Origin of the sequence: Streptomyces sp. NBC_00038 (assembly GCF_026343635.1) — a bacterium.
Classification (GTDB): Bacteria; Actinomycetota; Actinomycetes; order Streptomycetales; family Streptomycetaceae; genus Streptomyces.
This window is the reverse complement of sequence record NZ_JAPELQ010000001.1, coordinates 54,627-111,298: the sequence shown is the minus strand read 5'-3', so window position 1 is coordinate 111,298 and position 56,672 is coordinate 54,627. Positions and strand designations below refer to the sequence as shown.

53 protein-coding genes and 4 pseudogenes (2 of these 57 cut by a window edge) are annotated in these 56,672 nt (G+C 68.4%); 34 read left to right on the top strand and 23 right to left on the bottom strand.

Features of this window, described 5'->3' with window-relative positions:
- Positions 1-120, bottom strand: the 5' portion of a protein-coding gene (locus OG219_RS00595) for a heme-binding protein (RefSeq protein WP_266821706.1). 282 nt of this gene lie to the left of the window's left edge; 120 of the gene's 402 nt are visible here — the first part of the coding sequence; it begins with the start codon at positions 118-120; its stop codon lies off the left edge, out of view.
- A 450-nt stretch (positions 121-570) separates the two neighbouring features.
- Here OG219_RS00595 and OG219_RS00590 point away from each other — a divergent pair, with 450 nt between their 5' ends.
- The 4 genes and pseudogenes from OG219_RS00590 to OG219_RS00575 all read left to right on the top strand — a co-directional run bounded on the left by OG219_RS00590 (position 571) and on the right by OG219_RS00575 (position 3,634).
- Entirely contained in the window at positions 571-909 is a 339-nt protein-coding gene (locus OG219_RS00590) for a DUF3817 domain-containing protein (protein WP_266821704.1), read from the top strand.
- Positions 906-1,103, top strand: a pseudogene (locus OG219_RS00585) (thiamine-binding protein); the annotation flags it as partial. The gene OG219_RS00590 and the pseudogene OG219_RS00585, both read left to right, overlap by 4 nt.
- Positions 1,104-1,610: 507 nt before the next feature.
- The gene (locus OG219_RS00580) at positions 1,611-2,201 is read left to right on the top strand and encodes a flavodoxin family protein (protein WP_266821702.1); all 591 of its coding nucleotides are present in this window, start codon (positions 1,611-1,613) and stop codon (positions 2,199-2,201) included.
- Between the two features lie 659 nt (positions 2,202-2,860).
- Positions 2,861-3,634 carry an SDR family NAD(P)-dependent oxidoreductase gene (locus OG219_RS00575; RefSeq protein WP_266821700.1) on the top strand — a complete coding sequence of 258 codons (774 nt, stop codon included), beginning with the start codon at positions 2,861-2,863 and terminating at the stop codon, positions 3,632-3,634.
- A gap of 174 nt (positions 3,635-3,808) precedes the next feature.
- Here the strand turns inward: OG219_RS00575 and OG219_RS00570 are convergent, their stop codons facing one another.
- Positions 3,809-4,651: a patatin-like phospholipase family protein gene (locus tag OG219_RS00570; protein ID WP_266821698.1), complete on the bottom strand. Its 843-nt coding sequence runs from the start codon at positions 4,649-4,651 to the stop codon at positions 3,809-3,811.
- A gap of 511 nt (positions 4,652-5,162) precedes the next feature.
- Between OG219_RS00570 and OG219_RS00565 the strand changes: the two genes are divergently transcribed.
- On the top strand, positions 5,163-5,546 hold the full coding sequence (locus OG219_RS00565; protein ID WP_266821696.1) for a hypothetical protein: 384 nt from the start codon (positions 5,163-5,165) through the stop codon (positions 5,544-5,546).
- On the top strand, positions 5,504-6,136 hold the full coding sequence (locus OG219_RS00560; protein ID WP_266821694.1) for a GlxA family transcriptional regulator: 633 nt from the start codon (positions 5,504-5,506) through the stop codon (positions 6,134-6,136). Before OG219_RS00565 ends, OG219_RS00560 begins: the two co-directional genes overlap by 43 nt.
- A gap of 568 nt (positions 6,137-6,704) precedes the next feature.
- Here the strand turns inward: OG219_RS00560 and OG219_RS00555 are convergent.
- Positions 6,705-7,685: a GlxA family transcriptional regulator gene (locus tag OG219_RS00555; RefSeq protein WP_266821692.1), complete on the bottom strand. Its 981-nt coding sequence runs from the start codon at positions 7,683-7,685 to the stop codon at positions 6,705-6,707.
- Positions 7,686-7,756: 71 nt separating this feature from the next.
- Here OG219_RS00555 and OG219_RS00550 point away from each other — a divergent pair, with 71 nt between their 5' ends.
- Positions 7,757-8,338, top strand: coding sequence for an HD domain-containing protein (locus OG219_RS00550; protein ID WP_266821690.1), 582 nt, complete (start codon positions 7,757-7,759; stop codon positions 8,336-8,338).
- A 226-nt stretch (positions 8,339-8,564) separates the two neighbouring features.
- A complete protein-coding gene (locus tag OG219_RS48220; protein WP_353962403.1) occupies positions 8,565-8,996 on the top strand; it encodes a transposase family protein in 432 nt (143 codons plus the stop codon).
- Between the two features lie 15 nt (positions 8,997-9,011).
- Here the strand turns inward: OG219_RS48220 and OG219_RS00545 are convergent.
- The 7 genes and pseudogenes from OG219_RS00545 to OG219_RS00515 all read right to left on the bottom strand — a co-directional run.
- Positions 9,012-9,416, bottom strand: a pseudogene (locus OG219_RS00545) (carbohydrate binding domain-containing protein); the annotation flags it as partial.
- A gap of 898 nt (positions 9,417-10,314) precedes the next feature.
- Entirely contained in the window at positions 10,315-13,302 is a 2,988-nt protein-coding gene (locus OG219_RS00540) for a glycoside hydrolase family 2 TIM barrel-domain containing protein (protein WP_266821688.1), read from the bottom strand.
- A 140-nt stretch (positions 13,303-13,442) separates the two neighbouring features.
- Positions 13,443-13,688, bottom strand: a complete 246-nt coding sequence (locus OG219_RS00535) for a hypothetical protein (RefSeq protein ID WP_266821686.1) — start codon at positions 13,686-13,688, stop codon at positions 13,443-13,445.
- Positions 13,685-16,468: a glycoside hydrolase family 38 C-terminal domain-containing protein gene (locus OG219_RS00530; RefSeq protein WP_266821684.1), complete on the bottom strand. Its 2,784-nt coding sequence runs from the start codon at positions 16,466-16,468 to the stop codon at positions 13,685-13,687. The genes OG219_RS00535 and OG219_RS00530 overlap by 4 nt, the downstream gene beginning before the upstream one ends.
- Before the next feature lie 41 nt (positions 16,469-16,509).
- On the bottom strand, positions 16,510-17,316 hold the full coding sequence (locus OG219_RS00525) for a carbohydrate ABC transporter permease (RefSeq protein ID WP_266835953.1): 807 nt from the start codon (positions 17,314-17,316) through the stop codon (positions 16,510-16,512).
- Positions 17,317-17,363: 47 nt separating this feature from the next.
- Positions 17,364-18,320, bottom strand: a complete 957-nt coding sequence (locus tag OG219_RS00520; RefSeq protein ID WP_266821682.1) for a carbohydrate ABC transporter permease — start codon at positions 18,318-18,320, stop codon at positions 17,364-17,366.
- Between the two features lie 7 nt (positions 18,321-18,327).
- Positions 18,328-19,665: an ABC transporter substrate-binding protein gene (locus tag OG219_RS00515; protein WP_266821680.1), complete on the bottom strand. Its 1,338-nt coding sequence runs from the start codon at positions 19,663-19,665 to the stop codon at positions 18,328-18,330.
- Positions 19,666-19,982: 317 nt separating this feature from the next.
- On the opposite strand from OG219_RS00515, the gene OG219_RS00510 reads away from it, so the two are divergent.
- Positions 19,983-20,984, top strand: a complete 1,002-nt coding sequence (locus OG219_RS00510; RefSeq protein WP_266821678.1) for a LacI family DNA-binding transcriptional regulator — start codon at positions 19,983-19,985, stop codon at positions 20,982-20,984.
- Between the two features lie 179 nt (positions 20,985-21,163).
- Here OG219_RS00510 and OG219_RS00505 read toward each other — a convergent pair whose 3' ends face one another.
- The 4 genes from OG219_RS00505 to OG219_RS00490 all read right to left on the bottom strand — a co-directional run bounded on the left by OG219_RS00505 (position 21,164) and on the right by OG219_RS00490 (position 24,400).
- Complete coding sequence (locus tag OG219_RS00505) at positions 21,164-21,589, bottom strand: DUF6193 family natural product biosynthesis protein (RefSeq protein WP_266821676.1); 426 nt, start codon at positions 21,587-21,589, stop codon at positions 21,164-21,166.
- Positions 21,590-21,831: 242 nt separating this feature from the next.
- Positions 21,832-22,185, bottom strand: a complete 354-nt coding sequence (locus OG219_RS00500) for a VOC family protein (protein WP_266821674.1) — start codon at positions 22,183-22,185, stop codon at positions 21,832-21,834.
- 175 nt (positions 22,186-22,360) lie between these two features.
- Positions 22,361-23,347: a phosphotransferase family protein gene (locus tag OG219_RS00495; RefSeq protein ID WP_266821672.1), complete on the bottom strand. Its 987-nt coding sequence runs from the start codon at positions 23,345-23,347 to the stop codon at positions 22,361-22,363.
- Between the two features lie 312 nt (positions 23,348-23,659).
- The gene (locus tag OG219_RS00490; protein WP_266821670.1) at positions 23,660-24,400 is read right to left on the bottom strand and encodes a class I SAM-dependent methyltransferase; all 741 of its coding nucleotides are present in this window, start codon (positions 24,398-24,400) and stop codon (positions 23,660-23,662) included.
- A 396-nt stretch (positions 24,401-24,796) separates the two neighbouring features.
- Here OG219_RS00490 and OG219_RS00485 point away from each other — a divergent pair, with 396 nt between their 5' ends.
- A complete protein-coding gene (locus OG219_RS00485) occupies positions 24,797-25,621 on the top strand; it encodes an IS5 family transposase (protein WP_266821668.1) in 825 nt (274 codons plus the stop codon).
- A gap of 56 nt (positions 25,622-25,677) precedes the next feature.
- Here OG219_RS00485 and OG219_RS00480 read toward each other — a convergent pair whose 3' ends face one another.
- Both OG219_RS00480 and OG219_RS00475 read right to left on the bottom strand, forming a co-directional pair.
- A complete protein-coding gene (locus OG219_RS00480) occupies positions 25,678-25,914 on the bottom strand; it encodes a hypothetical protein (RefSeq protein WP_266821666.1) in 237 nt (78 codons plus the stop codon).
- Complete coding sequence (locus OG219_RS00475) at positions 25,911-26,375, bottom strand: CGNR zinc finger domain-containing protein (RefSeq protein WP_266821664.1); 465 nt, start codon at positions 26,373-26,375, stop codon at positions 25,911-25,913. The genes OG219_RS00480 and OG219_RS00475 overlap by 4 nt, the downstream gene beginning before the upstream one ends.
- Positions 26,376-26,577: 202 nt before the next feature.
- Here OG219_RS00475 and OG219_RS00465 point away from each other — a divergent pair.
- From OG219_RS00465 to ykgO, 6 genes and pseudogenes are all read left to right on the top strand, one after another.
- Positions 26,578-27,348: pseudogene (locus tag OG219_RS00465) on the top strand (SDR family oxidoreductase).
- A 139-nt stretch (positions 27,349-27,487) separates the two neighbouring features.
- A pseudogene (locus OG219_RS00460) lies at positions 27,488-27,848 on the top strand (phosphoglucomutase, alpha-D-glucose phosphate-specific); the annotation flags it as partial.
- 110 nt (positions 27,849-27,958) lie between these two features.
- The gene (gene nhaA, locus OG219_RS00455; protein WP_266821662.1) at positions 27,959-29,839 is read left to right on the top strand and encodes a Na+/H+ antiporter NhaA; all 1,881 of its coding nucleotides are present in this window, start codon (positions 27,959-27,961) and stop codon (positions 29,837-29,839) included.
- Between the two features lie 94 nt (positions 29,840-29,933).
- On the top strand, positions 29,934-30,098 hold the full coding sequence (rpmG, locus tag OG219_RS00450) for a 50S ribosomal protein L33 (protein WP_266821660.1): 165 nt from the start codon (positions 29,934-29,936) through the stop codon (positions 30,096-30,098).
- Between the two features lie 50 nt (positions 30,099-30,148).
- Positions 30,149-30,397, top strand: coding sequence for a type B 50S ribosomal protein L31 (locus OG219_RS00445; RefSeq protein ID WP_266821658.1), 249 nt, complete (start codon positions 30,149-30,151; stop codon positions 30,395-30,397).
- The gene (gene ykgO, locus OG219_RS00440) at positions 30,394-30,516 is read left to right on the top strand and encodes a type B 50S ribosomal protein L36 (RefSeq protein ID WP_043662604.1); all 123 of its coding nucleotides are present in this window, start codon (positions 30,394-30,396) and stop codon (positions 30,514-30,516) included. Before OG219_RS00445 ends, ykgO begins: the two co-directional genes overlap by 4 nt.
- A gap of 69 nt (positions 30,517-30,585) precedes the next feature.
- Here the strand turns inward: ykgO and OG219_RS00435 are convergent, their stop codons facing one another.
- From OG219_RS00435 to OG219_RS00425, 3 genes are read right to left on the bottom strand one after another with little or no spacing between them, the layout of a single operon-like run.
- Complete coding sequence (locus OG219_RS00435; RefSeq protein ID WP_266821654.1) at positions 30,586-31,668, bottom strand: alpha/beta hydrolase; 1,083 nt, start codon at positions 31,666-31,668, stop codon at positions 30,586-30,588.
- The gene (locus OG219_RS00430) at positions 31,665-32,456 is read right to left on the bottom strand and encodes an SDR family oxidoreductase (protein ID WP_266821652.1); all 792 of its coding nucleotides are present in this window, start codon (positions 32,454-32,456) and stop codon (positions 31,665-31,667) included. The genes OG219_RS00435 and OG219_RS00430 overlap by 4 nt, the downstream gene beginning before the upstream one ends.
- Positions 32,395-33,945, bottom strand: coding sequence for an NAD(P)/FAD-dependent oxidoreductase (locus tag OG219_RS00425; protein ID WP_266821650.1), 1,551 nt, complete (start codon positions 33,943-33,945; stop codon positions 32,395-32,397). The genes OG219_RS00430 and OG219_RS00425 overlap by 62 nt, the downstream gene beginning before the upstream one ends.
- A gap of 119 nt (positions 33,946-34,064) precedes the next feature.
- Between OG219_RS00425 and OG219_RS00420 the strand changes: the two genes are divergently transcribed.
- The 5 genes from OG219_RS00420 to OG219_RS00400 all read left to right on the top strand — a co-directional run bounded on the left by OG219_RS00420 (position 34,065) and on the right by OG219_RS00400 (position 38,601).
- On the top strand, positions 34,065-35,081 hold the full coding sequence (locus tag OG219_RS00420) for an AraC family transcriptional regulator (protein ID WP_266821648.1): 1,017 nt from the start codon (positions 34,065-34,067) through the stop codon (positions 35,079-35,081).
- A gap of 75 nt (positions 35,082-35,156) precedes the next feature.
- Entirely contained in the window at positions 35,157-36,323 is a 1,167-nt protein-coding gene (locus tag OG219_RS00415; protein WP_266821646.1) for a trans-acting enoyl reductase family protein, read from the top strand.
- Between the two features lie 329 nt (positions 36,324-36,652).
- Positions 36,653-37,129, top strand: a complete 477-nt coding sequence (locus tag OG219_RS00410) for a hypothetical protein (RefSeq protein ID WP_266821644.1) — start codon at positions 36,653-36,655, stop codon at positions 37,127-37,129.
- Between the two features lie 28 nt (positions 37,130-37,157).
- A complete protein-coding gene (locus tag OG219_RS00405; RefSeq protein WP_266821642.1) occupies positions 37,158-38,120 on the top strand; it encodes a threonine/serine dehydratase in 963 nt (320 codons plus the stop codon).
- A 151-nt stretch (positions 38,121-38,271) separates the two neighbouring features.
- On the top strand, positions 38,272-38,601 hold the full coding sequence (locus OG219_RS00400) for a hypothetical protein (RefSeq protein WP_266821641.1): 330 nt from the start codon (positions 38,272-38,274) through the stop codon (positions 38,599-38,601).
- Positions 38,602-38,776: 175 nt separating this feature from the next.
- On the opposite strand, the gene OG219_RS00395 is transcribed toward OG219_RS00400, so the two are convergent.
- A complete protein-coding gene (locus OG219_RS00395) occupies positions 38,777-39,757 on the bottom strand; it encodes a nucleoside hydrolase (protein WP_266821639.1) in 981 nt (326 codons plus the stop codon).
- Positions 39,758-39,881: 124 nt separating this feature from the next.
- Here OG219_RS00395 and OG219_RS00390 point away from each other — a divergent pair, with 124 nt between their 5' ends.
- The 11 genes from OG219_RS00390 (at position 39,882) to OG219_RS00340 (ending at position 51,402) form a co-directional block, all read left to right on the top strand.
- Positions 39,882-40,802 (top strand): carbohydrate kinase family protein, encoded by a 921-nt coding sequence (locus OG219_RS00390; protein WP_266821637.1) that lies wholly within the window; start codon positions 39,882-39,884, stop codon positions 40,800-40,802.
- A gap of 13 nt (positions 40,803-40,815) precedes the next feature.
- Positions 40,816-41,766 (top strand): hypothetical protein, encoded by a 951-nt coding sequence (locus OG219_RS00385; protein ID WP_266821635.1) that lies wholly within the window; start codon positions 40,816-40,818, stop codon positions 41,764-41,766.
- Between the two features lie 113 nt (positions 41,767-41,879).
- Complete coding sequence (locus tag OG219_RS00380) at positions 41,880-43,238, top strand: ABC transporter substrate-binding protein (RefSeq protein WP_266821633.1); 1,359 nt, start codon at positions 41,880-41,882, stop codon at positions 43,236-43,238.
- A 79-nt stretch (positions 43,239-43,317) separates the two neighbouring features.
- Positions 43,318-44,247 (top strand): carbohydrate ABC transporter permease, encoded by a 930-nt coding sequence (locus OG219_RS00375; RefSeq protein WP_266821631.1) that lies wholly within the window; start codon positions 43,318-43,320, stop codon positions 44,245-44,247.
- Positions 44,244-45,068 carry a carbohydrate ABC transporter permease gene (locus OG219_RS00370; RefSeq protein WP_266821629.1) on the top strand — a complete coding sequence of 275 codons (825 nt, stop codon included), beginning with the start codon at positions 44,244-44,246 and terminating at the stop codon, positions 45,066-45,068. Before OG219_RS00375 ends, OG219_RS00370 begins: the two co-directional genes overlap by 4 nt.
- A 1-nt stretch (position 45,069) precedes the next feature.
- Complete coding sequence (locus tag OG219_RS00365) at positions 45,070-47,175, top strand: ADP-ribosylglycohydrolase family protein (protein WP_266821627.1); 2,106 nt, start codon at positions 45,070-45,072, stop codon at positions 47,173-47,175.
- A gap of 50 nt (positions 47,176-47,225) precedes the next feature.
- Positions 47,226-47,678, top strand: coding sequence for a secondary thiamine-phosphate synthase enzyme YjbQ (locus OG219_RS00360; RefSeq protein WP_266821625.1), 453 nt, complete (start codon positions 47,226-47,228; stop codon positions 47,676-47,678).
- Positions 47,675-48,571 carry a PfkB family carbohydrate kinase gene (locus tag OG219_RS00355; protein WP_266821623.1) on the top strand — a complete coding sequence of 299 codons (897 nt, stop codon included), beginning with the start codon at positions 47,675-47,677 and terminating at the stop codon, positions 48,569-48,571. The genes OG219_RS00360 and OG219_RS00355 overlap by 4 nt, the downstream gene beginning before the upstream one ends.
- Positions 48,572-48,575: 4 nt before the next feature.
- Entirely contained in the window at positions 48,576-49,538 is a 963-nt protein-coding gene (locus OG219_RS00350) for an SIS domain-containing protein (protein WP_266821621.1), read from the top strand.
- A 122-nt stretch (positions 49,539-49,660) separates the two neighbouring features.
- Complete coding sequence (locus OG219_RS00345; RefSeq protein ID WP_266821619.1) at positions 49,661-50,440, top strand: GntR family transcriptional regulator; 780 nt, start codon at positions 49,661-49,663, stop codon at positions 50,438-50,440.
- Positions 50,441-50,544: 104 nt separating this feature from the next.
- Positions 50,545-51,402, top strand: a complete 858-nt coding sequence (locus OG219_RS00340; RefSeq protein WP_266821617.1) for a DMT family transporter — start codon at positions 50,545-50,547, stop codon at positions 51,400-51,402.
- Between the two features lie 173 nt (positions 51,403-51,575).
- Here the strand turns inward: OG219_RS00340 and OG219_RS00335 are convergent, their stop codons facing one another.
- Positions 51,576-52,391 carry a helix-turn-helix transcriptional regulator gene (locus OG219_RS00335; RefSeq protein ID WP_266821615.1) on the bottom strand — a complete coding sequence of 272 codons (816 nt, stop codon included), beginning with the start codon at positions 52,389-52,391 and terminating at the stop codon, positions 51,576-51,578.
- Between the two features lie 71 nt (positions 52,392-52,462).
- Between OG219_RS00335 and OG219_RS00330 the strand changes: the two genes are divergently transcribed.
- On the top strand, positions 52,463-53,179 hold the full coding sequence (locus OG219_RS00330; RefSeq protein ID WP_266821613.1) for an SDR family oxidoreductase: 717 nt from the start codon (positions 52,463-52,465) through the stop codon (positions 53,177-53,179).
- Between the two features lie 4 nt (positions 53,180-53,183).
- Here OG219_RS00330 and OG219_RS00325 read toward each other — a convergent pair whose 3' ends face one another.
- Both OG219_RS00325 and OG219_RS00320 read right to left on the bottom strand, forming a co-directional pair.
- Positions 53,184-54,026, bottom strand: a complete 843-nt coding sequence (locus OG219_RS00325) for an IS5 family transposase (RefSeq protein ID WP_266821611.1) — start codon at positions 54,024-54,026, stop codon at positions 53,184-53,186.
- 300 nt (positions 54,027-54,326) lie between these two features.
- Complete coding sequence (locus tag OG219_RS00320) at positions 54,327-56,279, bottom strand: SMI1/KNR4 family protein (protein WP_266821609.1); 1,953 nt, start codon at positions 56,277-56,279, stop codon at positions 54,327-54,329.
- A 182-nt stretch (positions 56,280-56,461) separates the two neighbouring features.
- On the opposite strand from OG219_RS00320, the gene OG219_RS00315 reads away from it, so the two are divergent.
- A protein-coding gene (locus tag OG219_RS00315; RefSeq protein WP_266821607.1) for a transposase crosses the window boundary here: on the top strand, positions 56,462-56,672 show its 5' portion. The gene runs 38 nt beyond the window's last position; only the first 211 of its 249 coding nucleotides appear in the window; its start codon is at positions 56,462-56,464; its stop codon lies beyond the right edge, outside the window.

Genomic DNA, 56,672 nt, shown 5'->3' with positions numbered 1-56,672 from the left:
GAAGGCCAGCAGATGGCCGCCGCCGTCCACGACGGCGATGGCCATTGGCACCCCGATACCGGCAGCATGGGAACGGGCCCGCTCGACGATTGACTGGGCATCGTCCAGGGAAATGCTCATTGAAATTCCTTCGAACGTGCTGACGACGAAAGCCGTCCGAAGAGCCCTTCGAGCGGCGAACTTCAGCTGATCACGTTCGCCCGGGGCCGCTCCATAACATGAATGGGTGAGGGGGCTCCGGCGCCTCTTGGATGCCATGCTGCTGCGAAGGACTTCCTCAACCACGCCCGTGACGTGCGCAACTGAGGAGTCCGTAACCTCCTTCTCCCCGGCAGGGCATGGAGAAGTGGAATGGCGCGCAAACTCCCTGGTCGGTCGGGACACGCGTCCCGCGCGCGGGGATCTTTGGTGACTCGCTCGGTCGTCCCCGGGCGTCGGGCCTGACCCCGGGCCCAGGCCACCCACCGGGGTTTGCCACAATGGTCGAACGTTTGTGCCTGCATTCACAAGCTGATCTGAGCAGGCCGACGTCTCTCCCACCGAACCCACCGAACCCACCGAAGGTGACCCGTGGACCTCAAGACCGCTACTGCCCTCCGCCGCCTCCGTCTCGTCTCGGCCCCGGAGGCTGTCTCCTTCCTCCTCCTGCTCGTCTGCTCGGTCCTGAAGCGGACCACGGACTTCAACGCGGTGCCCATCATGGGCGCGGTCCACGGCGTCCTCTTCGTTGTGTACGTGATCTTCTGGGCGGACGCTCGGAAGCGTGCCCAGTGGCCGCGGAAGACCGCCGCGCTTTACTTCGTCCTCTCCGTCCTGCCGGCCGGCGGCTTTTTCGCCGAGCGCAAGCTCAAGCGTGAAGACGTGGTCACCGCCTCCCGCGCTCACACGGAAGGGATCGTCAACGCGTGATCGTCGCGTCTCCCGTGACGCCGCTGGATGTCGGGGAGGACGTGGGGGAGCGCTGCGCCGACGCCGCTCGGGTGTTCCGCGAGTTGGGCTTGGCCAACCGCACCGACGCGATGTTCACCTCGATCGAGGGTGAGTCGGACGAGGTAATGGATGTCGACAGGCAGGCCGTCACCGGCGTGGAGCCGCAGGTGAGCCAGCGCGAGCAGGGCCTGACGCCCGGTCGATAGCCGTTGCCACCCGAGTGCCGCACGAGAGCCTGCCGCAAAGTCGATCTTGGTTGTCGATGAACTGTGGTGTGGAGCGCGGTGACTGACGGTCGGCCAGCGGGCCCGGCTGGAGCCGGATCATCACCCAGCTCCAGCTCCAGGGCCGATGCTGTGGACCTGATCCCGAGTCCCACCGTGAGCGTGTCTTCGACCGTTTCAACTTGGCTGAACCATGCCCGTACACGAGGCGAGGGCGGCACCCGTCTCGGCCTTGCCACGGTCCGAGAAATCGCGACCACTTACGGAGGCCTCGGTACTGCTGGAGCAACCCGCGCTGGCGCCACCGGCGCTCGCATGGTCCTGAAGCTGCTGTTGCCGGGGCTGCTGCAACGGTGTCGGATTTTCACCAGCATGAGTCCGCACCGCACCTGATTCACCTGCTAGTACGCCCGTACGTTGAATTCCGAACCGTTAGTTTTCAACAGAGGAGTACTCGTGAGCGTGCCCATCGTGTCCATCGCCTACCACTCTGGCTACGGCCACACCGCAGTTCTCGCCGAGGCGGTTCAGCGGGGCGTCAAGGAAGCCGGCGCAGTCGTCAACCTGATTGCCGTTGACGAGATCACACATTCTCAGTGGGAGCAGCTGGACACCTCGGATGTAATCGTCTTCGGTTCGCCTACCTACATGGGAACGGCCAGTGCCGCCTTTCACACCTTCGCGGAGGCGACATCCGAGCGCTGGTCGCGTCAGGCATGGAAGGACAAGCTGGCCGCGGGATTCACCAACTCAGCTTCCAAGGCGGGCGACAAGCAGTCGACACTCCAGTACTACGCGACGCTGGCGGCACAGCATGGCATGCACTGGATCTCGCTGGGCATGCACGGAGGCTGGAACTCGTCCAAGGGCAGCGAGAACGATCTCAACAGGTTGGGGTTCTTCTTGGGCGCCGCTGCACAGTCCAACGCGGACCAGGGCACTGAGGGTGTGACGGTCAGCGACATCGCCACTGCCGAGGCGTTGGGTCGCCGTGTCGCGGAAGCGGCCGCCACGTGGGTGGCCGGTCGCAACGCACGCGCCGCCTGATCGGGCAGGCCTGGCTTCCGCGCAGACGAGAGCACCGTGCGCCTCGCGAAGATCATGCTCAATGCAGCGTCCGAACGGCCAGATCCGACACGACATCAATGACACAAGCTGGTCGAACAGCTTGAGAGGTGCGCTGTTGTCATGCTGACCGAAGCTGACCTGTCACCCACGCGTTGCTGATGGCGGCCTCGACCCCCTAGCGGTCGCAGATCAGACGGGCGTTGAGGACGATGCATTTTCCATGTAGGCGCTCGGCCGAAATGATCACTGTTCAGCGGAGTGGGCTCGGGTCGACCACGGACCGGATCGGTCGGCGTCAGCGGCTCGATCCGGTCCGACATCGGATCCGCGGTCACTAGCCGGGCAGAGCCATGCCGCCAACTGAACAACTCATGAGGGACGCAACCTGGTGCCATCGTCAGCACGGGGACGAGGAGGCCCAACACCTGCGCTGCCAGATCATCTTCAAGGTGCTCGTTGCCCAGGGCAGGACGGTTGATGCTCGCAGCGGGTCCCGCCGAGTTCACTGCGATGCGAGACCGGATCCCGAGCTACAGAGACCGACCCATTGACCTCACACAAGGACGGTCCGTCCAGCGACGGGTTTGAGATGGTGCACGGTCCGATTTGGCCATGGCCCGGACGATGGGAGCGATCGGATGTACGAAGTGCGGAACGGTGGCCTTGACGCCCTCCGACTGGAGGGAAAGGTTGCGGTGGTGACAGGCGGAAGTAGTGGGATCGGCGCTGCGACCGCGAATCGCCTGGCCGAACAGGGGGCGTTGGTGGTGGTGGGGTTCCACCATGGCGCGGATCGAGCGGCCCAAGTGGTGGCCCATCTGCCAGGTACTGGGCATCGGCACCTGGCGATGTCGATCGAGGACTCACCGCAGTTGAGTGAGGCAGCACAATTCGTCGAGAACCACTACGGCCGGTGTGACGTCCTGGTCAATTCCGCGGGCATGACGCGCAAAGTGGCACACTCGGACCTCGGTGCCTTGGACGACGAGTTGTTTGACTCGCTGATGCGGGTCAATGTCCGCGGTCCGTTCGCCGTGGTTAGAGCATTTGCATCGCTGATGCAGAGTACGGGCGACGCGATCGTGGTCAACGTGTCCTCGATCTCGGGCAGCACTGCGTTGGGGAGCAACATCGCCTACTGTGCCGCGAAGGCCGCTCTGGACAACCTGACCATGTCTCTCGGGCGTGTATTGGGCCCTGAAATCAGGGTGATCGGCGTGGCGCCGGCCGCGGTGGACACCGGCTTCGTCCCGGGCCGGGGCAGGTCTGCCATGCTCGCCCAGGCTGCCGCCACCCCGCTCCAGGTCGTTGTCGCGCCAGACGACATTGCGATCGCGATCATCGGGGCCGTCACTCATTTTCGCGTCGCCACGGGCACTACGTTCCTCGTGGACGGAGGGAAGCATCTGTAGCGCTCGGCTTCTTTCCTCTCCCATTTGGCGTGTGCTCGATCTATGTCCAGCGGCACCGTTGGAGTCGCGATCGGCGATCAGGGCCTCGATCGTGCGGCAAGTAGCCCGGTCTTCGTCAACCTGAGTCGCGCCACCGGTCTTGGCCAGCGGGCCCGCCGTAGAACAGACCGCGTACTAGGCCTTGTTCCACAGTGCGGCGACTGCCTGTGCGGCCGCCTGGCCCTGGGTGAAACCGGCGTGGCCCGCAGGGGTCCTGCTGGCGGGGGACAGCGGGTCGGTGCCGAAGGCCGCGAGAGCGGCCTCGTCGGGGGTGATGACCTCGATGAGGGAGCCGCGTTCGGCGAGCGAGGCGGTGTCGGCGTCGAGCACCGGGTCGGGCATCGGAGCGATGACGAGGGTGCGGGCATAGCCTGCTGCGAGATCGAGGTTGGTGAAGGAACGGACGCCGCCGTCGATGTAGCGGGCGTCGCCGACTGTGGCGGCAGGCCAGACACCTGGGATGGCGCAACTCGCGGTCACGGCGTCCACCAGGCCGACGCCGGAGGTACGGTCGAAGATCCGGGTCTCACCGGTGGCGGCGTTCACGGCGACTACGGACAGATTGTGCTCCGGCCAGCTGTGGGACGGCAGCCGAGTCTCGATGACGGTGCGTCGCTCGGCCTCGGTCACGGTCTCGGCGGCCAGTGCCATCTCGCCCATCCGGCGCAGGCGTTCCACTGGGTCCACGACCTCGGCTTCCACCTTCGCACCGAACTCGAAGGCCTCCGCGAGCGCGCCTTCCCGTGGCGTCCGCTCCTCCCGCTGGAGCGCGGGGTCGACTTGGGCCTGGAAAAGCACCGACAGCTCTACGCTGCTGGTGATCTGTGCAGCCACTACCGACCCAGCCGAGGTGCCGAACAGAAAGTCCGCGTCGGTGACATCGACCCCAGCGTCCGCGAGACCAGCGAGCACACCCGTCGCCCAGGCGATACCAGCCACTCCACCGCCGCCTATGACCAGAGCGCATTCGTTCTTCACTTTTATCCCCCACAACCACTGGATTCCGATGCGATGTCACTGCAAGGTCCCAGGTGGGCAGCGATATTCCCGAGGGCAGAGTTCGCCACAACTGGCGGATGCCCAACAAGGCGGTCCGGTTCCTGATGCGGGTTAGCGCTGACAGCCTCGCGTTGCTTCGAGTCGTCGCCAGCAAGTTCGACCGCCGTCATTGTGAAGCAGAGGACCGTATCCCTGAGCTTCGACCGCCTTGGACAACCCTGCTGCTTTGGCGGAGACGTGCGTACCTGCCCCTACCGATGCTTCAAATTCGCTCGGCTCGACGGGAGCTGAACGGTGGCTGCATCCGACTCATTGGTAGCCGCCAGGCCTGATCGGCACGGTCCACTACCGCGTGGCCCGCGCCCGGCGACCCTGATGGACCTGTTCGTAGCGGCGAGGTCGCCCGTCGTCCTGAACGCTGACTGAGGCCATTCGCACGAGGGCTCCAGGTCCTGCCACTCAGGCAGCACCTCAATCAGGAACGAGCACGATGACACATATCCATGAAGGTCGGCACGTCGTGGTGGTCCCGCTTTTCGAGGTCCAGAGCCTGACGGTTTCAGGCCCTACGGAAGTCCTCGCGCGCGCGAGCAGCGAGGACTTCCGTTACGAAGTCCTGACGGCCTCCTACGCTGGCGGCCCCGTCCGTTCCTCCAGCGGGCTTCTCTTCGTACCGGACAGGACTCTCACCTTCGTACCGGACAGGACTCTCACCGACATGGCCGACGTGGACACGCTGATCGTGCCGGGCGTGGACGGCGTGCCGGACGTCAGCCCCGAGACCGCCGCGCCGTCGCTGCCCTCGCGAAACGGGCGCGGCGTTCCGCGGCGGTGTGCACCGGAGCTTTCCTCCTCGCTGGTACCGGACTCTTAAACGGCCGTAAGATCGCCACGCACTGGCAGTACGCCGAGGAACTGGCTGCCCGACACCCGGACGTGAAGGTCGACGCACGCGACACCGTGGTCCGGGACGGCCCCGTCACGACGGCGGGCGGCGTCGCCTGTGGCATCGAATTGGGGCTCGCGCTGGTGGAGGAGGACCGGGACCGCGAGACCTCCCAGCGCATCGCCCGCCACCTCCTCACCTACGTCAACGGGCCGGGTGGACAGGCCCAGTTCGCCGAGCTGCGAGCGCGGGAGGCGCAGAGCGCGGCACTGCGGGAGACGCAGCGTCTGATCCTCGACCACCCGGCGGGTGATCTGACCGTGCGTACGCTGTCCCGGCACGCCGGCCTCTCCGAACGGCATCTCTCCCGGCTGTTCCGCGCACAGGTCGGCATGTCGGTCAGGGAGTACGTAGAGCAGGCCCGGGTGGCGTTTGCGTCCCGTCTGCTGACCGAGACGACCGATACCCCCGAGGCAATCGCACGGCGGGCCGGCTTCGGCACGGAAACTACCTTGCGCCACGCCTTTCTGCGGGTGTTGCAGATCTTGCCGCTTGAGTACCGCGAGCGATTCACCTGAGCCGCATCTCCAACTGGCAGGGAATTCATAGCGTGTTCGCTCCGACTAGTGGATCGGACGGCCGAGGTTCGCCCGTGTGCCGAGTGGATCCGAAGTCGTTCGATGCGTTCTCACTCTCGGGTGTGGGGCGGTACGGCGGCCGGGCCGCCGACGGACATGACGGATGGGGAGTGGGCGGCCATCCGGCTGCTGCTGCCGGAGCGGGGCCGGGTGCGCTGCCTGGTCCGCGAGCGGCTGGAGCGGGATGCGGAGGCGACAGCCGGGGGATCAACTCGCAGTCGGTCGAGGCGGACGCTTCAACAGCGGGGAGCCGTCTGGTCGCGGTTGGGGAAGTTCCGCTGCCGCCAGCGGAGGTTTACTGGCCGTCTCCGGCGGAGAACTGAGTGGCCGTTGACGCCGCCACCGCAGATCGGACCGGACAAACCTGTCCGCCATTCGAGCGAACACCGACTCCGATCAGCAGCCCAGACCGCTGCCTCAGTCATCCCCCGTAGCGGGACTACGACAACTGTCGGCTCAGGACACGAACTGCTGCTGACCCGGGAAATATGTCAGGAACCTCTCGCGCTCAGGCGGCCACGTCCGCTCGCGCCTTCTGCCGGAACAGAGCGCGGTAATCCTGGGGCGAGGTCCCGACACGTCTGTGGAATGCCGCGCGCACAGACGCCGGGTTCCCGAGTCCTGTCAGTCGCCCGATCCGCTCGATGGGCTCAGTGGTTGTTTCCAGTAGTTCGCGCGCGCGGTCGATGCGTGCGTCGGTCAGCCATGCCATGGGTGAGGTCCCGGTCTCGTTGCGAAAGCGGCGGACCAAGGTGCGCCGAGCCATGTGGGCACGTGCGGCGAGATCGTCGACGGTAATCGTTGCTGCCATGTTGTCGAGCATCCAGTCCCGGACGGTGGCGAGTTCCTGGCTGCTCGGCCGGCTGCGGAGCTGGTCAATGTATTGCGCCTGGCCACCGGGTCGTTGGGGCGGCGCCACCAGGAGCCGCGCCCTGGCGTTCGAGGCGGCGGCTCCGTGATCAATCCGGATGAGGTGGAGGCACAGGTCGATTCCGGCGGTCACGCCTGCCGACGTGAGGATGTCGCCGTCGTCGACGAACATGCGGTTCGGCTGGACCTCGATGCTTGGGTAGAGCCTTTGAAGCTGGTCAGACACCTGCCAATGGGTCGTGGCGGGCCTTCCGTCGAGTAGACCTGCTTCCGCCAAGGCGAACGCTCCGGAGCAGATGGACACGATTCGTGCGCCGCGGTCGTGCGCCGCGCGGAGAGCGGCCAGGGCTGCGCTCGGGACGACGGCGTCAATGTCGTCGTATCCCGGGACGATAACCGTGTCTGCTTCTTCGAGCGCATCAAGGCCGGCTGCACCGGTGACGGAGAACCCTGAGCGGGCAACGGGCACGACCTGCTCATACGTCGCAACCGTCAGTTCGTAGTTCGGGTCCATCGAGAAGATCTGCGCCGCGATGCCCAGCTCGAGCGGCAGCACGCCGGGCAGGCTCAGTACGACAACGTGGTGGCGCAGGGGCACAGCCGTATCACTGGCGATCATGGCCCAATTGTAGCGGAGGAAGGCCCTCGGGCCACTGTTGGTGGAAGGCGGCGGCAGCTTAGGTTCGGATCATGAACGATCCTCTGGTTGTACCGACTGGCGACATCGCCGACGCAGCCCTCGCGATCCTGCACGAGACGGTGGACAAGCAGATTGCCGAACACAGCCTGCGCAGTTTCTACTTCGCACGGCTGACTGCTCAGCAAGAAGGCCTGCTCACCGATGCGGCATACGACGAGGGCCTGCTGTTCGCAGCCACGGTGATGCACGACCTCGGGCTGGGGACGCTTGCCGAGGGCAATGCCCGATTCGAGGTCGAAGGCGCGGACCTCGCCGCAAAGCTGCTGGCTGAGCACGGGGTCCCTGACGGCGACATCGGCCGGGTCTGGGAAGCCATCGCCCTGCACAGTTCGCTCGGCCTCGCCGACCGCATGGGCCTGCTGACCTACCTGACCCACAAGGGCGTCTTCACCGACGGGGGCCGCTTCGCCGACCTTTCCCCCGAGCTGCAGGAGCCCGTGCGTCTCGCCTACCCGCGGTCGCCCAGTGACCGCTCGCTCCAGCTGGCCATCATCAAGCACGCCCGAAAGTCTCCGAATGCGGCGCCGCCCTTCTCCATCGCGGCTGACCTGCTCAGGCAAACCGGCGGCTGACGAGAGTCAGAGGCAGTCCGGCGGTACACATGAGTCGGCCGAGTGCGGGGCGCTTCGATCGGTCGTGACCGGAGTCGACGGCCCGGCGGCGACGCCATTGAGCATGTTGAGGGCTGTGGGTACGTGTCTGCCATTCGCTGGCTGTCGGTGGCCTCTGAAAAGTGGTTCTGGATCACTTTCAGTGCCAGAGCCCCGGGGGTCACCACAACCGCGATCATGAACGGCCGTGAGTGACTTACTTCTCCAAGACCTGTGGTTCCACCAGGTCGACGGTGTACTGATCGAAAGCGTGGTGGCCGACGGCGAGTTGGTGGTCGTGCGGGCTCGCGCATCGGCGCGACAGGCCGGGTGTCCTGTCTGCGGGACGGCGTTGTCCCGGATGCACAGCCGATACGTACGCCTGCTCGCGGACAACGCAGTCGGCGGCAGTCCTGTGGTGATCGAGTTAGAGGTCCGTCGGTTGCGCGGCGGCAACTGCAGGCGGGACAGGTCAGTGGGCGCCATGCTCGAGGGCTCGATAACAAACAACGGCTCCGGGAGGGCCGGTCTCGGTGTGGTACAGGCGCGCAACGTCGTGTCGTCGGAGCGTCGCCGGGCTGCCCGGGAGGCCGAACGTGATCTGCGCTTCGACCATGATCCAACATGCAAGATCACTTGACGGCAGGCTCTACGTGCCACCGCCACCCGGACCGTCCATGCTGATGTCATCGGCGTAGTAGGTGCCCTGTGCGTACCAGCCGTGTACGTAGATCGTCGCGCTGGTCTGGGAGGCGTCTGTAGTGAAGGAGACGGTCAGTGGGCTGTAACTGGAGGGGGAAGTGGTCCAGGTGGAGGCACCGCCGTTCACGCCCAGGTAGACGTTGGAGCCGCGGACCCAGCCGCTGAGTGAGTAGGTGGTGTTCGGCCGTACCGCGACGGTCTGGTTGCACTGCGCGGTGTCGCTCGAACTCACCGTCCCCTGGAGGGCCTTGGAGCCGCCGTGGACGGGGGAGAAGACGATCGAGCCCGGGTTGCCGGTGCAGCTCCACGGAGAGAGACTGCCCGACTCGAAGCCGGGGTTGGTGAGGACGTCGGCGGCCCCGACCGCGCCCGGGGCGGCAGACGTGGGGGCGGCCGACGCGCTCGCCGAGGGTGCGGCCGGGGCGGCCGGGGCGGCGTCGGTACGGCTGGGGACCAGGAGGGAGCAGCCGAAGCCGACGACGGCCGCCGCGACGACCGCGATCACCATGGCCGCGCGGCGCTGTCCGGGCCCGAGGCGCGGGTGACGTACGGGACGCGGAGGGCGGGCGGCGCCGTGGGGTGCGGGGAGTTCCTCCGTCTTGCCGCCGGTCCGGGTGTGTGGGACGGGTGCGGCCACGGTCTCATGGCCGCGGTAGTCCTTGTCCTGGCGTATCTCTTCGAGTAGCTGGGCCAGCGCGTCGGTGCGGCGTGGGCGCTGCACGCGGATGGGCTCCAGCGCGAGACGGTCGTCCGGTGAGTCGGACGCGGGCGGTGTGGGCACGTGCTCTCCTTCCGTCCCGTGGTAGAGACCTGAGCTGTCCCTCTGGAATTGATACGCAACGCTCGTTCCCCAGGTTCAGCCGGCGCCGCACCTGGGGAAGCTACGCGGGACGCCTCTGAGGTCGGGGACAGCCGCATGTCGACCGGGAGTTGACGCGGGGCCGGTCCGAAGTTCTCGACCGCACCTGGCTCGCCACCACCGGAGGCCACGACGAGACCGTGCCGGAAGCCCAGTCCCAGATCCTCCCCGGCACGGCCACCCTCACCGGCTCGGTGGGCTTGCCAGCGATCGCGCCGGACGGCACGTGGCTCGCTCCCGGCGACAACTACGGCAGGGTGCGGATCTGGGACCGCGGCAGCGCGACCTGCACGCCCACTTTCACGCTGTCCGGCAGGCCGGCACGGGCCCCCGCGCTCGCCCATCCGCGATCACCCGCTGTCCCGCACCTGGAGCCCGGCCGCCGACCCGGCGTGCCTCACGTCGTCGTTCGGCCTCCCGTTATCCGGAGCCTGATCGTGCGCGCCTCCGGGCGTAGCGCGAACTCCGGCCATACGTCGGGGCCGCAGGCGCGGGAGCCGAGGCCGTGCTGGGCCGCGTCGATGATCAGGTGACTGGTCGTCGAGCCGGGGAGCTCGAAGGGGTGTCGGGCCTCGGCGATCTGCTGAGAGGTGTGGCGGCCGAGGGTGAAGCCGGGACGCCGGCCCTGGGTGTCGGGCAGGGCGGTGATACGCACCACCCGCTCCTCGCCGCTGGTCAGCGTCAGGTGCCGCAGCTGGGAGCGGTGCCCGGTCTCCTGGGGGCGCGCGTAGTCGACCGAGAGATCGCCGATCGGGGCGGCGAAGAGTCCCGTGCGTGCCGCGTGGAGACTGTCGGGGTAGGACTCGAGCGGGCCCAGCCCGAACCACTCGGCACCGTCGACGGGAGCCGTGCCGTCGGGCAGGCCGAAGTGCACACCGATCCTCGGCCACACCGTCCGCCAGCCGCTCGACGGTTCGATCTCGACGCGCAGTTCGAGTTCGTCCCCCTCGACAGACCAGATGGTCTCCACCGTCACGGACAGGGCGGAGTCCGCGGCGGAGACCTTGTCGACGGTGCGCAGGGCGTCCGTCGCGTGCTCCACGCCGATCCGCCGCGCGGTGAGCCGGTCCAGGCCGTCCCGGCGCCACAGGTCGGCGCTGGACACCCCGGCGACACTGTCGTCGCTGCCTTCGAGGCGGTCTCCCGGGCTCTCGTCGTTGTCGGTCGGGGCCCGGAACAGCTCCAAACGCGGTCCGGTCACGGCGCGACCGGCGAGACGGGTGAGCGACCCGCCGGCGAACTCGGCGACCCCGAGGGTGAGGGTGCCGTCGCCGGGCCGCCAGTCGGTGCGCGGACGGGCGCGGGGGACCGGGTGCCGGACCGAGAGGTCGTACTGGGCGGTCGCCACGACATGCCCCTGCGCCGCCCAGGCGGTGTCGGTCGCCAGCACCGCGTCGATCGTGAGCCAGGTCTCGGCGTCCGGGGAGACCGTGACCCGGGGGAGCGTCACCCGGCCCGACTCGCCCGCCGCGACCACGGGGACGTCCAACTCGCCCGAGTCCACGGTCACTCCGTCGTGCTCGACCCGCCAGCGGAACCGCAGATCCGACGTGTCGGCCGAGTGCCGCAGGTTCGTGATCGCGGCCTTCTCGCCGTCGAACGCGAAGCGGAGCGGCTGCACGACCGCCTTGAACTCGTGGAGGCTGGGCGTGGGGACGTCGTCGCTCAACAGCATGCCGTCCATCACGAAGTTGCTGTCGTGCACGACCTCGCCGAAGTCGCCGCCGTAGGCGTAGTACGGCGTTCCGTCCGGGGCCGTCGCCAGGAGACCGTGGTCCCGCCACTCCCAGACGAAGCCGCCGTGCAGCCGCGGATACTCGTGCACGAGCGCCTCGTACTGGTCGAACGCGCCCGGCCCGTTGCCCATCGCATGGGCGTACTCGCACAGCAGGAACGGCTTGCCGCGCTGGCGGGCGCTCTGCGCGGGGGTGCAGTCCAGGAGCGTGGACGATGCGTCGTCGGTGCCGACCCGCTCGGTCTCCGGGACCGTCGGGTACATGAGTGAGTAGACGTCCGTGTACTCGCCCGTGTGGTCACCCTCGTAGTGCACGGGCCGTTCGGCGTCCCGGGCGTGGACCCATGCCGACATCGCGGCGAGGTTGCTGCCGGTGCCCGCCTCGTTGCCGAGCGACCAGATGACGACGCTGGGATGGTTCTTGTCCCGCTCGACGGTCCGCTGGATGCGGTCGAGGTAGGCCGGGCGCCACGCCGGGTCGTCGCTCGGGTTGCCGACCCAGCCGACCTTGTCGAAGCCGTGCGTCTCCAGGTCGCACTCCATGACGACCCAGAACCCGAGTTCGTCGGCGAGGTCGAGGAGCCGTGGGTGCGGAGGGTAGTGGCTGGTGCGGATGGCGTTCACGTTGAACCGCTTCATCCGGGCGAGGTCCTCGCGCGCATGCCGTTCGTCGAAGACCCGGCCGCGCTCGGGGTGCGCCTCGTGACGGTTCACCCCGTGGAAGACCACCCGGCGGCCGTTGACCAGGAACTGGTCGCCGCGGATCTCGACCGTGCGGAAACCCACCCGCAGGGCGATGCTCTCCGCCGCCGAGGAGACCGTGGCCTCGTACAGGCGCGGCTCCTCCGCCGACCAGGGCTCCACCCCGGGCACGTCCAGCGGGTCCACCTCGGCCGCCGTCGCCCATACCCGCTCGACGCCGAGCTCGGGGATCCGCAGGGTGACAGGGAAGGCCGACGCGTCGGCGGTGACCTCCGGGTCGATCCGGCCCTGCCCGGCGGCGTAACCGGTCCTGAGCCAGACGTCCTCGATGCCCCCGGCCGGCCGGGCGAGAAGGGTGACGTCGCGGAAGATCCCCGGCAGCCACCACTGGTCCTGGTCCTCGACATAACTGGCCGCGGACCACTGGTGCACCCGCACCGCGACGACGTTGTCACCCGGACGCACCGCGTCCGTCACATCGAACTCGTGGGCGAGCCGGCTGCCGCTGGCGCCCCCGGACTCCACGCCGTTGACCCACACGGTGAAGAGCGACTCGACCCCGTCGAACCGCAGCACGATCCGCTCGGCGCCCGACCAGCCGTCCGGAAGGTCGAAGTGGCGGCGGTAGTCGCCCGTGGGGTTCTCGTCCGGGACATGGGGCGGATCGATCGGGAACGGGAACTGGATGTTGGTGTAGATGGGCCTGCCGTAGGCGCCGTCCCCCTCCAGCACCCAGTGCGCGGGCACCGCCAGGGTCCCCCAGTCGTCGTCGGAGAAGTCGTCGGCCACGAAGTCCGCCGCGACCGACGCCGTGGGGGACAGCCGGAAGCGCCAAGGCCCGTTGAGGGAGAGGGAAGGGGCGTCGGAGTGCAGCCACGAGCGCGCAGGGCGCAGGGCGCCGTGCCCCGGTGCCGGGTCCGAAACATATGCGGAGAGCTCGGAGAGCAAGAGGTCACGTCTTTCTTCGTGGGGGCTCGGTGGACGTCGCCCGTGCCGTGCCGGCAGTGGAGGTTGGTGACGGCCGGTTCGCACGGCTGGCGGCGGGTGTGGGGGTCGGTCGTGGCCGGTGTGTGTTGCCGGTGGCGGGCCTAGGGACAGGCCGCGGTCGATGCGTACGGCTGTCGGCGGGTAGAGGTGTCGGTCACGGCCGGTTCGTACGGCCCGTGCCGGGTGCCCGCGCCGGACGTGTCCTGTTCGTACGACTGCCGGCGGGAAGCGGTGTTGGTCGCGCCCGGCTCGTCCGGCCCGTGGCTCGGCTCGTACGGCCCGCGGCGGGACCGTGTGTCGGTCGCGTCCGGTTCGTGCGATCCGCCGCGGGACCAGGTGACGGTCACGGTCGGCTCGTGGGGGCCGTGGGGTGCTGCCTCAGCACGACCGTGCGGATCTCCCAGGGCGCGAGGGCGAGTTCGAGGCCGTCCTGCGCCGGCGTGTTGGAGAGCGGTCGGCCGAGCAGGTCGACCGTGGTGGCCTCGGTGAAATCACCCGTCAGACGGGCGGTCGATCCGGTGTCGCTCAGGGCGGCGAGCCGGACCTCGATGCAGTCCCCGGCTCCGTGGCCGTCCCCGTCGGCGGGGACCCGGCGGATGCTGGAGACGAACACGTCCTGGCCGTCGACCCGTACGCCGCTCACGTCGGCCGGCAGGGTGCCCCCGGCGGGTGCGGTACCCCGCGTGACGAGCACGTCGTTGCGGAACTCCTCGGCGAGGGCGACCGCGTCCGCGGCCTGCCAGCCGGTGGCCGAGGGCAGGACGGCGAGCCGGTTCTCGATGCGCATACCGAGGTCCTGTGCACCCGGGGCGGGGATCTCGCTCGCCGCGGGCTCGTCGCGCAGGGGGTGGATGTTGACGCTGATCGAGCCGATCGCGCGCAGCAGCGTGAGGGCCAGCGCCGAGCCGCCGTCGACGAGTTCGTACTCGCTGGAGTGGTCGAGGAGGACGGTGGCGGGCCCCGCCGACACGAAGGTGCTCGCCGGGAAGGTCGGGAGCGGGTACTCGCCCCAGCCGCCCTCCGCCGTGAGTCCACGCTCGGTGACGGCGAACTGGCCGGCGGAGGCGGACGTGGTCACGGGCCGGGGCAGCGGCACATGGAGGCGCAGCCGGTGGTCGGCGGACCGGTTGAGGAAGGCGGTCGAGATCCGCACGAACGGCTCGCCCGTGCGCAGCTCCACCAGCATCTCCACCGGCGTCGGGACGGTGGTTTCGCCGCGCATGTCACGGTCGGCGGCGAGGGCTTCGGGCCACTCGTAGACGCGGGTGACGCGCAGCCGGGACCGCAGAGGCCCGTTCTCGACGAGCTCGACGGTGATCTGGGTCGGCTCCGACACCAGCAGGTCCCGGGCCGGGGGAGCGTAGTTGTAGCTGTCGCCGCGGTCACCGCCGTCGACCAGGCGGCCCACCCCCGACAGGACGGTGCCGTCCGCTCCGGTCACGACCAGGGTGCCGTCGTCGGCCACCACCACCTCGACCAGGCCGTTCGACAGAGCGTCGGCCGACGGCGTCACGGTGGCCGTGGCCGGTGTGAGCCGTGGCGCCGGGGCGGTGTTCCCGTCGGCCGCCGAGACCCGGACAGCACTCAGCCCGGCGGCGGGCACGTGCACCGGCACCAGCGCGGTCGCCCGTGCTTCGGCCAGCGTCCGCACCTGCCACTCGCCCGGATGCGCGGCAGCCGCGGCGGCGACCTCGCGACGCAGGATCAGCAGGTCGAACGGCCCGTCGGTGGGCACCTCGGCGAGATGGAACACCAGTGAGCCCGGCATGAGTTCGTAACGGTCGATCAGCAGTCCGAACAGCTCCCGACGGTGGATACGGCGCAGTACGCGTTCGAGCTGCGAGGCGTCCATGCGCTCGTCGCTGAGCACGGTCGGGTCCTCGGAGATCAGCTGCACGGGATGCGCCGACCCGTCGGCGCCGGTGGCGACGAGCGTGGTCCCGGCAGCCGGGGCCAGGACGTCCACCTCGACCAGCGCCGTGCGCGGCGACGGCAGCGGGTTGGCCACCAGGTAGGCGTCGCTCGGCACCCGGGCGGCGGGTTCGGCGAGCGCCGCGTCCCGCACGGCACGGGCGGTCTGCGCGGCTTCGGCGAGCCGCGCCCCGACCTGGTCGCAGGTCTCGTCGGTGCCGGAACCGACCACCGAGTCGTGCGCGGTGGACTCGATGATCTTGTGCCAGGCGAGGGAGAGGAACGCGGAGTCGTCGCGTCGCGACCAGAGCGCGTTCACGCGCTCTGCGTGGTCGACGGTGCGCTCCGCGACGGCCATCCGCTGCTTGAGCCCGAGCCGCACGGACAGCACGCCCGGCAGGATGTTGCCCCGCACATGGCTGCGCAGCTCACCGGTGACGACGGAGGTCACCTCGTCGCGCACATGCCCCCGGATGTACTCGTCGAGCGTGGCGACGGTGATCGGCAGCTCCGCGCCGGACGCCTTGCGCAGCCAGGCCGCCAGCTGGGGGTCGGGCGCGTTGTGGTCGGTACCCGCCATGGCCAGCACCGGATCGCTGCCCCACCGCTCGGCGGTCATCTCCGCGTACTCGCCGAGCGCGCGGCCGATCTGGTCCGGCACCAGGAGGACGTCCAGGCCGTTGTCGTAGCCGTCGAAGAGGAACTCGGTGCGCACCTCGGAGCCGTCCGGGGCGCGCCAGCGGAAGGCGTGTCCCTCGACCGAGCCGGGCACCCCGCGCCACAGCGCCGCGTGCTCGATCCCGGCGCGTGCCAGGATCTGCGGCATCTGCGCGACGTGGCCGAACATGTCCGGCAGATAGCCGATGGGCATCGCGCCGCCGAGCCGCTCCGCCGCCGCCCACCCCATCTGGAGATTGCGCACGATGGTCTCGCCGGAACACAGGAACTCGTCGAGCAGGATCAGCCACGGGCCGATCGCGAGCCGGCCCTCGCGGACCAGGGCCATGACCCGCTCGCGGTTCTCCGGACGCATCTCCAGGTAGTCCTCGACCGCGGCCATCTGACCGTCGACGGTGAACCGGAAGTCGGGGTTCGACTCGGCCGTCTCCAGCACGGTGTCGAGGGCGGTCACGAGTCGGTGCCGGAAGACCTGGAAGGGCTCGTACCACTCCCGGTCCCAGTGGAAGTGGGGGACGAATACTGCGGAGTTGGGCATGGCGGGGCGGACCTTCTGTACGGGGTGGGGGGCGGGAGCGGTCACTTGAGGGAGCCGGCGGCGAGTCCGGTGCGCCAGAACCGCTGGAGGATGATGAACAGGATGATCACGGGCACGATCGACACCAGCGAGCCCATGATCACGGACTCCTGGAGGAGCGGGGTGCGGGCGGTCTGCCCGTTCCAGGTGAAGAGGCCGAGCGTGATCGGGAAGAGCTCCTCCTTCTGGAGCATCACCATCGGGAGGAAGAAGTTGTTCCAGATGCCGACGAACTGGAACAGGAAGATGGTCACCAGCGCCGGCGACATCAGCTTGAACGACACAGAGAAGAACGTGCGGAACTCGCCGGCACCGTCCAGGCGCGCGGACTCGATGAGTTCCTGGGGTACCGCGGCATTCGCGAAGATCCTCGCGAGATAGACGCCGAACGGGCTGACGATGCTCGGCAGGAAGACCGCGAAGTAGGTGTTGACGAGCCCGACTTCGGAGAACAGCAGGAACAGCGGCAGCGCCAGCGCGGTGCTGGGGACCAGCACACCGCCGAGAATCACCGAGAACAGGAACTCCCGGCCGCGGAAGCGGAACTTGGCGAGCGCGTAGCCGCACAGCGCCGAGATCAGGGTGCCCACGGCCGCGCCCAGCACCGCGTAGACGACCGTGTTCAGGATCCATCGGGCGAAGATGCCGTCGTTGAAGGTGAACAGGGTGTGCAGGTTGTCGAACAGCTGGAAGTTCGAGAACGTCAGGCCGCTGGTGGAGGCGAGATCGCCCTGCGGTTTGGTCGCCGCGACGATCAGGAAGTACAGCGGCAGCAGGAAGTACATCGCCAGCACGAGCATCAGGGCCATGACGGCCGTACGGCTCACGCGGCTTTCCTGGACACGGGTTTGCTTGTTCACAGTCCCGCCCTCTTGGAGGTCAGTCGCATGAACCCGAAGCTCAAGACGAACGTGATGACGGCGATGACCACCGAAATGGCGGCGGCCTGCTGGTAGTTGTTCCCGACGGCCACGGTGTACGCCAGCATGTTCGGGGTGAACGTGCTGGAGATGTTCGAGGAGATCTGGCGCAGCACGGCCGGCTCGGAGTACAGCTGGAGTGTGCCGATGATCGAGAACACCGTGGTCATGACGATGGACGGGGCGATGATCGGGACCTTGATGCGCCAGGCGATGGCCCAGTTGCTCGCCCCGTCGATCCTCGCGGCCTCGTAGAGTTCCTGCGGGATGGACTGCAGCGCCGAGAACATGATCAGCATGTTGTAGCCGGTCCACAGCCAGGTCGAGACGTTCGCCGCCGACCACAGCACGGCACCCGGGCCGAGGAAGTCCGGCTTCAGACCGATGCCGTTCAACAGGTCGACGACCGGGCTGAGTTGCGGCGAGTAGAGATACGACCACATGATCGCGGCGATGACGCCGGGCACCGCATACGGCATGAACGCGGCGGTGCGGAAGAACCCCTTGAGCTTCAGCAGGTGGGTGTCGAGGAGCAGTGCCATGACCAGCGCGGTGAACAGCATCACGGGCACCTGCACGATGCCGAACAGGCCGATACGGCCGATGCTGGCCCAGAACTCGTCGTTCTGGAACACCTCGACGTACTGCTCGAAACCGCCGAACGTCGTGTACGAGGTGCCGTACTGCCCGCCGGAGCGGCGCACCACGCGGAAGCTCTGCCAGAGCGCGTAGCCGATGGGCACCAGGTAGAAGAGGACGAACGGCAGGAAGAAGGGCGTCAGGAACGCGACGATGGTGCCGGCCCGGGGGCCGCCGACGTCCAGACGCGGACGGCGGCGGCCCCGGGGCGGTGGTGACACCGCGTCGGTGGGGCGGGTGGCGATGTCGGTCATTCCGTGGTCACTTGCCCGCCGTGGCAGGGATCGCCAGGTCGTCCATCGACTTCAGCGCGGAGGCCTGGGCAGCCGCGAGCGCGTCGGTCAGCTTGCCGTCACCGGCCACCGCCTTGGCCATAGCGTCCTGCAGCGCCAGGTTCACCGTCTTCTGGGTGGGACCCCAGCTGAAGTCGGTGTCGACCTTCTTGGACGACTCGGCGAAGACGTCGAAGATCTTCTCGTTGTTGTAGTACGGCACACCCTTGGACAGCGCCGGAAGCTTCAGCCCGTCGGTGGACGCCGGGTACAGGCCGCCCAGTTCGTTCGCCATCGCGAGCGCCTCGGGGTCGGTGTTGAGCCACGTGTTGAACTCGGCCGCCTCGTAGAGGTGCTTGCCGCCCTTCATGAACGCGACGGTCGAGCCGCCCCAGTCACCGGAGTTGCCGTCCGCACCCCAGGTCGGCATCGGGACGATCGACCACTTGCCGGCCTGGTCGGGCAGGTTGTCACGGATGCCCGTGTAGCCCCAGGCCGCCCCGAGCTGGGTGGCCATCTGGTCGTTCTGGTAGGCGGCGAACATCTGCGTCGACCCGTTGGCGAGGTCGGTGCGCACGAGCTTGTCGTCGATCAGCTTCTGCCAGTAGTCGGCGACCTGCTTGCTCTTGTCCGACTCCACGGTGACGTGCCACTTGTCGGCGGAGTAGCTGTACATGTTCGCGTTGTTCTGCCAGAGGAGCCCGTTGAACCATTCGGCGTTGTTCGGGTCGAAGAACGTCATGGTGAGCTTCGGGTCCGCCTTGTGCAGCTTCTCCGCGGCGGCGGTGTACTCGTCCCAGGTCGTCGGAATCGGGACGTCGTACTTCTTGAAGATGTCGGTGCGTACGTACATGGCCATCGGGCCCGTGTCCTGCGGAAGGGCGTACACCCCTTCACCGCCGAAGCTGGCCTGCGACCAGGTCCACGGAACGAACTTCGACTCGGTGTCGGCGGCCGTCTTGCAGGCCGAGGCGTCCACGAAGGCGTTCTGGGAGCGCAGGGTGGGCAGCTGGTCGTAGCCGACCTGGGCGAGGTCCGGCGCCTTACCGGCCTTCAGGGCGTTGCCGATCGCGCCGTACTGGTCGTTGGAGATGTTCTTCGACTCGACCTGGATGTCGGGATGTTCCTTGTTCCACAGGTCGACGACCTTGTCCATGCCGTTGACGGTGTTCCAGTACTGGAGGGTGACCTTGCCCTTGGAGGGCTCACAGGAGGGGGCGGACGCGCTGTCGGACGACGAGTCCGACGACGAGCACCCGGCGAGGACGACCACGCCAGCGGCCGCGGCTGCGATGACGAGGCGAGTGCGTGTGACTGTGCTGCTCATATCTTCCGTTCCAGAGAACGACTAGCGACGGTGCTAGGCGGGTCGACGTTGACACCTGGAGGCGGATGCCTTCTGGTAGGAATGTGCTTCCGTGAGCGCTCCCGTGAGCGGTAACGTGAGCGCTCACGGGAGCGGTAACGAGAGGGCTGTGGTGAAGTGATTGGGATTTTGCGCTTCGGCTGGGCCGAGTGTCAAGGCTCTTGAGTCAGGGGAGCACCCTCAGCCGCTCGCACACCTGGTCGCAACAGAATGTCGGCCCGGGGCATACTCAGTGTCCCTTGCGGCGCACGCGCGTCGACAACACGCGGAGGTGAAGGATGGCGTCGTCGGGGACCGGACCCCGCCGGGTGACGATCGACGATGTGGCCCGGAGTGCCGGGGTGTCCCGGCAGACGGTGTCCCGGGCGCTCAACGACAAGGAGGAGATCGGTGTCGCCACCAAGCAGCGCGTCCTCGATGCCGCCCTCGCGCTGGGATACCGACCGAGCCGGTTCGCCCGGGGGCTCGTCCGCCAGGACACGATCAGTGTCGGGCTCGTGATCCCCGATCTGCTCAACCCCTTCTTCACCGAGGTCGCCGCCGCCTCCCTGGACGCGGCGCGGACCCGCGGCTGGCATGTCGTCGTGTGCGACACCGGTGATCGCGTCGAGGAGGAGCGGGGCACCCTGGAGGCGATCGCCTCGCAGGTGGACGCGGTCGTGGGGTACATGAGCCTGACCGAGGAGGAGATCGACCGGCTGACCCGGGGGATGCCGGTCGTGCTCATCGACCGGGAGCACCGCTCCGAGCGGTTCAGCACGATCCGGATCGACGGAGAGCAGGGCGTCGCCTCCGCGATCCGCCATCTCGCCGAGTCGGGACACCGGCGGATCGGCATGCTCGATCACGCGGGCCGGTCCGAGCCGAGCAACCGGCACGACTGGTTCGTCGCCGCGATGGACGCCTGCGGACTCGACTCCGACGCGGTGAGCCGCGCCGACCAGAGCGTGGAGGGCGGGGAGGGCGCGCTGAAGGAGCTGCTCGCCCGGCACCCCGACGTCACCGCCGTGTTCACGTTCAACGACATCATCGCCATAGGCGCACTGCGTGCCGCCCGCCGGCTCGGACGCCAGGTCCCCCAGGACCTCGCCGTGATCGGCTTCGACGGCCTTCAGCTCGGATCCCTGGTCGATCCGCCCCTGTCCACCGTCGCCCTCGACACCCGGGAGCTCGGCGCGCTCGCCGTCGAACAGGCGGCGCGGCTGCTGACCCGCACCGGCGGGCTCACCCGGGACGAGCTGGTGGTCCACGGAAAGCTGCGGTTGCGGGAGTCGGCGTAGGGCCGGCCGGCCCGGCCGCGACAGTGGCAGGTTCCGTCCGCCGCGGGACCTGGGTCCCCGCGGCGGACGTCGGCGCCCGGGACCGGGGGCGCCGCGTCGGCGGAGCTCAGCTTGTCCTGTCTGCCAAGCGTGGGCCTGAGGCGGCCATTCGTAAGATCATTGGGCCTGGGCGTCCGATGTCATCGGCCGAGATCGTCAGCAGTACCGGCGACCGCCGGGCCGAGGCCATCGGGGAGGTGGGTGATGACGAGGATGACGGCCTCCTCTGCCGTCTCGGTCTCGCCGATCACCGCACCGCCGCGGGGGCTGCAGACGCGGAACCGTCCGTCGCGGAGCGGTTCGACGGCCGGCGCCTCTACCAAGTAGGGGTATCGGGTACAGCTGCTGAAGAGCAGCGTGAAGTGGCTGGTGAACGGGTAGAGCTGCCGCAGTCTCGGCTGTGCGCCAGCCGCATCCACGAGGGGAAGGATGCCCGGGAAGGCGAACCCGGGACTGGTGATCCCGTGCCTTGCGCGGATCGACTGCCAGGTCAGCGGCAGTTGCCGCCACTTCGTCTCGACAGCGTCGACCGATCCACGCCCGTGCGCCACAGCCAGATCAGGCAAGTTCGCCTCGGTCGGCAACGAGTGTCCCGCAGCGTCGGAGTGGTTGAAGCTCACAGCCACAGTCTGGCGCCGGGCAGCTGCCAGGGAAAGCACTCCAGGTGCAGGACACCCAGCCGTCTCGGCGGGATCAACATTCGCTGAGACTCGTCGGCCTCTCGCGGGTGGGCACGCGTGCCTGACCAAGGTTCACGCGTCGACATCCTGAGGGTCCACCAGCACGTCGCCGCCTGCGTGAGACGCGGTCAGGCGGGCTGCCACAGCTCGACCCGATTGCCTTCGGGATCGGTGACCCAGCCGAATCGACCGACACCCTCCATGTCCTGCGATTCTTCGGCCACGTCCGCTCCCTTGGCGCGCAATTGCGCGAGCATCGCATCCAGGTCGCTGACACGGAAGTTGAGCATCGTCTGCTGGACGCGGGACCCGAAGTAGTCGGTCTCGGACTCGAACGTCGCGAACACCGTCGGCCCGGCTTCCTGACGCCACAGGCCGTTCTCATCGGCGTCCAGGCCCAGGCAATCGCGGTACCACGCGCTCAGGGCTGCCGGGTCGGCGGCCCGCACGAAGTATCCACCGATTCCAAGCACACGTTCCATGCCGCCATCTTGCCAGGACGGCGATCGGGCGGGTCGGCACCACACCAACGCCCCCTTCACCCCTCGCCTGGAGTCGGCGGCTCGGGTGCGTCTGCCCGGCCCGTGCAGCCTGCCCGGCGGGCCTGTCGCCGTCGGCCCGGCGGCCTTCCCGATGTCCCGATGCCGGGGGAGGCTTTCACCGGCGGAAGCGGCCCAGCAGGCCCATGGCCTCGGTCAGCCGCTCGCGTGCCCAGTCGTACTGCGCGGTGTCGGTGTGGCCGCGGTAGACGGTCTCGATCACCATGATGAGCATCAGATGCAGGCAGTACAGGCGGCGGCGCACGCTCTCGGTCTCGGTCAGTGGGGGTTGTCGGTAGCCGCGCATGAAGTGCGTGGGGTCACCGAAGGCGGCCATGTGCGTACCGGCGAACCCGTGCTCGATGAGCGGGTCACCGAAGAAGGCCCGCTCGTGGTCGATGACGCACGCGATCTTCCCGTCGCGGACCAGGACGTTGCCGTCCCACAGATCCCACTCCACCAGCTGTGGTTCGCTCACCTCGTCCAGGCTCGCCGCGTGCTCGGCCAGCACCTCGCGCACCGTGTCGTAATCCCAGCCCAGATCGACCCGGCGGCGTTCGCCGTCGACCAGGACGTCCTCGACGATGTCCGTGAACACCCGTCGCCAGCAGGCGTCCCCGGGGCCGGCCAGCGGTCCGAACGCCGTGCCGCGGATGGAGTTGATCTGTCGGTTGGCCGCACCCAACTGCTCCTTGTACTCGGCCAGTTCACGCGGCAGCAGTTCGGGGCCGACGACGGCGAGATTGTCGGCGTCGACGTACGGCATGAAGAACCAGTCCGCGTCGCAGAGTTCGCGACTGCGGTCGGCGAAGTCGACGCGGGGGACCGGCACATCGGTGTGCTTGCCGATCAGGTCCAGCGCCGCCAGCTCGATCCCCATCGCGCCCTGCTCGTAGGTCATCACTTCCACCCCGGCCGGAGGCGCGATCTTCAGGACGGCCTCGTAGCCGTCGCGCAGCCGTATCCGGTAGGCGACGTTGAACCAGCCATGCGCCAGCTCGCTCACCCACCCCTCGCCCTCGGGCGTACGGTCGCGGCCGTACGCCCGCTCGATCATGGCCCGCAGAACCTCCGGAGACTGCCGGTTCTTGGTGATGCTCTCCACGCCCACTCCCCACCTCGACACTGCACGACCCGGTTCCCCGAGCCCGGACACCTGCCGGGCGATGGTGACCACCGCTCGGCCGAGGCAAGAACGAAACCATAGGTTCCTGGTGCGCCTTCCGGATCGGCGGCGACCCGTGATCGTGACCGCGAGCAGGTCGAGTTGTCGCGCGACAGGCAGTCACCGACCCGTTGGAAATCCAGATGATGCGCCGTGAAACGGGCCCTGCACGCTTGCTCCGACCATGATCCGCCGGACAGAACCCAGGCCTGCCCGGCGAGGGGATGCCCTCACGTCTCGCCGCGGCGGAACCTACGGTTTGTGGGTTACCCAGAGCAGTTCCGCCGGCCAGCGGTGTGCCCAGTCGGGTGGGTCGGTTTTGTTGTAGCCGTTGGGTGTTCCGAGTTCGGGCCGCGGCTCGATGAGGTCGTCGATGATGAGACCCGCGCCGCGCAGGACCTTGACCCAGCCGCCGTAGGTGAGCTGATAGCTGGTCGCGCCGTCGCCTTCGGCGATGGTGTTCAGCCCGAAGTAGTCCTGCTGCAGCGTCGTGGTCACGCGGCTGGCGGCTTCGTCGTAGCAAGCTTCGAACCATGGGCTGGCGACGTTGAACACCAGGCGCCCGCCTCGGCCCAGGACGCGTGCGGCCTGCGGGACGGCCAGGTGCGGGGGCGCCCAGCTGAGCCCACCGAAGTCGCAGAACACCAGGTCGAAGCTGTCGTCGGCGAAGGGGAGTCGTTCGGCGGCGCCTTGCACCAGCGGGTAGCGGGCCGCTCCCATCGCGTGGGCCGCTGCGGCGAGTTGGGCTTCGGACAGGTCGAGCCCGACCACGGTGGCGCCCTCGGCGGCGAGCGCCCTGGACCACTGGCCGGCGCCGCAGCCGAGTTCGAGGACGCGCTTGCCGGTGACGTCGCCCAGGGCGTGCAGGTGCGCGTCGGGGATGGAGTACATGCCCCACAGCCGGGGTGTGGCGCCGATTTGCGGGTCGTGCTCGTGCTGGTAGGCGCTGCTGATCTGGTTCCAGAGCCGCCGGTTGGCGGGGATGCTGTCCACGCGCCGACTCCAACACTGCCTGCCGGGGGCGGTCAACACGATTAGGGCACTGGCCGGCCCTCGGTCCGGCCCTGGCTCGGCCCGTGATCCGCCGGACGAGCCCTAGGCTCGCGAAACTTGCCACGTGAGACACCCTCTTAGTGAGCGTTTGGTTAGCTTATCCGGTAGTCCATCACGATTTTGAGCCGCCGATCCGAGGCGCCGGTTTGGCGATCCGCGAGGAAAACGGCTTATGCAGCAATGAAGCAGCCGACAATGCGCCGGGTTCCTCATTGAAGCTCCCGTCTCATTTGGAAACCCACCGGTTCACGCTGGATTGCGAACTCATGCCCCGGCGCCCCGAACACCCCCGCACACGCCCTGCCCAGGCCGGCCGCCGCCACATACCCAGGCATCATGCAGCCCTCACGGCCCTACCCCAGCGACCTGTCCGACGCCCGCTGGGATCTCATCCGCCCCACCCTCGAAGCCTGGCGTCAGCACCGCAACGGCATCCGCAAACCCACCCACGATCTGCGCACGCTGATGAACGCCATCCTCTACGTCGACCGCACCGGCATCCCCTGGCGCTACCTGCCCCACGACTTCCCGCCCCATCAGAGCGTCTACGGCTACTTCGCTCACTGGGAAGCCGACGGCATCTTCGACCAGCTGACCGGACTGCTCCGCGGCAAAGTCCGCCAGGCCGAAGGCCGCACCAGCGAGCCCAGCGCCTGCCTGATCGACAGCCAGAGCATCAAAACCTCCGCCACCGTCCCCATGACCAGCCAAGGCATCGACCCAGCCAAGAAGATCATCGGCCGCAAACGGCACATCGTCACCGACACGCTCGGACTCCTGCTCGCCGTCACCGTCACCGCCGCCAGCGTGCACGACTCCGCCGCCGGCACCCAACTCCTCACAGGCGTCGCCGCACGCCACCCCACCATCACCAAAGCCTGGGCCGACAACGGCTACAAGACCAAAGCCATCGAACACGCCGCCCACCTCGGCATCGACCTGGAAATCGTCCAACGCGACCCCGCCACCCGCGGCTTCCACGTCCAACCCCGCCGCTGGGTCATCGAACGCACCCTCGGCTGGCTCATGCACCACCGCCGCCTCGCCCGCGACTACGAAACCCACCCGCACCGCTCAGCCGCCATGATCCAACTAGCCGCCATCAACCTCATGACCCGCCGCCTCACCCACGAAACCACCCCCAACTGGCGCGACAGCTAAGCCAAATGAAACAGACATCGGAGAACCAAACGCTCACTTAGCTCGGGAGCAGTTGACTAGATCCCGCCGATCTTCATGATCGGCGGGATCTTCGTCGTTCCCGGGGCTTGTTCGAGTCGCTTCAGGGTGATGGCCGATTTGCGGCAGACCGAGGGCAGTTCGATCGGCGGTGGCGGGTCGAGCCGCTCGTTCTGCGGGAGTTGGACGGCGCCGTGGGCGGTGTCCGCGCCCTCCAGCAGGGTTGGGCCACAGCCCCCAAGCCGACCCAGCGATCCCGGACGTGGGCCGGTCACGCGTCTGTGGTGTCCTGGATCTTCTTGAACCGGTTGCGGTGTGCGGTCTGCTTTGCCCGGTTGCCGCAGAGCGCCATGCTGCACCACCTGCGGACACGCCCGCGGGTGTGGTCGACGAACATGAGCGTGCACGCCGGGCCTTCGCAGGCCTTGATGTCGGAGAAGTCCTCCTCGCTGAGGAGCCTCGCCAGCGCTTCGCCGATGGGCAGCAGTGAGTCCGGTGAGCGCCAGCGGCGCACTCTCCGCAGTTGGAGAGCTGGTCCGTTCGGCTTTTTCGCGAAGTCGAAGTCGACGTCGAGTTGGAAGAATCCCTCGTCCCGTGCGAGCAGTCGGTTCAGCGGCGCCAGGTCTCCCAGGGCCTCCGACTCCAGGGGCCTGCCCTTGTGTTCACGGACGAATGTTCGGAACTCCTCGCGCAGATTCCGCGCCTGGGCAGCGACCGTGTCGAGCTCGCCGGGCATGGCCTGCTCCCGCACTGTGGGGCAAGAACGATCCGTTCTTCCTGCCCGCCGGCGCCGAAGCCTTCAGGCGTGACATCCCCGAAGCCGACGTTCGATTCGTCGACACCGGCCACTTCGCTCTGGAAACCCATGCCGAGGAGATCGCGACGGCGATACGCGGCTTCCTCGCCGGCTGGGCCCCGAGCGGTCAAGGAGAAGCGATATGGCGAACTCAACGGCAGCGGTCACCGGGGCCAGCCAGGGGATAGGGCGTGCCACGGCGATCCGGTTGGCGCGGGACTTTTCCTCGGTCGTGCTCGTCGCACGGAATCCGAGGCATCTGGAGGAGACAGCAGCCAAGGTGCGAGAGGAAGGGGCCGAGGCGCTCGTCATCGGCCTGGACCTCGCGGACCGGACGGCGGCCGCAACAGTGGTCGGGCATACCCTCGATGCCTTCAAACGCATCGACGCTCTCGTCAACATCGCAGGTGCGGTGCCCCAGATCGATCTGTTCGAGATGACGGACGACCAGTGGGATGCGGGCCTGGGCCCCAAGCTCCACGGGGCCCGGCGACTGACGATCGAGGCGTGGTCGGCGCTGGCCGAGACCAAAGGTTCCGTCGTGCTGATGTCGGGTAACTCCGCCACGTTTCCCAAGGCGCCCTACGCGGCTGTGGGCACGATTAACGCGGCGATCGCCGCCCTCGCGAAGGCCTTCTCCGACCGTGGCATCGCCGACGGCGTCCAGGTCAACAGTGTCCTGCCCGGCCCTGTCATGACGGATCGCCGCCGTTCGTACCTTGAACACTGAGCGCCCAGCCACGGCATGACCGTCGAGGAAGCGATCGACAAGTTCCCGCAGAAGGCCGAGATCGCACGCTTCGGCCGACCGGAGGAGATCGCCGAACTGATGGCTTTCCTGGTCTCACCCGCGGCCCGCTGGATGACCGGCTCAACGCTCCGCATGGACGGCGGCGAGGTCAAATCCGTCTGATCACGGCCGATGCGGGGCCCGGCGCCGCGGCGGCGGCAACGGCTCCGGCGGCGGACGTACGGTCCGCCGGACAGGCGCTAGTGCTGGTCCGCGCAAGTCCGCGAAGGGGTGCTGGTGCTGATCAGGCGGCCTTGAGCGGGTGTCGTCGCAGGGTCCACTTGAGCACTACGCCGCTCTGACGGACCGTTTCGGCGCGCCGGCCTCTGCACGGATCGAGGCCCCAGAAGCCGCGAGGAGAAGGCGCTGCTCGCCGAACTCTCGCCCGCGCAGGTCACCGCCGACACCTTCCCTGGCTGGCAGGGCCGTCACCCGGTGTGCTCGCGGAGGCCCCCGCAACGGCGCGGCCCTCGGCGGCATCAGGCGATGACCGCCAACGCCTGGTTCGCGGCGCGTCCCTCGGGCACCGAGGATGTCCACAACATCTATGCCGAGTCATTCCTCGGCCGGACCGCCTCAGCCAGGTGCGGGACGAGGCCAAGGCCGTGGTCGGGGCGACGCTGGGCGGCTTCCCTGGGCTGTGGGCAGGGGCGCCTGCTGCAGGAATGAAAGATGTGGCCGACGATGTTGGGCCGACACGTGAGTCACAACGCCAGGTGGAAGTGAACAACGCATGTCCTTCGAAGCCACCGACTACACGGGGCAGACCGCCTGCGACGACTCGCGCACCCCGCTGCGCGACTTCCTGCGGACCGAGACCGGAAGCGCCGCCGTCCTGGTGACGGCGGCGCTCGCCGCGCTCGTCTGGGCCAACGCGGCTCCGTCGGTGTACGAGTCGTTCTGGCAGACCCACCTGTCCGTCCAGCTCGGCTCGCACGGGGTCTCGCTCGACCTGCGCGAGTGGGTGAACAGCGGGCTGATGACGCTGTTCTTCCTGGTCGTCGGCCTGGAGGCGCGCCGCGAGTTCGACATGGGCGAGCTGCGTGAGCGCAAGCGCCTGGCTCTGCCGCTCGTCGCGGGTGTCGGCGGGATGCTCGTGCCCATCGGCATCTACCTGTTGATCAACAGCGGTCACGGAACGGCGAACGGCTGGGGCGTGGCGATGTCCACCGACACGGCCTTCGCACTGGGCATGCTGGCCGTCGTGGGCCGCCGTATGCCGCCCGGACTGCGGGTCTTCCTCCTCACGATCACCGTCGTCGACGACTTCCTGGCGCTCTTGGTCATTGCCGTCTTCTACAGCGACCACATCGCCGTACCGGCGCTCCTCGTCGCCGTGGGTACGTTCGCCGTCATCCTGCTCTTGCGGCGGTTCAAGGTGCGCCGAGGCCCTGTGTACGCGCTGCTCGCGCTCGTCGCCTGGGTCGCCCTGCTCGAATCGGGCGTGGACCCGGTCGTCATCGGACTGGCCATGGGGATGATCTCGTACGCCTATCCGGCGACGCGCGACGACCTGGAACGCGCCACCGGTCTGTTCCGGCTGTTCCGCGAGCAGCCCACATCCGAGCTGGAACGTGACGTACGCGCCGGCATCGCCTCGGCGATCTCACCGAACGACCGTCTGCAGCGCATCTTCCACCCCTGGGCGAGCTATGCGGTGGTCCCGCTGTTCGCGCTCGCCAACGCCGGTGTCCACCTCAGCGGGGACCAGCTGGCACGCGCCTTCACCTCACCCGTCGCCCTGGGCATCCTCATCGGCTACGTCGTCGGCAAGCCCCTCGGCATCGTGTCGGCAACGGTGCTGACCAACGTCCTGTCCCGCGGACGCATCCGGCCACCGGTCGGCTGGGGAGCCGTGACCGCGGGCGGCACCCTGGCCGGAGTCGGCTTCACGGTCTCCCTGCTCATCGCGACCCTCGCCTTCGACGGCACCAGCCTGGAGGATGCGAAGACCGGAATTCTCAGCGCCGTGATCGGCTCGTTCCTGCTCTCCAGACTGGTCACGGGAGTGATCGGGCTACTGCCGGGCCAGGTACGGCTCAGGGCGTTGTTCGGCCGGGCGGAGACCATCGTCGACCTGTCGGTACCCGTCGACCCCGACCGCGACCACCTGCGCGGACCGCGGCACGCGCCGGTGACCGTCGTGGAGTACGGCGACTACGAGTGCCCCTACTGCGGACAGGCCGAGCCGGTCGTACGCGAACTGCTCGGAGACTTCGGGGACGACGTCCGCTACGTGTGGCGCCACCTTCCGCTCACCGACGTCCACATCCACGCCCAGCTCGCCGCCGAGGCCGCGGAGGCCGCCGCTCTGCAGGATCGGTACTGGGACATGCACGACCTGTTGATCAGCCACCAGGGTGCCCTGCGCTTCGACGACCTGCGGGGTTACGCCGCACAAATCGGCCTGGACACCACCCGCTTCGAACGGGACATGCGCGCTCACGCGGGGGCGGCCCATGTCGCCGAGGACGTCGAGTCCGCCGACCTCAGCGGCGTCGCGGGCACCCCCACCTTCTTCGTGAACGGCCGCAGACACCACGGCACCTACGACATCGCCGGCCTGTCACAGGCCGTACGAGCCGCTCGTGAGCGGGCGGCGGTGGCCGTCTAGGCAGCGGGAATGCACCGACGGGTGCCGGTGTTGAGACAAATGTAGCTGACATGCTCGGGACAAAATCCCGGGATGTGGGCGGAAGGAGGACCTCATGGCACGCACTACCACTCGTCCCGTCGTCACCCTGAAGTCGACGGCCGGGACCGGCGTCACCTATGTGACGCGCAAGAGCCGTCTCAACGACCCCGACCGGCTTGTCCTGCGCAAGTACGACCCGGTGGCGGGGGAGCACGTCACTTTCCGCGAGGAGCGTTGAACCCAGCAGAGCGGCCGTCCCACCGCGGACAGCCTGAGGAAGGAAGCACCATGAGGCCTGGCATCCACCCCGACTCCCGTCCGGTCGTCTTCCGCGACCGCACGGCGGACACCGCGTTTCTCACCACCTCGACCGCACACTCGTCGCGCACGATCGAATGGGCGGACGGGAACACCTACCCGCTGATCGACGTCGAGATCTCGTCGGCCAGCCACCCCTTCTACACCGGGAGCAAGCGGGTCGTGGACACCGCGGGCCGCGTGGAACGCTTCGAGCGCCGCTACGGGAGGACGTCATGAAGGTCCGCAACTCCCTGCGCTCACTGAAGTCCAAGCCCGGCGCGCAAGTGGTACGCCGCCGGGGTGTGACATTCGTGATCAATAAGAAGGACCCGCGCTTCAAGGCCCGCCAGGGCTGAGACGGCGCGCACGACCGGTCGGCCCGGCCCCGCATTCCGCGGTGGCCGGGCCGTTGTCGTTCTGCGCTCCTAGACGTCAGCACGGGAGGCCAGTGCTGAATGGATGGATTCCGCTGCGGCGAGCAGAGCGTCCTGCGCCGGGGGGCAAATGTTTGGGACGTTGATGGCGCTGTGCGCGAGGCTCGGTGTCCGTACCAGCGTGACGGGCACGCCGGCCTGTTCGAGTCTGCGTGCGTAGGCCTCGCCTTCGTCTCGCAGGACGTCGAATCCGGCGGTCGAGATGTAGGCCGGTGCGACGCCGGACAGGTCGTCGGCCAGCAGCGGGGAGATGCGCGGATCGGTGGCCGACCCGTGGTCGCCCAGGTAGGACCGCCTGTAGAGGTCCATGTCGGCTTCGGTCATGGTGAATCCCTCGCCGAACAGCCGGTATGACGCACGCTTGGCAGACAGATCGGTGACCGGCTGGAAGAGCACCTGCAGTGCCGGAGTCGGCGATGGCCCGCGGCGAGCGGCACGAGCCGTCTCCTGGGCGATGACGGCGGCCAGGTTCCCGCCCGCGCTCTCGCCGCTGACGCCGATGCGGGCCGGGTCCAGCCCGTACTCCTTGGCGTGGGTTGCCACATGGGTGTAGGCGCCGATCGCGTCGTCGAGAGCGGCAGGGAACGGGTTCTCCGGGGCCAGCCGGTAGTGGACCGAGATCACGACGATGCCGGCGTGGTGCGCAAGCCACCGGGAGACGCCGTCGGCCGCCTCAAGGCCACCGAGGGTCCAGCCACCCCCGTGGAAGTGGACGAGCCCGCCCGCCGGGCCGGTGAGTCCGGCCGGACGGTAGACCCGGGCCGACAGGTCGAGGTGAGCGGCGGGAATCGTGATGTCCTCGACCGTCTCGATGGGCAGCTCATCGCCGAAGATCCATGCTTCCGCCGACAGTTGAGCGCGGGCCTTCCCGATCGGCATGGAGGCGAAGTCGCCCCAGCCGGCGAGACGTATCAGACGCAGACCGACCTGAGTGTTGACATCCAGCGTCTGGCCGTCGACCACGGTCGGCCGGCCCGCGAGCCTGCGCTTGACGGGAGCGGGGAGCCTGACCAGGCTCCGCACGACGAGCCGTGCGACGCGATCGGCCAGTGAGTGCTTGACAGGTGCCTTCATCGCTTCGTCACTCCAGGGTATGTGCCGAACACATCACTGATTCCGAACGCACGTTGCAGCCGGGCATCCACAGAGGGTGCGACCAGGGCGAGCGACGCCTGGAGTCTCTGTTCGAGCGGCGCGACCACGATCTCGTCGACGTTCTTCTCGATGCTGCGGATCACCGCTCGCGTGACATCGTCCGGGGAAACCGTTCGCACGCCCTTGGGCAACGCGGCGCCGCTGTCGGCGTACATCCCGGCATCTCTCACGAAGGTCGGCTCGACGATCGAGACACCGACCCCTGTGCCGTGCAGATCCTGCCGGTGCGCGAGAGCGAACCCGCGCAGGCCGAACTTGGTGGAGTTGTACATCGCTGACCCCTTGGAAGCGGTACGACCTCCCATCGACCCGATGAACACGATGTGGCCGTGCCCGCGTCCGACAAGCTGCGGCGTGACGGCTCGTGAGAGCAGAATCGGTGCGACCAGGTTGACGTCGACCGCGCGAGCGATCTCCTCCTCGGAGAAGTCGACCACCGGGCCGACTGTCGACAGTGCCGCGTTGTTGATCAGGATCTCGATCGGGCCGGCTTCATCCAGCAGTCGTGAGACATCGGCGGGGACCGACAGGTCGGCGGCGATCGACGTCGCGCCGATCTCGGCGGCGAGACTTTCGAGGACTTCCACCCGTCGACCCGTGAGGATCAATTCAGCGCCGTGGGCGCGCAACGCTCGGGCCAAGCCTTTACCGAGGCCACCGGTTGCGCCGGTCAGCAGAATTCGGGATCCGCTGAGTCTCACGTTCATTGTTTCTCCTGGGTGGGAGGCCACGGGTGCCAACGGGTTCAAGGTGGAAGTCGGACTCGTCCAGTCGACGGGTGCGTGCCGCGTACTCGAAGGTGAAGCCGGGCCATTGGATGGTGTTCTTGCCGGACGTGGTCTTGTACCAGCTGTCGCATTCCTGGGCCCAGACACTGGTGCGGATGCGTTGCTGGAGGGCGGCGTTGGAACCGGCCTGCACGGCGGACCAGACCTCCAGCCAGGCGATGTCGCCCTTGGCGAGTCGCCTGACTGCTTGAAGCACGTAGTTCATCTGGGCTTCCAGCATCAGTACGACCGAGCTGTGGCCGAGTCCGGTGTTCGGTCCGTAGAGGATGAACAGATTGGGGAATCCGGCGACACTGACGCCCAGGTGCGCTTCGGCGCCGTCGCGCCACGCCTTGTGCAACACCTGTCCGTTGCGTCCGGTGACGTGAATTGGGCCGAGGACTTCGGTGGCCTTGAAACCGGTGCCGTAGATGATCGCGTCGACTTCGTGGAGTCTGCCGTCGGAGGTCTTGACGCCGGTGGGCGTGACTTCGGTGATCGCCGAGGTCACGACGTCGACGTTGGCGCGGTTCAGCGCTCCGTAGTACTCGTTGGAGAGGAGAATGCGCTTGCAGCCGATCGGATCCTCAGGGGTCAACTTGGTGCGCAACGCGTCGTTCGTGACCTGACGCGAGATATTGCGCCGGAATTGTCGGTCGGCGAGTTTGAGCAACTGGGGAAACCTGGTGAACGCGGCGCCGCGTGGTTCCAACTGCCAGTAGGTGAGCCAGCGTGAGAGTCGCTGCAGACCCGGAATCCTGCGGAACGCCGTCCGGGCAATCGGAGCGTAGGCGTGGTCCGGCTTGGGGATGACGTGTGCGGCGTCCTTCTGGAACAGCTTCAGTTGTGCGACGTGGGGCGCGATCGCCGGGACGAACTGGATGGCTGAGGCACCGGTGCCGACGACGGCGACGGATTTGCCGGTCAGGTCGTAATCGTGGTTCCAGGTCGCGGAGTGGAACTGCTCGCCCTGGAAGGTGTCGAGTCCGGGGATACCGGGGATGAGAGGACGGTTCAAGAGGCCTGTGGCGGCGATGAGGATGTCGGCGACGTGGACGGACCCGTCCTCAAGGGTTATTGCCCAGGTGGCCGATTCTTCATCGAATTCCGCGGTGGTCACGTGGGCGTTGAAGCGGATGTGGGGCGTGACGCCGAACTTGCTCGCGGTGTCACGCAGGTACTGGTGGATCTCGGCCTGCGGCGCGAAGCGTCGGGACCATTCGGTGTTCTGGGCAAATGAGTAGGAATACAAGTGCGAGGGGACATCGCATGCGGCGCCCGGGTAGGTGTTGTCCCGCCAGCAGCCGCCGACGTCGTCGGCCTTCTCGAAGAGCGTCAGGTTGTGGAATCCGGCTCTCTTGAGTCGAACGGCCATGCCGAGGCCGGCGAAGCCGGTGCCGATGATCGCGATCGAGGCGGTGTGCGCCATCTTTCAGGCCCTTCCGTGATCCGTCCTGACCTCGATGTTCCGCGTCTCGATCACCACGGAGGAGGTGTCTGTCGGCGCCGGAGTTGTTAGATTCGGCGAAGGCTCGAACGGAGGCGCCGATGGTGCAGTGGGAGATTCCTCGACCGCCGACCAGCGTGTCGGTGCTGGTTGACCTGGGTGTTGATCTCGGTGTGCCCGCAACCGCATCCTTGGCCGGCACCGGACTCACTGAAGCGGCGCTGCGTGAAACCGGTACTGAAGTGACCGCGCGGCAGGAACAGGTGGTGGTCGGCAACCTGCTGGCAGCGACCGGCGGCCGGGGCCATCTCGGGCTGGAGGCCGGCAGCCGCTTCCACCTCACGTCCTTCGGCTTCTGGGGTTTCGCCCTGGTGAGCAGCCCAACGCTCGGCGCCGCGATCAAAATCGCCCTTCAGTACCTTGACCTCACGTACGCCTGGTCGCACTTCGACCTCCGTCGCACTGGCGATGAGGCCCAGTTGGTACTTACCGCTCCGGATGTGCCCGAGCCGTTGAGGCGTTTCACCATCGAACGTGATCTCGCGGTCATCACCGTGCTTCAACGGGAGCTCTTCTCCGCCCGGATCCAGATCCGACGGCTGGTGCTCTCGTTCCCGCCCGCGGACCCGGAGCGTTACGAACAGATCCTGAGCATCACGCCGGAGTTCGACGGCGACGAGACGGTCCTTGCCGTGGATGCCGCCCTGCTCGACCTGCCGATGCCACAGGCCAACGCTCACACCCAAGCGCTCGCGCAGGAGCAGTGCCGGGAGTTGCTCGACCGCAGCAGCGCCCGTACCGGTGTGGCAGGCCGCGTGCGTGACCTGCTGCTGGCGCGACCCGGTGACCCGCCGACGGCCGAACACGTCGCCCGCGAACTGATGATGAGTTCCCGGACCCTCCGTGAACGCCTGGCCGCCGAGCGGACTTCCTACCGCGAGCTACTGGACGAGATCCGGGAGCGTCTCGCCGAGGAGATGATCAGCGAGGGACTCGCGGTCGCCCAAGCCGCTGAACGACTCGGCTATCGAGAAGTGTCCAGTTTTTCGCACGCGTTTCGGCGCTGGAAGGGGATGGGACCTCGCGCATACCGGACCGCCCTGCTGAGGCAGGGCTGACGGCCGCCGAAACTCACAAGTCCTGCGCCGATCGGCACCTGCCCCAGGGCTGGGCCATGGCCAAGAGTCGTGGCCATGCGCAACTGCGACATCGTCGTCTTCGGAGCGACCGGCTTCACCGGTCGGCTCGCTGCCGAATACCTTGCTGAACATCTGCCTGCCGGCGCCCGTTGGGCCATCGCAGGCCGGAGCTCCCAGAAGCTGGAGGCTGTCCGGGACGGTCTGGGACTGCCCGACCTGCCGATCCTCGTCGCGGACTCGTCCGATCCGGCCGCACTCGCGAAGGTCGCTGCCTCGACCCGGGTCCTGATCACGACCGTAGGCCCCTACCTGAAGTACGGCGAGGCACTCGTGAAGGCCTGCGCGGAAGCGGGCACCGACTATCTCGACCTGGCGGCCGAGCAGGAGTTCGTCGACTCCATGTTCGTGAAGTACCGCGCCACCGCCGCCTCCAGCGGCGCCAGGATCGTGCACTCGGCAGGCTTCGATTCGGTGCCGCACGACCTCGGCACGTACTTCACCCTCAAGCATCTTCCTGAGGACGTACCGATCACCGTCGACGGGGTCGTCCAGACCTCGGCGGACTTCTCGGGCGGCACGTTCCACACGGTCGTCAACTACCTTTCGCGTCTACGCCAGTGGCGTGCCGCGGCCCGAGATCGCGCCGCCGTCGAGGGGCAACCGACGGGTCGCGTCTCGCGGAACCCGAGCGCACGGCCGACGCGCCGCTTCGGACTCTGGCTCGTGCCGTTTCCCGGTGTCGACGGTCAGAACATCGCGTACTCGGGCCGACTGCTCGACCGGTACGGACCGGACTTCACGTACCGCCACTGGATCGGAACCCGCCACTTTCCGGCTGCGGCGGGGATCATCGGTTTGGTCGCTACGTTGCTGGTCGGTGCGCAGATCAAGCCGCTGCGGTCGGTACTGCTCAAGTTGAAGGACTCGGGTGCGGGGCCGACGGAGGAGGTCCGCGCCAAGAGCACGTTCACTGTCACCTTCCACGGCAGCGGTGGCGACCGATACGTGGTCTGCCGCGTGTCGGGCGGCGACCCCGGCTATACCGAAACAGCCAAGATCCTCGGCGAATCCGCGATGAGCCTCGCATTCGACGACCTGCCGCGGACGGCCGGTCCGGTTACGCCGGCTGCTGCGATGGGCGACGCGCTGATCGACCGCTTGGTCAGGGCTGGGGTCACGTTTGAACTCGTCGAGGAACGACAGTCCACGTCAAGGACTTGACGGTGCGCTCGCCAGAGGGGGAGTTGAGGGTTCCGGACCTGAAGATGTTGGTGCGGTTCGTCATCGACGGCTTTTCAGAGGGCGTTGCGTTCCGGTGTCGGTGATCGTGAGGAAGGCCAGGGCCCAGTCGTAGGAGCGCAGGCCCTTCGCCCCGACGCCGCAGGCACGGCGCTCGAAGGTCAGCGGGTTGCCGGCGGTCGGCTAAGTCCCTGCTGGCGGCCGCGCTCGGCGGCGTCGTCGTCCTGGTCGGCTTCGGTACGCAGAATGCCACCGCCGATCAGACCTCCGTCGTCAGCACCGTCGCGGCGACGAGTGACGACGACGCGGAGGTGCGGTTCCTCGAGATGGTGGACCTCATCTCGCAGAGTTGTGCCCTGGACGTCTCCAGCGGCGTGGAAGCCGTGGCATCGGCCTCCGTAGCCGAGACCACGGCAGCGGAGCCGACCCCCGACTCCACCCTGCCCGTCCTGGTCGATCCGGTGCCGCTGACCGTGGCAGAGGAGTGCGCTGCCCAGAGGCACCAACTGCGCATCAGCAGGGCGTTCTCAGGGATGGACACCACCACGTACGGGGAGATGCGGGACAAGCTGACGAGCCTGAAATACCCGGCGGCGCGGATCCACCGTATGCCGGACTTCTCGGGCGAACCCGTGGCAAGGCTGGACGTGCGTGTGGGGGCCGAGCGCTTGGCTCTGGAAGTCACCGGCATCAACAACGGCGTCATGGTTGAGGCGTTCGGTGCTCCGGAGGGCGTGAGCGTGACTGAGGTACGGCTGGAGCCGCAGCTGGACCCGCCCACATCATGACGATGCCGCTGTGCGTTACGTTGCTGCCATGCTCACGACGCGCCTCGATCTTGGACGGATCCGCGCGGCCCGCCAGGAAATCGACCCGATCTTCCTGGACACTCCGCTGTACCAGTGCGACGCGTTGGGACGCGAGCTTGGCTGCACGGTGAGTATCAAGCTGGAAACGGCGAACCCGGTGCGTAGCTTCAAGGCCCGCGGCACCGAACTCGTCGCCAGCCTGCTGACCGACCAGGGCCGCACAGCCGCAGTGTGTGCCAGCGCCGGCAACCTCGGCCAGGCACTCGGTTGGTCCGGTCGCCGCCGTGGCCTCGACGTGACGGTCGTGGCATCACGCATGGCGCCCGCTGCCAAGCTCGATCGGATCCACGCGCTGGGTGCGGAGTTGGAGCTGGTCGACGGCGACTTCGAGATGGCCCGCGAACGGGCCGTGAGTATCGCGCAAAGACGCGGCGTCCGGCTGGTCGAGGACAGCCTCGACATCGAGACCTGCGAGGGCGCTGCGACCATCGGCCTGGAACTGGCAAACGGGGCGTCCTCCTTCGACGCTGTCCTGATCGCCCTGGGCGGCGGCGCGATGGCCACCGGCGTGGGCTACGTCCTGAAGACCCTTTCGCCAGACGTCGAAGTGATCTGCGTGCAGCCCCTCGGCGCACCCGCGATGACCCGCTCCTGGCAACAGCGCCAGGTCATCACCACCGACTCGACCGACACCATCGCCGACGGCGTCGCCGGCCGGTACCCCATCCCCGCAGTCCTGGACGACCTCCTCACGGTGGCCGACGACGCTGTGCTGGTCCACGAGGCGTCCATCGTCGCGGGCATGCGGATGCTCCTGGAGCGCGCGGGGCTGGTCGTCGAACCCTCAGCGGCCCTAGGTGTCGCGGCCATCCTGGAAGACCGCGACCGCTTCGCCGGCCGCCACGTGGCGACCATCATCTGCGGCAGCAACGTCGACCTGGGCGCCTACCACCGCTGGGTCCGCACGTGAGCCGGCGGGATGGACGCCGCCTCCCCGCGCCGACGGGGCAGCGCCGGAGCCGCCCAAACAGTCGATACACAGACGCTGACACCGTCCGACGGGAATCGGCAGGACACGATCGGTCGCCGTTCACTACTGTCACATCGGAAAGGATGTGGACATGGCACTGGTCAAAAAGGGATCGCGGCTCATCAACGTGGACGGCACCACCTACCGTTGGCGCCTGCGCGGACGGCCGACCTACGACCAGGGACTGGTCCACTCGCCGCTCACCTACGCGGTCGAACACGCGGACCATCCCGGCAGCACACTGGTGATCACTACCAACCAGCCGCATCCGAGCAACTGGTTCGGAACCCCAAGCAACCCGGTCCTGCCATCCCAGGTGGCTGACACCATCCGCACCGCCATCACCCAGGGCTGGACACCCGAGAGCCCCGGCTTACCCTTCCACCTCGACGAGTCAGCAGGGTTCGTCTCGTCCCACTGACACACCCCGCACCCAAGGACTCACCGACAGGCGATCGGTGAGTCCTTTTGCTTCCCGATCTCCGCACTCCCCAGTTGGTTCGTTCCGGGCATCGGGGGCATCGGGGGCATCGGGGGCATCGGTGCTCGTCGGGCCTGAGGGCCCGCGAAAGCATGGGCCGGCGACCAGGAACCCGCTACGACCCGGGATCGCTGAGTACCTCGGTCACCAGGTCGAGGAAGCGGTCGAAGTCGAGGCCGGACACGGTCCGGATGATGGGCAGATCGCCCCGTCCGTGGTGCGCACGGCGTTCGACGACTGTCATGCCGCGGGTCAGTTCGCCGCGGCGTTCGACGTCGCAGCGGACCTCGACACATTCGATGAGCGTGGGGTCGATGAGGGCGGCGACGGCGACGCTGTCGATGAGGGAGCAGTACGACTGGTAGCCGCGCCCCTTGACGTAGTCCACGACCCGGGCGGCGAGGGCGGCTTCAGGGGTCTGCGCGCGGCGCAGCCGGTCGAGGTCGCTGTCGCGGAAGTTGATGCGGGGGTGGGTGGCGATGTCGAGGCCGACGGCCACGAGATCGAACCCGGCCCGGAAGACCCGGTGGGCCGCTTCGGGGTCGACGAACAGGTTCCATTCGCTGACCGCGTTGTCGCCGGTGGCCTGGGACCAGGCGTAGGGGGTGAGCCCGTAGGAGCCGCCGATGATGACGAGTTCGGTCACCTTCTCGGGCAGGCGCGGGTCGATCTCCAGGGCGAGGGCGATGTTGGTCAGCGGCGCGAGTGCCGCGATGCTGATGTCACCGGCGTGGGCGTTGACGGTGTCCACGATCAACTGCGGGGCGGGGCGCGGGTCGACGGTGCGCGCCGAGGCGGGGAAGTGGGATTCGGCGAGGCCGTCGCTGCCGTGCGAGAAGGGGTCGACCGGGTAGTCGCCGTCCAATGGCAGAAGGGGGCCCTGGCCGACGGGGATGTCGCCGCGGTCGAGCAGGTCGAGGATGCGCAGCGCGTTCGCGGCGGTCTTGTCCGAGGTCAGGTTGCCCGTGGCGGCGGTGACAGCGCGGGTCCGCAGCTCGCGCGACTTCAGCGCGAGGATGATCGCGAGGGCGTCGTCCATGCCTGGGTCGGTGTCGATCAGAAGGTTCTTCACACACGCCTCTCTCGCATTCGGCATCCCGGCTCCAGGCGTCCGGGGGAGTACTCCGCCGAGAGCCGGGACACTGAAAGGTATGGTAGGTATAACAACAAGCAGATTCAATGGGGGACGTCGGAACGCGGAGGAACTCGGAGGGACGACGGTGACCCAGCGGCTCGTTGCGGTGTTCTCCCACGCGGTGACCGACGAGGTGTACGCGGTGGACGGCAGGTTGGTGGCCCGTGAGGTCGGCGGAGCCGGGGCGTACGCGGCCGTCGGGGCGAGCCTGGTGTCCGCGCCGTGGAGCACGGGCATCGTGTCCGGCGTCGGCGCGTCGGACCGGCGGCGGCTGAGCGCATGGTTCCAGCGGCGCGAGATCGACCCCGTGGGACTGTTCGAGGTCGGCGAGCACAGCCCCGTCACCCGCGTGCGCTATCTCGACGACGGCGAGCGCGTGGAGGAGTCCGTGCTCGGGGACGCCCACTTCGCCGCGCACACCCCCTACCCCAGCCGGTGGCCGGTCGGGCCGGACCGGTTGGCAGGGGCCTATCTCTTCCACGGCGCCGACGAGTTGTACTGGCGCGAGGTCGCCGCGCTGCGGCCACGGTGGCGCGGCCCGGTCCTGTGGGAGATCGCCGCCGACGCCTGCACCCCGGCCGACCGTGCCCGGGTGGCGGAGCTGGCCAGAGGTGTCGACGTACTGTCGCTCAACGCCGCGGAGGCCGCAGCCCTGACCGGCCGGCCGGACCCGCTCGACGCGCTGGCCCAACTCCCCGGGGACGGGCTCGTGGTGATCCTCCGGTGCGGCCCCGCGGGATCGCTGGTCCGGCACGGGCGCAGGTCCTGGCACGTGGGAGTGGCGCCCGGACCGGTGATCGACCCGACCGGCGGCGGCAACGCCTACTCGGGAGCCTTCCTCGCCGCCTACGCCTCGACCGGCGACATCCCCGCCTCGGCGCGGGCCGCCGCGGCCGCCGCCTCCCGCACCATCGCCCAGTACGGCGCCCCGGCCGTCGGCCCCCGAGAGCGCGACGAGACCCGGCGCGCTGCCCGCGAAGTGACGGTGTCCGCGACCACCACGTGACGAAGGAGCAGATATGGCCGCTGGAGCAGGCATGGGCGACATGCCCGGCCCGGGCTGGAACCCCGCCCGGATCTACGACGACTACCGCTTCGCCGGCCACCTGCCCCGCCGCGGGCTGCTCCGGGACGGCAGACCGGCGCTGTCCGGCATCGACCCGAGCCGCGTGGCCCGCTACGTCCTGGTGACCGTGCGCGATCCGCTCTGCGCGTATGACGAGGATCCGGCCGAGCAGATCGCGCGACGGCTCGACGAGCCCGGACGGATCGGCGACTCGGGGATGTTCACGACGTACTCGGGGCGCTGCGAGGGTGTGCCCGTGACCGTCGTCTCGGGCGGGAGCGGCTCTCCCGAGGCCGAGTTGATCATGCATGAACTGCTGGAGTTCACCGAGGCGGACACCTTCGTACGGGTCGGCGGCTCCGGCGGTATCCACCCCCGGGCGCTGCCCGGAGACGTCGTGGTCACGACCGGTGTCGTCCGGGACGAGGGGATGACCCGCGCCTACATCCCGGCGTCCTATCCGGCTGTAGCCCACCACGAAGTGGTCCTGGCGATGTCGCGGGCCGCGGTCGAGCTCGGCTGCACCTTCCATCAGGGTGTCACCAGGTCCAGTGACTCCGACTTCTGCGGGGTGGGTCGCCCCGGAGTGGGCGGTTATTTCCAGCCATGGCACCTCGACATCCTCGAGACCTGGGCCCGGGCAGGCGTGCTCAACGGGGACCGGGAGTCCGCGGCCGTGGTGACGCTCGCCGGGCTGTTCGGCAAGCGCGGCGGTTCGGTCTGCTCGGTCGCCGACAACGTCATCGCCAACAGGCCTTTCGCCGCCGGGGCCGGTCATGTTGCGGCTGTCGACGTTGCGTTGCGCGGCGTGGTCCAGCTAGCCCGCCTCGACGCCGCCAGGGCAGCCTCGGGCGGTGGTCCCTGGGTGCCGGCGTCCTTCGAAGCCGTGTCCGAAACTCGTTGACACTGCCCAGCAGTGGTCCTATGGTACTGAGATCAGTACCAATAACAATGAGGTTAGCGGTGCTCCTGGCGGACCCTGAAGGGCCGGCGTGCGGTAGCAAAGGAGCTTGGTACATGAGCAGATCAGGGATCCGGGTACTCGGTGCGGGCCTGGCGGCGATGGCGGTGGTTCTCTCCGCGTGCTCCGGCGGCAGCTCCTCGGCCGCCGGCGGTCGTCAGACCCTCCAACTGTGGTTCTGGGGCGCGTCGCCGCAGCAGCAGAAGACCATGCAATCGGTGCTCGTCGACGGGTTCGACAAGTCGCAGAGCAAGTACCACCTCGAAGTCACCTTCAACAACGCCGTGGACAAGAACGTCCAGGTGGCGCTGTCCGCCAACAAGGGCCCCGACATCGTCTACGGATCAGGGCCGTCCTTCTCCGCGGCCTACGCGGTCCAGGGCAAGCTGGCCGACATGACCCCGTACGCCGAGAAGTACGGGTGGAAGGACCGGATCCTGGCGCCGATGTACGACTCCGGGACCGTGAACGGCAAGCTCTATTCGCTGCCCAACTCGCTGGAGAACCTGGGGATCTTCTACAACAAGAAGGTCCTCGACAAGCTGGGCGTCGGGGTGCCGACCACCTTCGCCGAGCTGACCGCGGACATGGACAAGGCCGCCAAGGCGGGCATGTACCCATCGGTCACCGGCAACAAGGGCTGGAAGCCGGTCAACCAGAACTACATCTCGATGTTCCTGACCCACGTGGCGGGCGGCAAGGCCGTCTACGACGCGCTGCAGGGCGAGATCAAGTGGACCGACCCGAAGATCGTCGAAGCCGTCAACGACTCCGCCGACTTCTACAAGAAGGGCTACCTCGGCGGCGAGGACTACGCGAACCTGAACTTCACGGAGTCCATGCAGCTGCTGGCCCAGGGCAAGTCGCCCTTCTTCTTCGGCCCCACGCTGGCCTTCCAGTTCGCCAGCGACTACTTCAACGACGCCGCCGGGAACACCTCGGACCTCGGCTTCGCCCCCTTCCCCAACGTCACCGCCGGCCTGCCTTCGCCCAGCGGGACCCTCGGCACCACGGCCTCGCTGTCCATCAACGCTCACTCCTCGAACAAGGACGGGGCGGCCGAGGTGATCGACTACATGATGAGCGAGAAGTTCGCGCAGGAGATGAACAAGACCTGGCCCGGGTACTGGGGCGTCCCGCTGAAGGACTGGGACCTCGACCCCGCCTCGTACACAGGTCTGTCCAAGGAGTTCGTCCAGTCGGTCAAGGACACCGTCGACATGGTCAGCACGGGCGACTACGGCTTCTTCGCCGGCACCTTCTTCCCGCCGGCCACCGCCACCGCCTTCACCGACGTGGACGGGGTCTGGCTCGGCACGGAGAGTACGACCGACTTCCTGAAAAAGGTCCAGTCGACCTTCGATGACGAGAAGGCCAAGGGTCTGGTGCCACCGGTTCCCGAACCCGCCGGGTAACGGTCCGTCCCCACCGACCCAGAACCGTCGGATGCCGCGGGCCCACGGCGCGGCATCCGACGCACGGAGGAATGCGAGCATGACAGCTACGGCAACTCTGGTGCCCCACAGGGAGGGCCAGGCCCCCGCGCCGGACCACCGGGCCCGCCGCGCCTACCGGCGCCGCCGGTCGCTGGTCAACCACCTGCTGGTCGCACCGGCCCTGCTCCTGTCGGTCCTGGTCGTCGTCGTACCCGGCGTCCTGACCGCGATGGCCGCCTTCACCGACTGGACCGGCGTCGGCTTCCACGCGAACTACGTCGGCCTGAGCAACTTCACCGACATCTTCGCGGACCCCGTCTTCACGACCGCCCTGGGCAACAACATCAAGTGGCTCGCCCTCTTCCTCACCCTCCCCGCCGTCATCGGCCTGCTCACCGCGTGGCTCCTGCTCCGCCGACGCCGCACGCGCACCTTCTACCAGGTCGTCTACCTCATGCCGTACGTCCTGGCGCCGGTGGTCAACGCGATGGTGTGGCTGAGCATCATCTACAACCCCAACGGCGGGGTCACCGGCGTCCTGCACATCGAGTCACCGCTGTCGAGCCTGCACGGGGCGATCTACGCGGCCGCCGCGGTCGACATGTGGCACTACTGGGGTTTCCTCACCGTCGTCTACCTCGGTGCCATGAGGCAGACACCGGTCGAGCAGGTGGAAGCGGCCATCGTCGACGGTGCGGGCTCCTGGCAGGTCTTCCGGCACGTCTATCTCCCCAGCATCCGCCCCACGTTGCTGCTCATGGGAGTGATGACGGTCATCTTCTCCTTCCTCGCCTTCGACTACGTCTACCTGCTCACCCAGGGCGGCCCCGCGCACGGCAGCGAGGTGCTGGGCACCTACGCCTACGCCTTCGCGTTCTCGGCCTTCGAGTTCGGCAAGGCAGCCGCCGTCGGGCTCATCATGAGCTTCTTCGGACTGATCGCCTCGTGCGTCTACACATGGATGAGCCGGAGGCAACTGTCGTCATGAGCAACCGACTCAAGGGCGTCATGGCCCACGCCGTGCTTCTGGTGTTCGCCGCCACTGCCCTCTTCCCCCTCCTGCTGGTCCTGCTCAACAGCTTCAAGTCCAACGCGGGCGTCACCGGCAGCCCCTTCGCGCTCCCGAAGTCGTTCAGCCTGTCCAACTTCGAAACCGCCTGGCAGTACGGCGCGTTCGGCACTGGATTCGTCAACAGCCTCCTGCTCACCGGGACCACGGTCGTCGTCGTACTGCTCTGCTCCTCCCTGGCCGGGTACGTCCTGGCCGGCCAGAAGATCCGCATGTGGCCCGCCGTCATGGTCTACCTGACCATGGCCATGACGGTGCCGATCCAGCTGTTCATCTTTCCGCTGTACGCCGGAGTCGCCGCCCTGGGGCTGCTCGACAACGTCTTCGCCGTCGGCGTGATCCTCGCCGCGATCAACATGCCGTTCGCGACCTTCCTGATGCGCACCTTCTTCCTCAACGTCCCCAAGGAACTCGAAGAGGCGGCTCTGGTCGACGGCGTCAACGTCTTCCAGCTGATCCACCGGGTCCTGCTCCCCGTCGTACGGCCCGGTCTGATCACCGTGGGGATCATCGTCGGCCTGAACGCCTGGAACGACTTCCTCATCTCCTCGACCTTCCTGCACGATCCCGCCGACCAGACCGTCACCCTGGGCTTCCTGTCGATGAACGGCACCTTCTCCACCCAACTCGGGGCCATGATGGCGGGCGCCCTCATCCTCATCCTCCCGGTCCTCGGCGTGTTCATCGCCCTGCAGCGCTACGTCGTGGACGGCATGGCCGGCGGCGCGGTCAAGGGCTGACATGACGACACATCCCGTACGACACACCCCTGTTCGGCGCGAGCGGTACGCCGAGCAGGTCTACGCCGGAGTCCTCGGCAAGATCATCGGCGTCTATCTCGGACGCCCCGTCGAAGGCTGGCCCTACCAGGACATCACCGACCGGTTCGGAGAGGTCGGCCGGTACGTCAACGACGACTTGGGCATCCCGCTGATCGTCGCCGACGACGACATCTCCGGCACCCTCGCCTTCGCCCGCGTCGTCCTCGACAACCCGGGCCGGACGGTCGAGGCGGCCGACGTCGGCGACACCTGGCTCAACTACGTCATCGAGGACCGCACCATCCTGTGGTGGGGCGGCATGGGACGGTCCACCGAGCACACCGCCTACCTCAACCTGCGCCGGGGCATACCGGCTCCGAGCAGCGGATCGATCGCTGTCAACGGCCAGACCCTCGCCGAGCAGATCGGCGCCCAGATCTTCAGCGACGCCTTCGGCCTGATGCACCCCGACGACCCCGACCGCGCCGTCGCCCTGACCAGGGCCGCCGCCTCGGTCAGCCACGACGGCGACGCGCTGGAGTCGGCCGGACTGCTCGCCGCCATGCGCGCGCTGGCCTTCGACGAACCCGACCTGGACCGCCTCCTCGACACCGGCACCGCCTACGTGCGCTCCCCGGCCGTGCGCCGCCTGCTGGACGACGTCCGCGCCAACTGCTCCGCCGCACACGACTGGCGCGACATCCGCGACTGGGTGGACCAGCACTACGGGTACGCCCGCTACCCCGGCCCCTGCCACGCGCTGTCCAACCTGGCCATGTCGCTCGGTGCGCTCCTCGGCGCCGGCGACAGCTTCCCCGCCTCGGTGATGATCGCGTCGTCCGTCGGCTTCGACACCGACAGCAACGCCGGGACCGTGGGCTGCCTCAACGGCGTACGCCTCGGTCTCGACGCGCTGGGCGAGGGCCCCGACCTGAGGACACCGGTGGCCGACCGCCTGCTTGTCGTCACCGCCGACGGAGGGGAGTGCGTCAGCGACGCCACCCGCGAGACCGACCGGATCCTGGCCTCCGCCACCACTCTCGCCGGGGGCGAACTCCCGCCGCCGCGACCCCGGTTCACCTTCGCCTACCGCGGCTCGGTCCAGGGTTTCACCGCCTGCCCGTACCACCCGGGGGCCGACGGACCGCCGCCTGCGGGCACCGGCGACGCGCTGCGCGTACGCCTCGGCGGCCCGCACGGACCGGGCACGGCCCACGTCTCCACGCCCACGTTCCTCGATCCCGCCGACACCAGCGGCAATTTCTCCACCCTCGCCAGCCCCACGCTCTACCCCGGCCAGACACTGACCGCCCGCCTGTCCGCCGCCCGCGACGGCACGAACGTACGCCCCTACGTCCTGTACGCCGACGAAGGACGGACCACCACGGTCCTCGGCGAAGCGAACTCCCTCGGTCCCACGCCGCGTACGGTCACCTGGCAGGTCCCACCGGCCGGCAATCTGGTCCCCTTCAGAGTCGGATTCGCCTTCACCGCAGACGGCCCCGGGGCAGAGGCCTTCCTGCACGAACTGGACTGGCGCGGCGCACCGGAGGACTTCGAGCAGAGCGGTGTCCTGCTCGCCTCCATCTGGGACACCAAACCCCAGGCACTCGCGCCCTGGGTGAGCTCGGCGAAGAACTTCGAGGCCGACTTCGCCGTCACCTACTCCGTATCCCACCCCGACATCCTCGGCGTCGTCACCACCGGCACCCGGGACTGGACCGACTACGCCGTCGCCAGCCGGCTCACCTTCTCCCTGCACGAGACCGCCGGCCTGGTGGTCCGCAGCAGAGGCCACCGCCGCTTCTACGCCGGGGTATTCAGCGGTGGGGACCGCCTGCGTCTGCTGCACCAGCGCGACGGCGAACGCCGCGTCCTGGCCGAGACTGCGTTCACGTACGAGCGCGACCGCCCCTACGCGGTGGAACTGCGTTGTCGTGGCAGGGAGTTCGCGTTGTCCGTCGACGGCAGCATCCGGCTCACCGCCATCGCCGACGACACCCTCGGTGGCGGCACCGGATTCGTCGTCGAGCGCGGCGCCGTCGCGGCCGACGGCGTGCGCATCTCACGTCTCGCCGCGCCCTAGGCAGTACAGCGCGGTGTACCACCCGGGAAACGAACACGAAAGGCACATCGATGAGCACTCCCCCCACGATCGGCAAGTGGCAGCGCTTCAGCGTGAACACCAAGCCCGCCGACGGGTACGCAGCACCCGTCGGCTACACCGATCTCACTCCGCGGCTCAGGGACGCCGTCCCGCCGCAGCTGGGCGACGGGACGCTCACGGTCTACCTCCCGCACACCACCTGCACGCTGATCCTCAACTCCGGTGTCGACGGCACCACGCTGCACGACATCCGGCTGTTCATCGAGGGGCAGATACCCGTGGACCGCCCCTTCGTCCACCTCCATGACGGACCGCAGGACGCGGCCGCGCACGTGCGGTGCGTGTTCGGTGCCCAGTCGCTTACTCTGCCGGTCGCCGACGGGCAGTTGGGGATCGGCCACAGCCAGGGCATCTACCTCCTGGAGCTGGACGGGCCGCGCGACCGCACCGTCCAGTACGCCTTCTCCCGGTTCTCACAGTGACACTGGTCGGCATCCACGGAGGCCTGTCGGTCGATCATCTGGTCACCGAACCCGCCGGGGCACGCTTCTCGTGCCCCGGCGGGCCCGCCCTCTTCGCCGCACTGGGCGCGCGACTCGTCTCCGGCACCGATGTCCGCGTGAGCTGTCCACTGCCCGGGGATGCCCCCGAGTTCGCGCGGATCTTCGACGACTTGGGTGTCGACCGGCGGTACTGCCACCCGGTGCCCACCGTGCCGAGGTTGTGGATCCTGAACTCGGCCCGCGGACGGCGCATCGTCACGCAGGACACGACAGCGCGTACCGAACTCGAAGGGCCCGATCCGGTCGGGCCCGGGTCGCATGACTCGCTTCCCGCGCCGGCGGCCGGTTTCCAGGATGGCCTCGACGGACTGGTCGCGTCGTCACCCGCCGAGCGGCCCGAGGCAGACCCGAAGACCCGGGTCGGTCTCGACCCTCACCAGGCCCTGGTCGCCGAACAGGGACTGGAGCACCTGCGCCGGGTGGTCTCGGCGACGACCGTGCTGCTGCCGAGCCGAATCCAGTTGAGTCTGCTGGACTCCGACCCACGCCGCGCCGCCAGGTCGCTGGCGGCCGGGCTGGGCCTGCCGGTGGTGGCGCGCCTCGACGCCGAGGGCAGTTACGTCGTCACCGCCGACGGCAACTGGTCCGTACGCGACCGAGCGGCCACCGTCGTGGAGACCACCGGCGCCGGAGACGCCTCCGCGGGCGCTGTCGTGGCCGCCCTCGCCGCCGGCGCCGACCCCGTCGAAGCCGCCTTGTACGGCACCAGCATTGCCCGCACAGCCCTCGCCGACTGGGGCCACGAAGCCCTCGCCGCGGCGGCACCCATCGCATGTCCCTTCCCCGGCATCACCACCCGCAAGGAGCACTAGAACCATGCCCGCCACACCCGCACCCGCCACCTCGAGTGCCGCGCTGCGCGCCGCGCTGCTGGACGTGCCACCGGTAGCCGTCGGCAGCGTCCCGGACCTGGGACGCGCGGTCTTCGTCGGCTCGGGGGACTCCCTGGCCTCCGGGCTGATCGCCACCGGATTCGGCCACCGAGCCCTGTCGGCAGGCGATGTCGCCTGGAGCGAGACCCTGCCCGCCGCCTGTGACACCCTCGTGGGCATCTCGCACTCCGGAACCTCCGGGGCCACCGTCCGGGCCCTGCGCATGGCGCGGACTGCCGGGCTGAAGACCGTCGCGATCACCTCGCAGGCTTCCTCACCGCTGGCGGACAGTGCCGACGAAGTCCAGTTGGTGCCTGTACTGCGCGTAGAGGAGGTCGTCCCCTGCGCCGGACACGTCATGCTCGCCCAGGGGGTGGCGGCCGTCTGCGGAGTCGACACCTCGCCCTTCAACCCGGCCCTCGCGAAGAGCCTGGACAGGGTCCGCGTGACGGTCGACGCGCAGGTGCGCGCTCTGCCCGAGTCCGCGCCGGCCGCCGTGTCGGTCCTGTCACTTCCGGAGCTGTGCAGCGGAGCCGACTTCTGGGTCCTGAAGCTGATCGAGGCCTGCGGTCTGGCAGTTCGCAACGTGCCCCTTGAAGAGAGCGGGCACGTCGACTACTTCATCGGCCCCGAGCAGCACCTCACCCTGCAACTCATGGGTCCTCACGGCCGACCGCGATTCGACCGCCTGGCCGAGGCCCTGCTTACCACCGGCCAGACCGTCGTTCAGGTTGACACCAGCGGTCTGACGGACTCCGATCTGCCCGATGCCGCCGTTCTGCATGACATCGCCACGGCGGTGGCGGGGGCCTGGTTCGCCCAAGGTGCGGCGTTGCGGTGGGGTCGTCCGCCCTTCCGCGGCGGAGCGGTGAACATGGACGCGCAGCACATCAAACTCGATTCCTGACGCAGGCATCGCTCCCTTCGCGCGCCGTGCCGTTTCTGTGAGCCGCGTACGATAGGTGCTAAAATTGAGACCAATTGTGCGACGTGATTGACGGCGCGCGAAGTGGTGAGGGGAGTCCGTTCTTGTCCGTCGTCGACGGCGCGACGACCGACCGGGGGCGCATGTCTGTGCACCCGGTGGATCGCAGGTCGCCCATGCCCGCCTGGGCTCAGGTGCAGCGTGATCTGCGCCGGCAGATCGACCAGGAACTCCAGACGGGCTACCGGCTGCCGACCGAGCGCGAACTCTCCGAGTTGTACGGCGTCAGCCGCATCACCATCCGCCAGGCGCTCGGGGCCTTGGCCGCGGACGGCTACGTCGAGCGCAGGCAGGGCGCCGGGACCTTCGTCGCCGACATACCGGAACCCGTCCAGCACGACTTCGCGCTCACCACACCGTGGCGGGACCGCTTTCATGCCGCGGGCCAGACCGCGAAGTCCATCCAACTGCGTGACGAGCCCGCCGAACCCGAGCCCCATGAGCTGATCAAGCTCATCACCCCGGAGGAAGCCTCCGCCAAGCAGCTTCATCTCAAGCGGCTTCACGTGGTCAACGACCGCGCCATCGGGCTCACGGACTCGTGGGTCCCCGAACCCATCGCGCCCGGGCTGTCCGATCAGCTCCTCGTCGACGGCTCCCTGTCCCGGACCCTTCGCGAGATCTTCGAGCTCGTGCCCTTCGACGCCAACCACTACCTCGAAGTCGGCGCGGCCAACTCCCATGAGGCCCGCCTGCTGAACACGACCCTCGACGCGCCGCTGTTCGTGGTGTGGTCGGTGGCCCGCCTGGAAGACGGCCGCCTGTTGGAGACGACACGGACCGTGTGGCTCGGGAGCAGGGTGCGCTTCCACTACACGTCCTGACTACTACCTCACGAATCCCCGGCAGGCAGGCAGGCGCTGCGTACTGAGCGCTGGGTGGCGTGTCCGGGAATGCCTCATGTCCCTTGTACGGGCATGGTGGAAGAGTGATCGTGCTGGCCGTGCTGTTCGCCGTCATGGGGGCCGCCAGTAACGCGGCCGGCACTGCCTTCCAACGGAAGGCGGCGTCCACCGTCGCGCACGGCGGTGGACTGCGCCTGATGCTCGATCTGGCTCGGCGTCCGGCGTGGCTGATCGGCATCGCCGGGGTTGTCGCGGCCGCAATTTTCCAGGCCTTGGCTCTGGTGAACGGGCCGCTGGCTCTGGTGCAGCCCTTGTTCATCCTGGAGCTGCCGTTGGCCCTGCTGATCGCGATTCCGCTGCTGCACAGGCGTCTGCCAAGTGCGGGCTGGTGGGCCGTCGCCGGTGTGGTCGTCGGCCTCGCTCTGCTCCTCGGGGCTGCTGCTCCTTCGGGGGCACGCGACCAGGCCGCCATGGCGAGGTGGATCCCGGCGCTGGTGCTGTGCCTGGGGGCGATGGGCGTGCTGGTTGCTCTGGCCCGTCCGGGGCGCCCGCAGCTGCTCCGGGCCGCAGTGCTGGGATCGGCGTCTGCCGTCGGCAACGCCCTGACTGCCGCGCTGCTGAAGTCGGCAACGGGAACCCTCGCCGACAATGGTTTCGTCGCATTCCTCAGCGCGTGGCAGACCTATGGGTTCGCGCTGACCGGCATCAGCGCCATCCTGCTGCTGGAGAACGCGTTGCAGGCCGGCTCCTTGGCGGCCTCGCAGCCCGCCCTGACCATCGGTGACGCGACGGTCAGTCTGATGCTGGGCATCACCCTGTTCGGGGAGACCGTACGTACCGGGTGGTGGCTGCTCCCTGAGGCGATCGGGACCGCGGCGATTCTGTGGGGTGTGCTACGGCTGACCCGTGTGGTGCCGCACATTCGCCAGGTCACGGGGTAGCCGCTCACCCACGTGTGCTCTCCCCGGCGTAGCGGTTGCCGTCAGTGCACCGACTTGGAGCCCGCGCAGATAGGCGGCGTGGAAGCCTCGGCATCAAGGTGGGCACAGGCCCGGTTGAATATTGAGTTGCGACGCTCTGTGACCGTTGGCGAGACCTGTGCGCATCCTTCGTTTCAGGTCGCCTGCATGGCCAGCCTGCGCAGGGCCCGCACGGCAGGTGATCCGGGGTCGGCCGTCATCAGGACAACCTCCTGGTCATCCTCGGGCACGAGCAGGACGTCGCAGTTCAACCGCAGCGCACCGGCCTCCGGATGGTCCAGGGTCTTGGTGCGATGCCCGGGAGCGTGGACCGGACGCGCCTCCCAGATCTGCCGGAACTCCTCACTGCCGGCGTGCAGTTCGGCCAGCAGCGCGGCCAGCTGCGGGTCATGCGGGTAGCGATCCGCGGCACGGCGCAGCCGCGCCACCACGATGTGCCCGAATTCCTCGGCGCTGGAGCTCTCGTACATCCGCCCCTGGCCCAGGAAGCGGCGTCGGGCCAGGTTCGTCGTCCCGCCTCCAAGGTCGGCGCCGAGCAGTGCCCGGGCCAGGGGGTTCCAGGCGACAACGTCGTACGCCGCGTCAGTGACGATGGCACCGGTCTCCGGTAGCCGCTCCAGCATCCGGGCCACGTGCGGGCGCACCCACCGCACAGCGCTGATGCCAGGCGGCGCGCTTGAACCCGCCAGGCGGAACAGATGGCTGCGCTCGGCCGGCGTGAGCCGCAGCGCGCGGGCCAGCGCGTCCAGGATCCGGGCCGATGGCCGCGGCCCCCGGGCCTGCTCCAGCCGCGTGTAGTAGTCGACCGACATGTGGGCGAGCTCCGCCACCTCTTCGCGGCGCAGACCCGGTGTGCGGCGGTCGGTGCCCGTCGCCGCCAGGCCGATCTCGTGCGGACGCAGGGCCGCCCGGCGGTCCCGCAGGTAGTGGGCCAGCTCCTGCCGCGCCATGTCGCCTCCTCCCACTGCCTGGTACAGGCTGTCCCTGGCAGGGCGCCCGCGACCAGGGAAGTGTGGTTGCCATGAACGAACGCACAGCTCTGGTCACCGGTGCCAACAAGGGCATCGGCAAGCATATCGCCCGGCTGCTCGCCGCCGAGGGCCTCACCGTGTACGTGGGCTCCCGTGACCCTGGGCGCGGGCAGCGGGCCGTCGAGGAGATCGGATCCGGGGCCTGTCTGCTGGTCCTCGACGTGACAGATCCCGACGGCGTCGCACAGGCCGCGGCCCAGATGGACCGCTTGGACGTGCTGGTCAACAACGCCGGCATCTCGCCGTCACTCGCCCCGCCGGCCGACACCGGCGTCGAGGAGTACCGGCGCACATACGAGACCAATGTGTTCGGGGTGGTGGCGGTGACCAATGCCTTCCTGCCCGCCCTGCGGCGGTCCCCGCGCCCGCGCATAGTCAACATCTCCAGTGGCACCGCGTCGCTGACCTGGAGCACCACCCCCAACCCCCAGTTCACCCCGGGAAGCGGTGGCGCAGCCGCCTACCGGTCGTCCAAGGCCGCCCTCAACGCCCTCACCGTCTTTTACGCCCAGACGCTGGCCGAGGACGGCTTCAAGGTCAACGCGCTCGCCCCCGGCCTGCGGGCCACCGGTCTCAACCCCCGGGCCGCCGCTGCCGGCGGCGACCCGGCCGAGGCCGCGCAGGGTGCCCTCCGCCTGGCCCTGCTGCCGGACGACGGCCCCACCGGTGGCTTCTTCTCCTGGGACGGAACGCCCGTGCCCTGGTGACCAGTCATGAGCGGCGGCGGGGACGGGTGTCCCAGCGGTGTGTGGTCCATGCCTGCCGGATCCGACTGCGCACGGTGATGATCGTGTCGGCGAGGTCGAGGAAGGCGTCGATGACGGTGGTGCGCCGCTCGTAGCAGCGGGCGAACCGGTAGAAGGCGTTCTGCCAGGCGTGAGTGCGTTCGACATGCCAACGCCGGCTGGCCTGGATGGGCACCTTCTCCCCCTTGTGCGCGATGCGGCCGTGCAGGCCGCGTTCGTTGAGCAGAGCGCGGGTCTTGTCCGAGTCGTAGCCGGCGGCCAGGTGCACGGTGATGTCGTCGGGTAACGGCCCCAGGTCGTTCAGACGGTCCAGGATCGGGGCGAGCAACGGGGAGTCGTGGCGGTTGGCACCGGCCAGGATACGACCCAGGGGCATGCCGTACCCGTCCGTCATGCCCGAGCGTTTCAGGCCCTGTTTGCCGCGGTCGACCGGTGAGCGACCGGCCACCTCGCCGCCTCCGGGCGCCTTGGTGATGGAGCCGTCCACGGCGATCTGGTCGAGGACGAGGCCGACGATCCTGTCGTAGGAGTCCAGCGCGATCTGCTTGATCTGGGCGAACACGCCGAGTTGTATCCACTTGTCGCGGCGGCTGCGGATCGTGGTGGCCGAGTAGGTCGTGTCGGCGATCGCCTCGTAGGAGCAGCCGAAGCGCAGCAGTTGCAGCATCTTGTCGAAGATGATCCGGTCGCTGATGCGCCGTCGATGGCAGCCGAGTGGATGGTCCGGATGGAACTCCGGCCGCTTGGGCAGCAGAGCCACAAACTGGTCCCAGAGCGGTTCGGTGAGCCGTGATGGCAACGCGGGCACAGGTCTCCTCAGTGGTCACAGAGCGTCGCAACTCCATGATCACCGGGACCTGTGCCCGTTCTGTTGCCGGGGTCCCCAACCGCGCCTATCCGCGCGACCTCTTGACTCGCCCGGACTCGCGGAACTGCGCGGGAGCGGCTTGCCTTTGTTGGGGGTGTGACTTGGCGACGTACGACGGTGGCGGGCGGAGGCCAGCAGCTCATCGCGGTCGGCTTCGCGGAACCAGCGCGCGGTCATGCGGGAGGCTACGTGCTCTCGACTCTCACCGCATTGAGAGGAATTGCGCGGCCTGGCCAGTCGCTACCTGGGTCCCGGCCCGTCGTCTCCCGTCTGGCGGCTGTCTGCCGGGCGCGTGGCTGGCGGGTGTATGCGGATCACCGCGTACGTCTCGCCGTCCCTGGGCGGTCGCGTCCAGGAACGGGTGGTGAATGTGTGCAACCGCCCGTTCACGATGGCATGACGCGGCAGAGACGCACCGAACTCCCCGGCCACTGCCTCCAGCAGCGACCGTTCCACCTCGGCCCCGTCCTCCAGCTCACCGAAGAACCGGCTCGGATCCAGCCCCGGCGGTACCTCCCCGCTCTGCCGGATCTCGCCGTCCGCGTACGTGAATGCGCACTGCTCGACACCGTCTCGCGCCACCGAAAGGTGGAAGAACGGTTCCCCGTGCCACGTCCTCAGCCCGCTCCACACCACCACCGCGCGTGTGCCCGCGCTCGCGGCAGAGGCAGGGGAGAGGAAGCGCTGCTGGTTGAACGGGGCGGGATCGCCGTCAAAGGCGAAGCTCCAGCCGGGGCCGGCCCGGCCGACTGCCATGAGAGCCCTGTCGTCGTAGGACGAGGACTCCCTTTGGCTGTGCGACGAACTGCGGCGCGCCTCCCAGAAGTTCATGGGTTCGTTCAGCACGGTGCTGCCCCCGTCTCCGAGACGTCCGGGCAGCTCCTCCGGCTCCGCGTCTTCCACGAGGACGAACCGGTAGGACGTGCGGTTGTTGCCCGGGTCCGGCTCCGCGAGCCACGCCAGGTTGCCGGGATCGAGCCCGGCCGTCGGCCTCGGTGACTCGTTGGCCTGCCCGCCCCTTGGAGTGGACAACAGCTCGCGGCCCCGCTCCGGGGTCAGCAGCGGCCCGAGCACGGGGTCGGCCAACCACCCCAGCGGCGCCAGGTGGTCAGGTCCCAGCGGTTCCCACAGGGGTAGAGCGTCGATCAGTGTCCGCCATGCCCCGTCGGTGTCTCCCCACCGCGCAAGCTCCCGCGCCCGCTCGACCGCTTCCCCGAACGGTCCGTGCGCCGTGTACCGGTACGTGCCGCTCCTCACCTGATCCAGCGTCGCGTACGCCAGTGACACCAAGTCGTCGGCGGCGCCCCGCAGATGGAACTTCAGCGTGGAGTCGTCCCGGTACGAGTGCGCCGCGTGCTCGGCGACCAGCGGTGGCAGCAGCTCCGGCGCATACTGCGGGTCCGTCACCAGGCCGTCGAAATACACCATGTAGGTCTCTCCGAGCAGACGGCGTATCTGGTCACCCAGCCCGGCGGCCCGCGCTCTGCCGTACCCCTTTGCCTCGTCCAGCGACTTGGCGGCCCGCTCCCAGCCGCCGCGCAGCGCCTCCAGCCGGGCCTCCTCCACCAGCGCGTCGAGCTTTCGCGTCGTGTCGTTGGCGAACACCGGCTCCCCGTCGCCCCGGTGCGCCTGCAGGCTGTGGAACTCCCGGTACATGTCCCGCATGAACTCCAGGAAGTTCGCGTGCCGTTCGGGCGGTGCGGCTCGCCAGCTCGACCACGTGTACACGGCCCACTCACCGTCCTCGTCCACGTCTTCGGGATCCATGAGGACGTGGGTGATGTCGGACTCGACGTCGAGCTGCAGCGCGCGACGCCAGAGGTCCGCCTCCCGCCGCTCCTCGGGCTCGGCGTCTTCTTGCAGGTCCTCCTCGAAAATGTCCGCGAGGCCTGACTCGTTGTTGTGCCAGTGCGCGTCCTCGGTCCCCGCCAGCAGCCACACGAACCCGCCCGCGTGCCGCCACCCGTCGCTGACTTTGACGAACTCCCGGTACGACGGGGGCATCCGCCGGCCGAGGCGCTCCTCCATGGCTGCGATTCGCTCCTCCGACGCGGGCGGGAACCCCAGCCAGCGCGTCCGTCGCGCGGTCTCGTCGTCCTCGCCCCGCGTCTCGCCGTCCGACAGGGAATCCGCCCATTCCCCGCTCCACCTGAGCAGGAAGGACCGCCAGTCGAATGCAGTGGTGTCCGTCATGCACCCGATGCTGCCACCCACCACTGACAGCGCACCGTTGCTTGGTGCGGCCAACGGGGGCCTCGCGTAAGCGACCGAACCGGCCGACTGGGTCAGCGTGCTCGCGCCATCTTGATCACCGGCACGACCATGCGTCTCGTTCCGGCACCCCGCGGTAGCACGTCCGCGACTTCGCCGCCCTCATGCACGAGCATCTAGGCGACGGACTTCCGAGCTGGATCGAGCAGGCTCGCCGTGACGATCTGCCGCACCTGCACCAGTTCGTCGACGGCATCGAGCGCGACAAGGAGGCAGTCATCGCCGGGCTCTGCAGCCACTGGAGTTCCGGCCAGGGCGAGGGCCAAGTCACCAGAGCCAAGCTCCTCAAGCGCACCGGCTTCGGCCGCGCAAAGC

Excerpts from the sequence above, each read along its gene's own strand:
- OG219_RS00575 (WP_266821700.1), top strand. The coding sequence starts at position 2,861 with ATGTACGAAGTGCGGAACGGTGGCCTTGACGCCCTCCGACTGGAGGGA.
- OG219_RS00565 (WP_266821696.1), top strand. The coding sequence starts at position 5,163 with ATGACACATATCCATGAAGGTCGGCACGTCGTGGTGGTCCCGCTTTTC.
- OG219_RS00555 (WP_266821692.1), bottom strand. The coding sequence starts at position 7,685 with ATGATCGCCAGTGATACGGCTGTGCCCCTGCGCCACCACGTTGTCGTA.
- OG219_RS00550 (WP_266821690.1), top strand. The coding sequence starts at position 7,757 with ATGAACGATCCTCTGGTTGTACCGACTGGCGACATCGCCGACGCAGCC.
- OG219_RS00530 (WP_266821684.1), bottom strand. The coding sequence starts at position 16,468 with ATGCCCAACTCCGCAGTATTCGTCCCCCACTTCCACTGGGACCGGGAG.
- OG219_RS00525 (WP_266835953.1), bottom strand. The coding sequence starts at position 17,316 with ATGGCCCTGATGCTCGTGCTGGCGATGTACTTCCTGCTGCCGCTGTAC.
- OG219_RS00520 (WP_266821682.1), bottom strand. The coding sequence starts at position 18,320 with ATGACCGACATCGCCACCCGCCCCACCGACGCGGTGTCACCACCGCCC.
- OG219_RS00515 (WP_266821680.1), bottom strand. The coding sequence starts at position 19,665 with ATGAGCAGCACAGTCACACGCACTCGCCTCGTCATCGCAGCCGCGGCC.
- OG219_RS00510 (WP_266821678.1), top strand. The coding sequence starts at position 19,983 with ATGGCGTCGTCGGGGACCGGACCCCGCCGGGTGACGATCGACGATGTG.
- OG219_RS00500 (WP_266821674.1), bottom strand. The coding sequence starts at position 22,185 with ATGGAACGTGTGCTTGGAATCGGTGGATACTTCGTGCGGGCCGCCGAC.
- OG219_RS00485 (WP_266821668.1), top strand. The coding sequence starts at position 24,797 with ATGCAGCCCTCACGGCCCTACCCCAGCGACCTGTCCGACGCCCGCTGG.
- OG219_RS00475 (WP_266821664.1), bottom strand. The coding sequence starts at position 26,375 with ATGCCCGGCGAGCTCGACACGGTCGCTGCCCAGGCGCGGAATCTGCGC.
- nhaA (WP_266821662.1), top strand. The coding sequence starts at position 27,959 with ATGTCCTTCGAAGCCACCGACTACACGGGGCAGACCGCCTGCGACGAC.
- rpmG (WP_266821660.1), top strand. The coding sequence starts at position 29,934 with ATGGCACGCACTACCACTCGTCCCGTCGTCACCCTGAAGTCGACGGCC.
- OG219_RS00445 (WP_266821658.1), top strand. The coding sequence starts at position 30,149 with ATGAGGCCTGGCATCCACCCCGACTCCCGTCCGGTCGTCTTCCGCGAC.
- ykgO (WP_043662604.1), top strand. The coding sequence starts at position 30,394 with ATGAAGGTCCGCAACTCCCTGCGCTCACTGAAGTCCAAGCCCGGCGCG.
- OG219_RS00435 (WP_266821654.1), bottom strand. The coding sequence starts at position 31,668 with ATGAAGGCACCTGTCAAGCACTCACTGGCCGATCGCGTCGCACGGCTC.
- OG219_RS00430 (WP_266821652.1), bottom strand. The coding sequence starts at position 32,456 with ATGAACGTGAGACTCAGCGGATCCCGAATTCTGCTGACCGGCGCAACC.
- OG219_RS00425 (WP_266821650.1), bottom strand. The coding sequence starts at position 33,945 with ATGGCGCACACCGCCTCGATCGCGATCATCGGCACCGGCTTCGCCGGC.
- OG219_RS00420 (WP_266821648.1), top strand. The coding sequence starts at position 34,065 with ATGGTGCAGTGGGAGATTCCTCGACCGCCGACCAGCGTGTCGGTGCTG.
- OG219_RS00415 (WP_266821646.1), top strand. The coding sequence starts at position 35,157 with ATGCGCAACTGCGACATCGTCGTCTTCGGAGCGACCGGCTTCACCGGT.
- OG219_RS00405 (WP_266821642.1), top strand. The coding sequence starts at position 37,158 with ATGCTCACGACGCGCCTCGATCTTGGACGGATCCGCGCGGCCCGCCAG.
- OG219_RS00400 (WP_266821641.1), top strand. The coding sequence starts at position 38,272 with ATGGCACTGGTCAAAAAGGGATCGCGGCTCATCAACGTGGACGGCACC.
- OG219_RS00395 (WP_266821639.1), bottom strand. The coding sequence starts at position 39,757 with ATGCCGAATGCGAGAGAGGCGTGTGTGAAGAACCTTCTGATCGACACC.
- OG219_RS00385 (WP_266821635.1), top strand. The coding sequence starts at position 40,816 with ATGGCCGCTGGAGCAGGCATGGGCGACATGCCCGGCCCGGGCTGGAAC.
- OG219_RS00380 (WP_266821633.1), top strand. The coding sequence starts at position 41,880 with ATGAGCAGATCAGGGATCCGGGTACTCGGTGCGGGCCTGGCGGCGATG.
- OG219_RS00375 (WP_266821631.1), top strand. The coding sequence starts at position 43,318 with ATGACAGCTACGGCAACTCTGGTGCCCCACAGGGAGGGCCAGGCCCCC.
- OG219_RS00370 (WP_266821629.1), top strand. The coding sequence starts at position 44,244 with ATGAGCAACCGACTCAAGGGCGTCATGGCCCACGCCGTGCTTCTGGTG.
- OG219_RS00365 (WP_266821627.1), top strand. The coding sequence starts at position 45,070 with ATGACGACACATCCCGTACGACACACCCCTGTTCGGCGCGAGCGGTAC.
- OG219_RS00360 (WP_266821625.1), top strand. The coding sequence starts at position 47,226 with ATGAGCACTCCCCCCACGATCGGCAAGTGGCAGCGCTTCAGCGTGAAC.
- OG219_RS00350 (WP_266821621.1), top strand. The coding sequence starts at position 48,576 with ATGCCCGCCACACCCGCACCCGCCACCTCGAGTGCCGCGCTGCGCGCC.
- OG219_RS00335 (WP_266821615.1), bottom strand. The coding sequence starts at position 52,391 with ATGGCGCGGCAGGAGCTGGCCCACTACCTGCGGGACCGCCGGGCGGCC.
- OG219_RS00330 (WP_266821613.1), top strand. The coding sequence starts at position 52,463 with ATGAACGAACGCACAGCTCTGGTCACCGGTGCCAACAAGGGCATCGGC.
- OG219_RS00320 (WP_266821609.1), bottom strand. The coding sequence starts at position 56,279 with ATGACGGACACCACTGCATTCGACTGGCGGTCCTTCCTGCTCAGGTGG.